The following is a 57,671-nucleotide window of genomic DNA, read 5'->3' on the forward strand; positions in this document are numbered from 1 at the left end:
TCCTTATAGAACAATTTAATATTAAGTTTTTCCATAAATTAGTGTGCAGTAAAGAAAATACAGTTTATAATAATAGTCCGTAGCTGTTCTAATCACTACGGACTCATAGCAATTTAAACTTTTAGTCTTCAACAACTTGTAAGAATTCAAAGTTCATTTCGTTAATCAATTCGTTCATAGCTCGAGCATTTGTAGAAGAAGCGTTAAACTTAGGATCTTCTAAATACGAATTTTTTAAAGTATCAGATATATAAGTTAGAAAGTTATCTATTCCAGCTTTTTGTTTTAATCTAGATAGTGAGATACCTTCTTTAATCATTTTGTGAATAACACCAGAAAGTATCATTGCTATAGTTATCTGAAACCTATACCCTTTGCTTGAGACACCATAAATTTCTTTAGAAAAGGGGTGCTCAATCCTTTCTCCAATTATTTCAATTATTTCATTAAATGTATTAAATCTATTTATGATCTCATCATATTCCTTTTGTGATTGTTGTGGATTACATACTTCTAGTTTAGATTTATGTTTCATATACTCTTCAGCATAAACTGATGATTTTGCGTATCCTGTATTGAGTCCATTTTCAAGTATACTCATTATCACAAAAATATTTTCTTGTATTTTCTTCTTTTTCACCCTATCTGTTGTTGCATTGTAGGCCCTCTGAATCTTACTGGATATCTTTTTATCATTCATTTTTTGAGCAAATTTATTTACAAAACTATTCAATTTAGAATTATAAACAGCATGCCGTATATCCTGTGGTGTTAATGGCTTAGTACCTTTATTATATCTACTAAAAATCTCCAATTCTAATTCAAGACCAGGGAAATCAGTAAAAACGATAGAGGCAAGTTTGTGCGATAAAATTTTCTCTTTAATTTCAAATTCGCAATCACTGAATTTTTTTCCATTTAACTCTACCATTATATTCAGTCCTGAAAGTTTAAATTGATTTTCTTTAAACCTATGAAATGCTCTCAGTCGATGTTGCCCATCTACTACGTTTAAAACTTTAACTCCCTCATAACGATCATTAGCTAAAAAAACAGGTGGTATTGGTATACCAAGAAGAATTGACTCAATTAAAGAACTTTCGTCAGCAACTGATGCTCTGTAATCTCTCTGATAGTCAGGGGCAATTATAATTGAATCAGTATAATCAAGTTTGAGTTCATCATCTAGCTCTTCCTCTTTATCTAGCTTTTGAAGTTTATATCCATTTGTAATCATAGATATTATATCTTTTATAGCGATATCCTGAGGTTTATAATTTATTTTAGCTAGCAAGTTACTCACCATCCCTTACATATTCTAAAATACTCTTTTTCATTATTATATCTTTTGTAACAGATTCCAATTCTGGATAAAGTGTTGTATAACCTATTCCCATAGAATAAAGAGAGGACAGTATATCTTTTTTGCACTCTCCTTTGATCACCAATCTTCTAATTATATTTTCATCTTTCAAATCTGATAAAGGTTGGCAGTTATCTTGAAAATATACAAAAAGCCCATTTTGTGCGTTAATTCTTTCATTTAACTTTCTAGCTTTGAATGCTATCGGCCCATCAAAATTATCTAAATTTATTCTTTCACCATTAGAAATATTAATTATATCTGAACGTGATGCAAACTTATAATTCAATTCTAAAGGATTTAGAAACCATACTTCTGCATCACATTCTTCATTTTCATGAAAGGAGTTTTCAACAGCAAACATTAAAGAAACTACATGCGAATGAGTAAAATCTAACAATTTAGTTGGGATACCGTAATGTTGTGCATAAACCATCCACTCATAGTCATCTCTGATATCTATAGGTTGCTTCACATAATTGTGACAATTCACTTTAAACTCATTTAAAAAATATTGAATTGATCCTCTCGAATATTTCCTCTTTTTGTTATTATCCAACCTTAGGGCACCAGGTAACAATTCGTATTCTTTTTCCTGCCCTCTTGATAAAATAAACTCTTTAGGTAGCGCTTCTACAAATTCAGTAAATTGACTTAGCCTCTCAATAGGTTCATCTAACAATATAAATTTCCTCCTATTTTTTAACGTGTCATTTATTTTATGTTGTAGTCTAATAAACTTATCGGCTAACTTTCTTTTTTATTTAGTTGAATATTACGTATCTGTAAAGGTTTAACTATATAAAAAACAAATCTCTTCTTCAGATAATAATAAAGAAGAGATTCGTTCCTTAGAGATTTATATCATATATTAAACTTTAATTGGTTCACTCCACTCCCAATCAGCCTCCCCTCCCCATCACCGCTCAGTACACTAAACGTCACAACTTCCTTCTCCCTCGCTGAATCCCACTCTTTCAGGAAGGCGCGTCATAATTTGTGCCGTTCAGGTTGATTCGGGCTTTGCTGCTGCCGGTTATTGTCCAGGTTCCGTTCATTTCCCCGGAAATGGTGCCGTTGGTGTTAAGCTGGATGGCTTTTGGGGTTTTGATTGTGGCTGTGATGTCTTTTCCGTGCTGAATGAGTTTGTAGGCTCCGGCCGCGGCGGCTGCCGATATATGTATCCGGTTCTCCTGCGCAGCGGTACGGCGTTGCAGCCGGATTTGCCGGCGTCGTGGTGTGGATGAGCATCGCCCTGTCTCAGCTTTTATTTCGAAAGCATGATGTAAAAAACGGCGGACGCCTCACAGATCTGACGTTCCGTACGCCGTTATATCCTCTCGTTCCGATCGCTTTCGTGACATTCATTTGGATAAAACTATGCCATAAAAAAAGGCACATACTGATGGGTATGTGCCTTTCTGTTCTTATTCCGTAATCAGCGTATGAATCAGCTTCGGTGCTTCCGCTTTTTCTGAGATGCGGATGTTGTCATAGACTTTGGCGGTCACGTCGTCAACGTTTTCGCGGTTGGCGTAAAGGGTGACGAGCGGCTCTCCTTTTTCGACTTTGTCACCGACTTTTTTACGGAGCATGATGCCGACGGCAAGGTCGATTTCGTCCTCTTTTGTCGCACGTCCCGCGCCTAACAGCATCGCTGCGACACCGATTTCGTCAGCGATGATTTCTGAAACGACACCCGCTTCTTTTGCCGGGACGTCAATTTTGTACGCCGCCTGCGGAAGTTTGGACGGTTCGTCAACGACGGAAGCGTCTCCTCCCTGATTGCTCAGGAACTCTTTGAACTTTTCAAGCGCTTTGCCGTTTTTCATGACTTCCTGCAGCTTCGTTCTCGCTTCTTCCAATGTCTCGGCTTTTTTCGCCAATACGACCATTTGGCTTCCGAGCGTGAGGACGAGTTCGTTTAAGTCTTCAGGGCCTTCCCCTCTTAACGTATCAATGGCTTCTTGAACCTCCAGGGCATTCCCGATCGCAAAACCGAGCGGCTGCGACATGTCAGAAATCACGGCCATCGTCTGGCGGCCGACGTTGTTTCCAATGCGGACCATTGCTTTGGCGAGGTTCACGGCGTCTTCATCCGTTTTCATAAACGCGCCGGCCCCCGTTTTGACGTCAAGCACGATCGCATCTGCTCCGGCGGCGATTTTTTTGCTCATAATTGAGCTTGCGATCAGCGGGATGGAGTTCACCGTACCCGTTACATCACGCAGCGCATACAGCTTTTTATCGGCAGGCGTCAAGTTGCCGCTTTGTCCGATGACGGCTACTTTGTCGCGATTCACAAGCTTGATGAATTCATCTTTTGACAATTCCACGTGGAAGCCTTCGATCGCTTCCAGTTTATCAATGGTTCCCCCCGTATGGCCGAGGCCGCGTCCGGACATTTTAGCAACGGGAACGCCGAGCGCCGCGACGAGCGGTGCGAGTACGAGGGTCGTCGTGTCGCCGACCCCGCCCGTAGAGTGCTTGTCGACCTTGATGCCTTCGATGGCGGAGAGATCAATCGTTTCCCCTGAATTGACCATCGCCATTGTCAGATCGGCGCGCTCCCGATCTGTCATATCCTGAAAGTAAATCGCCATGGCAAGGGCGCTTGCCTGGTAATCAGGGATGCTTCCGTCCGTATATCCTTTTACGAAAAATTGAATTTCTTCTGTTGTCAGTTCTTTTCCGTTTTGTTTTTTTACAATAAGATCTACCATTCTCATGATCTATCACCTGTCCTTCAATTATGTTCAGTGAATCAATCCCACGATCGCCGCTGTCAGGAAGCTGACGAGCGTTGCGCCGTACAGCAGCTTCAGCCCGAACCGCGCGACGACGTTTCCTTGCTTTTCATGCAGTCCTTTCACCGCACCCGTAATGATACCGATAGAGGAGAAATTCGCAAATGAGACAAGGAATACCGATACCACTGCCTGAGTATGCGCGCTGAAATGGAAATCGCCGGATGAGAGCGTCTGCATCGCCACAAATTCATTCGATACCATTTTCGTCGCCATAATGCTTCCAGCGCTCACCGCTTCATTCCACGGAATACCGGTTAAAAACGCAAACGGCGCGAAGACATAGCCGAGCAGCGCCTGGAATGTAATGCCGAAGACTGCGTTAAAAACGCCGTTGACCAGGGCAATGAGTGCGACAAATCCGATCAGCATCGCCGCTACGACAACGGCGACTCTGAATCCATCCATTATATACTCACCGAGCACTTCAAAAAAGGATTGCTTTTCTTCTTCAGGAACGACGATCAAATCCTCTTCTTTGCTGACGGTGTACGGGTTGATGATAGAAGCGATGATAAATCCGCCGAATAAGTTCAGCACAAGCGCAGTCACGACGTATTCCGGCTTCAGCATCATCATGTAAGAACCGACGATCGACATTGAGACCGTCGACATAGCAGATGCGCAAAGCGTGTATAAGCGCTGTTCAGTAAGATAGCCGAGCTGTTTTTTCAAGCTGATAAACACTTCTGATTGCCCTAAAATTGCGGAGGCGACAGCGTTGTAAGATTCGATTTTCCCCATTCCGTTCACCTTGCTTAACGCAAGACCGATATACTTCGTGATGATGGGGAGGACCTTCCAATGCTGCAGAATTCCGATTAAAGCGGATATAAAGACGATCGGCAGAAGCACGCTCATGAAGAACGTCGTCTGTTTCGCATTCACAAGTCCGCCGAATACAAAGTTAATCCCTTCTGATGCATATTCCAGCAAATAGTTAAATCCTTTTGCAAAACCGCCGACAAGAAAATTCCCGATACCAGTGTTGAGGAGAATGTAACCGAGAACCAGCTGCAGTACGAGCATGACGGCGATCGGCCGTATTCTGATTCTTTTTTTGCCATTGCTGGCGAGCCAGGCAAGACCTAAAAACACAATGATACCGATAATTCCGATGAGATACTTCATATGTGTTCTCCTTTTATTTGTATTCGCTTACAATTTTTTATGCATCAACAAAGAAAGAGGATGGCGGAAGCTTTCGGCTTCCGCACTGCTGATTAATAGTCGCTGCTGCCGCTGTCTCCGCCGCTCACGATAGAGACGCCCGCACTTGCGCCGATCCGGCTCGCGCCCGCTGCAATCATGCTGTCAACATCAGCTTTTGTTCTGATGCCGCCTGATGCTTTGACCCCGATGTCCGGTCCGACTGTTTTTCTCATGAGAGCGATGTCTTCAGCCGTTGCCCCGCCTGTCGAAAAACCGGTAGACGTTTTGACGAAATTGGCGCCTGCGGATACCGCCAAGCGGCACGCGCGCTCTTTTTCTTCATCTGTCAAAAGACATGTTTCGATGATCACTTTGACGAGCGCTTTTTTATCAGCTGCTTCAACTACCGCGCGGATATCAGCCTCAACAGCCTCATCATCACCGTCTTTTAATGCGCCGATATTGATGACCATGTCAACCTCAGTGGCTCCTTTTGAGATGGCATCCTTCGTTTCAAATGCTTTTGTTTCCGATGTCGTTGCGCCGAGAGGGAATCCGATAACGGTGCAAACGTCAACTCCCGTGCCCTTCAGCTCCTCCGCTGCGAGTTTGACCCAAGTCGGGTTCACACAAACGGATGCGAATTTATACTCTTTTGCTTCTTTTATCAGTTGTAAAATATCTGCTTTTTGTGTATGCGGTTTCAAAGCAGTATGGTCTATTTGACTTGCAATTGACATTGTATACACTTCCTTTTTCCTAGGATAGGTTTAGAATAACCGAATTTTGAACATATGTAAATTGGTTATTGAAATTATGTTCAAGAATTGTCACAATTCTTGAATGAGTTTTTTGGCCGTGTGCTGATCGGTAATCAAAACGTTAGCGTATTTTCCTGTCAGGGCCCCGTGAATGGCCTTGCATTTTCTGCTGCCGCCCGCCACCAGAATCGAACGTTCTTTCATTTTCAAGTCGCTGAGCTCGACTCCGATCGTCCGGCCGTTAATGCTGCTGCTGCAGATCCTGCCTTCCGCATCAAAAAAACGCGAACAAATATCGCCGACCCCATGTGCTTTCAGCAATTGTTTCTCTTCTTCCCGGAAATAGCCGAGTCTGAAAAGCAGCGCCTCATCCCGGACGGTTCCGACCGTAAACAGCGCGATATTGGCTTGTCTGCCCATTTCAATGATCCGCTTAATATGTCTGTCCCGCTCGACCATCTGTTTCACATCGGCGCTGTCAAATATAACCGGCAGCGGCAAATACCTCGGCATGGTCTGAAATGCTTCGGCGAACAGCTGAATCGTTTCTGACGAATACGTATTGACATTGGAATGACTGATGCCGCCTTTCAGCTGTACGACTTCAACGCTCTTTACCTGCTTCGGCTCCATGCGGCTTGCGATCTGGTACATCGTCGTCCCCCAGCTTACGCCGAGTATATCGCCGTCCTTTACGGTTTTATGCATATAGTCTGCGCCATAACGGCTTAAGTAATGTGTAATGGCCTGGTAATCGTCACTTGGAGAAAAGACGACGTGCGCCTCAAGCAGCCCGTATTTTTCTTCCAGCTTCGCGCCGAGCTCGTCCAGATCCTCAAACGGGTCCATGACGCGAATTTGGACATATCCTTTTTCCTTTGCGTACTGAAGCAGCCTCGAAACGGTGGGGCGTGACAGATTAAGCCGTTCGGCGATCTGCTGCTGGCTGTAATCTGATTGATAATATAGTTTTGCCGCTTCTATGCTGAGCTGCTGTTTTTCACGATCCATATCGCGCCTCCCCTCTCCGCTTATCATATCACCAAAACACGCGGTAAAAAAGCACCCTCTGATGGGGTGCCTATTTTTTCAGCACAAGCTCCTGAATCGCATGCGCTACGCCGTGTTCGTTGTTTGATTTTGTTTCAAAATTTGCAATTTCCCTTACTTCCGGGATGGCATTGGCCATTGCGACACCGCAGCCGGCCCACTGAATCATAGACATGTCATTGCCGTTATCGCCGATTGCCATGACGTCTTTTTGTTCAATTCCGAGTTTTTCAGCCAGCAGCTTGACCGCGTTTCCTTTACTGACTTTCGGATGAAGAATCTCATGAAAGAACGGCGCGCTTTTGACCATTGTGTATGTTTCCGTGAATGATTCCGGGATGGAAGCGATCGTTTTCTCCAGCTTGTCCGGATCGTCGATGAACATGACTTTCGGAATCAGAATATCCTTCGGCACCTCATCAATCGTGCGGAAATGAAGCGGCACTTTCGTAATATATGATTCGTAAACCGTGTATTCACTGATATCCCGGTTCGGCGTGTACAGATTAGCTGTGTCAAAGTAATGCATCGGAGTGTCCAGCTGTAAGCTCAGCTCGTAAAGGGACTTCAAATCCTCATAACCTAATGACTGCTCGGCCACGACACCGTTTGTATACGTATTTTGGACGAGGGCGCCGTTATAAGCAATCACAAAGTCGCCTTCCTCCTGTAAGTTCAGCTCTTCCAAATACCGCCGCACGCCGCCGATCGGCCGGCCCGTGCACAGGACGATATTGACCCCTTCCGCTTTAGCGGCATCAAGCGCCCCGCGAACTTCAGCCGTCACTTCATGATGATCGTTTAATAGTGTACCGTCCATATCTATTGCGATTAACTTGTACATCCTGCATCTCCTTTGTATCCTTTTCGTCTTATGCTTTCATCATATCGTTTTTTTGTTTCAAAGAAAAATTAAACGGACGGATTTCTCCGCCTTCTCTGCTTATACCGGATCTGTCTCCGGATACGGGGCCGTCTTGTCCTCTTATCGGTTTGTTCTGCGCCGTTTTCTGTTTTCTGCTTTAAGAGAATCAGCCCCGCCGCAAAGAAAGGGACGGCCGCTATGTCCAGAAGGGCAAGCTTTATTCCCATCGCTGCGGGAAAGTATGCCCATAATGAACGGCTGTTCCGCCTGATCATGATATAAGAAACGATTTCTAGCAGAATAAACAGGGCGTTCACCCATAGGTAAATGAGCAAACCCGCAAACAGAAACAGCAGGAGTGTATTCCGCAGCGTGCCGGAAAACAGAAGAGCGCGCATCATATCAAAGAATGAAAAAGACTGCATGCTGCCGTTGACGACATTGGGATTATAAATGGTAAAACGCCCGAACTGATCTAAAAGCATAAAAAATAACCATACCAGTGAAAACCATTGAATGATATGTACGATGACACCCGTCAAAACGAGTCTGTCGGCAGCCTTATTTCTCATGTGCATCCTCCCCGCCTGTTTTTATTCTTGTCATTGTTTTTGTTTCTCCGTATATCTTCCAAATGAGCGTATCGTTTTTTCCTCTTTTCAACGTGCTTTTAACGGGGTGCGGACGCCCGAGGTATTCAATCTCGATCGTTCCGTCCGTGTTTTGTGAGATCACCTTGTAAGCATCCGAGGGCATCGGAACCTCGCCGCGGCCTTTAATGACCTGCTTTGTCAGCACGCTGTCTTTCGTAAACGTGACGGTTTCAGATCTGACTCCGTCCATCGGGCCCGGCTTCAGCCCCGCATCCCATGTCCCGTAATAAAAAGGGGTCTCGTCCGCTTTCTTTTGCGAGCAGCCTGTTATCATGACGCATCCGAAAACAAGAACCATCATGATGAAAATCCGTATGTCCCGCAACATGATCACCTTCCTTTGCAGCTTTTTTTACGCCTGTAAGTTAGGCGGATGCCGTGGCACTGTGCGATTGACTACATAGTGTATAAAGACTTCACTAGATAAGGAGAATGATGAATGAACCCATATCAGTACTACACCCCGCCTGCCTATTTCCCTCAGCAGCAGGAATACGAAGTGAACCGCGTTGAGTATGAGCCGTATCAGCAGGAAAGCTATTATACGCCCTACCAGTCCGAAGACCGGCAGCCGACCGCTTTAGAACGGAGAGTCGCCCAGCTTGAAAGACAAAATGCCGAGCAAACGAGAGAGCTTACCCGCCTCTCACAAGAAGACCAGCGCCAAAACCGGGAAATCACGCGGATGAATGAGCAGATCAGACGGCTGAGCCAGTCCATTGAAATCCATACCCGCCGCTTAAACCGTTTGAATCAGCGCCTGCGTGCAGTCGAAAACAGACTCAATATCCCTTTTCACGCTACAGAAGGCGGCTTCTGAGAAAAAGGGCCGGAATACAAAGCTCGACAGGCCATTCCCGAGCCTTGTATTCCGCTCTGTACATAACAGGTAAATATTTGAATGCCATTCTCGCATGAATGCCTCACATTTTCTTTCACATGATAAATATGTAAAATCAATCACTCCAGGAGGTTTTCATGATGTACCAAAACCAATACAGCGGAAATCAGCTGCAGCAATGCCGCCAAACCGCACAGCAGCTTATTCAGCAGACACAGCAAAGCAGCCAGCAGTACAAGCAAATGCTCCAACAAGAACAGCAAAACATTCAAATGCTTCAGCAGATACTGAACCATGAGCAGCATGCCGTTCATACCATTCAGCAAGCGCTTCAGGGTCATGAAATGGCCATCCAAAAATGTCAGCAAATCGTGAATGTGTGCAACCAGCTGCAGCAGGAAGTAAGCGGACACATGACTTCACCGATGACAAACGCTAACGTTTCATCATTCCCGCAAACCCAGCATCACACACCGTTCCAGCAGCATTCATACCAGCAATAGCCCGATCACGCAAATGACAAAGCACAAGGTTACCGGCTTTGTCATTTGTTTTTATCTCTGTTTTGTCAGGTCAATGCGATGAGCGGGTTTTCCGCCGAATTTTTCTTCCGCCTCATGCCTTACCGCTTCATACGCTCTCGCTTCGACGTTTTGTTTAAACACATCAAGCTGTATCAAATAAGCCGCCCGCACCTTCAGCCCGTGGATGATGGCGATGACCCATAGAGGCAGCACGATATACACACCGAGTGTGCTCGGCAGCACAAAAGCAATTGCTAAAATAATAAAATAGATAAGTCCGTATTTCAGCCATTTTTTGTTCTTGGCCCGGTAGCCGATATAGAAAAAGGCCAAGAAAGCGGTGAGCGCAAACGGCGCAAAAGTCAGCAGCAGCCACCAGCTGTGCATCACTTCCCACCAAGTTCCTCTCTTCGTAATCAACATTCATTCCTCCTCCTTTACTACTATAACATGGATAATCAAGAAAGGATTTCTATAAAAACATAGACGGAATAAGGTCTTCCTGCTATATTAATAATGATAATCATTATCACTAAAATAGGGGGATCATGATGAAGAAAAGATCATGGCTGATCGGCCTGGCACTTCTGCTTGTTTTCGCCTTAAGCGCTTGCAGCGGCGCGAAGGAAAACAGCGGCTCCGCATCAGGCAAAGGAAAAACAGACATGCGTACATATCAATCAACAAAAGGAAAAATTGACATACCCGCACATCCGAAGCGGATCGTCACTGACTTTTATGCGGGTGAGCTGCTGTCCGTTGACGCAAATGTCGTCGGAGCGGGCTCATGGGCTTTCAAAAATCCATTTATCCAAAAACAGCTGAAAAACGTCAAGGACGTCGGCAACCCCGTCAATGTGGAGAAAGTGATGCAGCTGAAGCCTGATTTAATCGTGCTGATGAAGGATGATCAATACGAAAAACTTTCGAAAATCGCGCCGACGATTGTCATTCCTTTTAACACCGCAAAAAATACGAAAGATACGGTCAGCCTGTTCGGCGATATTGCCGGGGCGAAGGATAAAGCCAAAAGCTTTATGGCAGACTTCAACAAAAAAGCCGAAGCCGATCAAAAGCGACTCAAACGTGTGATCGGCAAAGACGAGACAGTCGGCCTTTATGAAACGACGGATAAAGGCGAGATCTGGATTTTCAATGACAATTCCGGCCGCGGCGGCCAAGCCGTTTATAACGCACTCGGATTAAAAGCGCCGGCCAATATTGAAAAAGACATCATGAAAAAGGGCGCCATGAAACAGGTTTCCCAAGAGGTCATCCCTCAATATGCGGCTGATTATATGTTCATCACTGATTACAATCCGAATGGAGAAAGTAAAACATTTGAGCGTCTGAAAGATTCATCCGTTTGGAAAAATCTCGACGCCGTAAAGAACAATCGTGTCTTTATCAACGACTTCAACACCTTCTATCCGTATGACCCGATTGCCGTCAGCAAACAGATGGATATCATCACCGACATGCTGATCAAACGGGCCGAAGAAAATAAAAAATAAGAAAACGGCACAGTCTGACGCTGTGCCGTTTTGTATGATTTACTTTAATTTCGACTGTACGGAGTCCGGCATATCTTCAAATCTGACTTCTTCCCAAGTCTCGACATACTTTCCTTTCGCCTTTACCTTCAAATAGGCATTCTTCCGAAGGTCTTTCCCGGCGAAAAAGGTCACTTCTTCTTTTTTTCCGGATGCGTTGTATCCGTCTAATGTATATTCAGTACCGCCCGGGCTAAGATGTTTGCCATCTCGGTCAATCTGTACATAAACATCTTGCTGGTGAATAAACGGATTAAATCTGTCTGTAACATCGTTATGAAAAAAGAGAAGCCCGCATATGACGGCAGCGGCCGCCAAGACGGCCAGGATTGCCAATGCCTTTTTCATCTTTACACTCCCCTTACTTGTTCAGTTTTTTCAAATAGCTTGACCGCACCGCGAGGAAGAACAGAAGCTGAAAAATGAAAAATCCTCCGATGGTCAGACTGAGCGGCCCCGCTACATCGGAATAACCTTCCACAGCCAATGTTCTCAAGGCAAACAGCGTATGCATGACGGCAATGACAAATGGAAAGAAGAAGAGAATCGCCAATTGTATCGTCACGCTTTGTGACATTTCACGCTCACTCAGGCCGATTTTGGCCAGTGAACGATAGCGCTCCCGGTCGTCATCTAAATCGGTGAACAGCCTGAAATATAAGAAACTTGCTGCCGCGACAAAGAAGACGATCGCGATAAACAGACCGATGAATAAACTCAAGCTCGGCAGCTGCACCGTATCATAGTAGGTGCCCGCTTTTGCCATAAAATCAGAATGCACGTCAATATAGTTGCCGTAAATCTCATTTTTCAAGGATTGGCTGATCCCAAGACTGTCTTTCCAATGATCGTAGCTGTAGCCGTATAATGACGCTTTATCACCGAGTGATTTCAGCTGATCAAAGGTTTGATCGTTCACCGCGATGATGGCATTCAATGAAATCAGCGGCTTTTCGACTTCTTTTACCGACAGTTTTTGGCCGGACGGCTTGCCTTTTTGGTTCAGCAGCTTCAGCTGATCCGGCGCTTCGTTTTTGAAATTGCGGTCATACGTGCCCGGGAAATAGACGGCCTCACCATGTTTCAGGCCGTTCAGCTTGACATGGAAGTACTTCGCCGCATCCGATTCGCTGATCATGTAAACAGGCGGAACAGTATCCCCTTCCTGATAGCGGACATAGGAAACATCTATTTTGTCTTTCTTATACGTAAAGCCGTGTGTTTTCAATTCATGGTCAATATCTTTCAAATGAGTCTTTTCTTTTGGATTGCTGCTGAAAGATACATACTCCATCTCATAAGCGGACTCTTCCGCCCCGACGGTCGCTTTGTACATCGCGAGCACGCCCGTCGCCGTAAAGGCTACCGCGGAAATAATGCTGACGATAAAGAACAGTCGGGCGTTGTCTTTTAAACGATAGACAAGATCAGAAACCCAAATGACATTTTTCCCGCGCAGATAAAAGGTTTTCCACTTCTTCAGCGCGCGCAGAATCCAGATGCTGCTTTGGCTGAAAAAGAAATACGTGCCGATGACGGTAAGCAGTAAAATGATAAACGGTTCAGTCCCGTGGACATTGCCTTTCAGGACCATGCCGTACCCGCCGCACAGGCAGGCGATGCCGAATAAGGACAGAAGCACGGACGGCTTCGGCTCCGGCTTGATCTTGTCAGTGCCCTTTATTAATTTGATCACCGTATTTGATCTGACAAAAAGGATCGTGAACTGCGATAAAAGGAAAAATAAGAGCAGAAATCCGCCGGCCGTCATGCCGAGCGCTTTCCAAGGCATGTACAGAGGCAGCGCGTCCATTTCTAAAATATAAGCGCCGACCGTAAAGAACGTTTTCGAAAAAATGAAGCCTCCGATAATCCCCGCTGCGATCGACATGATGCCGATGATCATGTTTTCCGCCGTAATGAGCTTTCTCAGCTGCACCGGCGTAATACCCTGCATCAGCAGAATACCGAATTCTTTATTTCTCGATTTCAAAAAGGCATTAACCGAATACAGTACAAATAAGAAAGAAAAAACAAAGATCATCCATTCCGCTGCGGTTAACCCTTTTCTGGCGATGTTATTCAGGTAGCCTTCCTTTAATGCCGGATGAAACAGGAACATCGCAAAGGTAAAGAAAATCAACACGGAAAAGGCGCTGCTCAAGAAGAATGCAAGATAGGCCCTTTTGTTTCTCGTGACGTTTTTATAAGCGAACTGAAGAAAGGTCATTTGCGTTTCCCCCCAGCATAGACAGCACATCAAGAATTTGTTCATAAAAGACTTGGCGGTTTTCCCCGCGGTAAATCTCATTAAACAGTTCGCCGTCTTTTATAAAGATGACGCGGCGGCAGTAGCTTGCCGCAACCGGATCATGGGTCACCATCAAAGCCGTGACATGATCATCCTGATTCAGGCTCTGCATCGTTTCCATGACGTCTTTTGACGCTTTGGAATCAAGGTTTCCCGTCGGTTCATCAGCGAGAATGAGTGACGGCTTATGAATGACCGCTCTTGCGATGGCGGCCCGCTGGCGCTGTCCGCCGGATACTTCAAACGTCCGTTTGTTGAGCAGGTCTTCGATTCCGAGCTTTTTCGCGATGCCGTGCAGTTTTTCTTCCATGACAGACGGCGCTTCTTTTTCAAGCGTTAACGGCAGCATGATATTTTCACCGATCGTCAGCGTGTCCAGAAGGTTGAAATCCTGGAACACAAATCCGAGCTGCTTGCGGCGGAAATGGGCGAGCTTTGTCCGCTTCAGACGGTGCGGATTTTCTCCGTGAATCAGGATATCGCCTGAATCCGGACGGTCAATCGTTGAAATGATATTCAAAAGCGTTGTCTTTCCGGAGCCGGACGGTCCCATCACCGCCGTGAACCCGCCTTCTTCTATTGAAAATGAAATTTGTTTTAAGGCTTGATAGGATACTTGTCCTTTATAGGTTTTATTTATCTGTTTGACTTCAAGCATATACGCCATGAGAATCCTCCTTATGGTTTTATTCTTGTTGATCAGGGCTGCTTTCATGTAGTGCCGGGGCGTTCAGCATAAAAAATCCCCTTGACATGAATCCATGTTATCAAGGGGAAACAGAATGAGCTATGTTGTTTTCTTAACGCAGTCTTACATTTTTGTAAGAAATGAAAATCGAACCGATGTCCCCTCACCGGGGGACGAACTGATGTCGACCGTATGATTGAGCTTACCCGTAATTTCTTTGACGAGATGGAGGCCGATTCCCGTAGACTCTTGGAAACGCCGCCCGTTTTCGCCGGTGAAATAAGGGTCAAACACCCGCTTGATATCCTGCGAGGGAATGCCGACACCGTAATCTTTGACTTCAAGCACCGTCCTGTCTTCATCGCGAAAAACATTCAGCTCCAGTCTGTCACTCTTGCCTGCCGAATACTTGACCGCATTTGTGACCACTTGGCCGATCGCAAATTTGAGCCATTTGGCATCGGTGTAAATCTGATGATCATCGCGAATGTCTATTTTCGGATAGACGCGGTATTGAATAAAAAAACGTTTATAGCTTTGAATGACCGATTGGAGAAGCTCTGATAAGGAAACCGCTTCGACTTTAAAATCCCGCTCAAACAGGTCGAGCCGTGATGAATAAAGGAGCGTCTCCAGTCCGAATTCAATCTGCCGGACCTCTTTTTTGATTTGTTCAAAGACGGGCTCATCCTCTTCCTGAATGATTAAATTAATGACCGATAGCGGCGTCTTTACTTGGTGCACCCATTGATTCATATACGTCACCCGCGCGTCGAGCTTGGCTTCGGTCTCATGGAGCTTCTGGTGCTGCAGCCGGATCATCTCCATCTGCTTTTCGTACAGCTCTGAACAAAACACTGAAGACCCGAGATACGGGATGTCCGTCCCTTCCTGCTCCGAGCTGAGCCAATGATACACGCCGCGGTCTTTGTACCAGCGATAGGCCAGGTACCCCGCCAAAATAAGAAGCTGCACGCCCAATATGTAAAACAGGTGAGAAAAAGAATGAAGACCCGCAAACCAGTAATAAAAGAAGACAAACAGCCCTTGAAGGAAAAAAAGCAGAATCAGCACGGCATGGGAACGGAGAAACAGCTTCATGACAGCGCCCTCAGCTGGTAGCCTTCGCCCCGCACCGACTCAATGGAAACAGGCGCATTCAGCTCCCGCAGTTTTTTTCTGAGCCGCGTGATATACACATTAAGTGTATTGTCATCGACGAAAATGTCGGTGTCCCACGTTTTTTCCATGAGCCGGTCTCTCCCCGTCACCTTTTCTCCCCGCTCCAGCAGCACCTCCAAAAGCTTGCTTTCTTTTTTAGAAAGCTCGCTTTTTTCGTCTTGAAAGCGCAGTTCAAACCGTTCGACAAAGAGCTGCACACCGGCATATTCAACCACTTTCTCTCCCTGCTTGGCGGCGTACTCTCCGTATGCCCTGCGGATCTGGCTTTTGATTTTCGCGAGCACAATATCGTAGGAAAACGGCTTTTCGATATAATCGTCTCCGCCGTTTTCAATCGCCATCACCTGATCCATTTCCCCGCTTCTGGCTGAGATGAAAATGATCGGGCTTGTGGAATGCTGGCGGATCTGCCGGCACCAATAATAGCCGTCATAGGACGGCAGGTTGATATCAAGCAGCACCACATCAGGCTTTTCCCGCAAAAAAACATCAAGAACAGCTGTAAAATCATCAGCGGCTACGGTTTGATAGCCGTATTTTTCAAGGTAATTCCGCAATAGTCCGCGAATGTCTTCACTGTCTTCTACTATCATGATTTTATTCAAACTGAACCACTCCCGTTTTTACGCTGTTGCCATCATCATAATCGTTTCGGGCGTACGGACGCAACACCGCACAAAAAAACCGCCATCCCGGCGGTTGGTGGTTTCATTCAGCCGACCTGCTGTTTAGCGGCTTTTCCGGCTGATCCGAACGCTCTCATTTTGCTTCGCACCGTCTCTTCTACAGCTTCAATGCCGGGTATCATGTAGCCGCGCGGCTCATACAGATCGCTGGTTTTCTGAAACATGCGGCGTGTTTCGTCTGTCCAGGCGACCATACATTCCGTGTTGATATTGATTTTCGCGTGGCCGAGCGTGATGGCTTTTTGGATCTGATCCTGCGGAATTCCGGATGCCCCGTGAAGAACGAGAGGAATATCAGTCATGCGGGAGATCGCTTCCATCTCCTTAAATCCGAGATTCGGCTCACCCTGATATTTGCCGTGTACGGAGCCGAGCGCGGCGGCCAGCGCGTCGATGCTGGTTTCTTTGACAATCCGCTCACATTCCGTGATATCGGCATAGCGGACACCGCCGACCAGACCGTCTTCCATGCCGCCGACCGTGCCGACTTCGGCTTCTACTGACACGCCGTGCTTTGCGGCATAATCGGTGACTTCTTTTGTCATCGCGATGTTCTCGTCAATCGGCTGATGGGAGCCGTCAATCATCACTGAGCTGAATCCGGCGTCAATGGCCTGTCTGCAGCGTTCCGCACTGCTTCCGTGATCAAGATGAAGCACGACGGGAACGGTAATCGCCATTTCCTCCATTAACGCGCTGACCATGGCGGCAATCGTTTTAAAGCCGCCTAAATAATCGACCAGACGATCGGAAGCCGCGGCGATGACCGGCGATTGCTCCTTTTGCGCCGCTTGCAGAATCGCCTTCGTCCATTGCAGACCGTTTATATTAAACTGGCCGACTGCATACTGCTCCCGTTTCGCTTCTGCAAGAAGATGTTTCATGGTGACAAAAGCCATGTTCACGCCTCCTTCATGAAGTATTTTGATACGACGGCTTCCGTTGTTTCCTTTGCCGTTTTGATCGTTTCCTCCGCGGTCAGCTTATAATATTCAGGCCTGAACAGTTCTACGGAGACAACATCATTGAATCCGATTTCTTTTAACGCTGACAGGTGGGCGTCTAAGTCAATCGCTCCCTTCCCCGGCCAGACGCGGTCTTCATCCGTTAAAAAGCCGATCGGAAAATCTTCTGTATCGTCAATATGATAAATGAAAATTTTCTTTCCGTCCGCCTGCCTCAGGCTTTCAATATTGGAGCCCATCGCGTGGAAATGGAAGCTGTCAAACACAAGCCCGACATTATCGCGGCCGACAGCGTTCACGATGTCATACGCCTGTTCAAATGTATTGACCGTGCATTGCGGGTGGCCGACAAATTCAAGGGCGATATTTACGCCGTACGGCTCAGCAATATCCGAAAGCTCAGTCAGAACCTCTATACTGCTCTTTTTGATTTCTTCTTTTAAGATTTTCCGATCTGTCACCAGCGGCACGGCCACCACATATTTCACGCCGAGCGTTTCGCACGTTTCCATCATGCTTTTGAATTCCGAAATGATCTCCCTATAGTCCTGCTCATCACGGTTGTTGAAGAAAACCAGTGCGTTCAGGGCAAGCGGTTTAATGTGATGGGTTCGAAAATATTCCGCCAGATCGGCCAGTGAATGGTCTTTTAAGTATTCCGGCAGTTTATCCATTGTGCGGATTTCAATATAATCATAGCCGTGCTTTTCGCACAGCTCTAAATCCTGTTTCAGGTTTGAATTCTCGAGCGTTGTCGCTTCATTAAAGCAAAGTTTCATGTCAGCCTCTCCCATCTGCGTTTTAGCTGAGGAGCCTTTCCGCCCCGCCGAACTCCGTACTAAAGCTTATGCCATACCTAATTCTTCTTTTAATTTCTTAAGCATGAACCGGCTTGATTCATCCGCTCTTTCGCCGATCCAAGCGAAAACGGCATTCGTCGCAATTCCGTCGAACTTCATCTCTCTCATTTTTTTGAAAATCGTATCAAAATCAACCTCGCCTTGCCCGATGTCCAAATGCTGATGAACCGTTACTTTCGCGTCAGGCGGATTGACGATGTAACGCAGGCCGTGAGCCGCTTTATGATTAAAGGTATCTGCAAATAAAACATGTGTGAGGCGGCCGCCGGCTTCATCAAACATAGTCGCAATATCGCCTTTGCCGTCATCGTAAAAGAACGTATGCGCCGTCGAGTAGACAAGATTGATCCAATCCTTATCAAGCGCGCGGATCATATTCATCGCACCTTTGTGCGTTTCGATAAAATCGTATGGATGGGCCTGCAGATTGAGTTTAACGCCTTCTTTTTCAAAAACGGGCAGCAGTTCATCCATGGATTTGATGAATTTTTCTTCACTTGTCAACGGATCATATTTTGAACCGCTGAATTCACTGTTCATCAAATCCACTTCAAGCTCAACCGCAATTTCGATCGCCCGTTTCCAGTTGCGCACGGCGGCCTGGCGGCGGTCTTCATCAGGTCCCGCCCAGTGGTAAAGCGGCAGAAGAGAGGACAGCTTCACGCCTGTATCCTTTAAAAGACGCTTCAATTGTTTGATTTTTGCTGAATCGACTTTCGGATATTTATAGAAAGGACAGAAATCCTCGCGGGGGGACAGTTCGATATACTCGTATCCGAGCTCCGCCGTTTTATAGACCATTTCCTCTAACGTTAAATCATCACGGTACATGGATGGATCTAAGGCCAGTTTCATTGTTTTCACTCCAAATCTATTATTTGCTCACAGTCGTAAAGGATTGATAGAATGCCGGTTTTTCTTGCAGCGCCACTGGCTCTTTCTGTCCGGATTCCTGAGCTTTTACGCACGCGTCAGTTGTCACCGCGGCAATATAACCGTCCCATGCCGTCGGACCGCTGACTTCGCCTTTTTTCCGGATCGACTCAATGAAGTCCTGAATTTCCGCATCATACGCAGCCGCAAATCGGCGCTGCCAATCCATGAGGATATCGGTGCTGAGTTTTCCTTCTTTTCTCAAGCTGATGCTTGATGGCTCCGGGAGCTTGATAACACCGTCTTCCCCGACGATTTCACATTGAATGTCATAGCCGTATTTGCAGTTCACATAGATTTCGGCATTGATGACGATACCGCCTTTTGTTTCGATGATGACCATCTGCGGATCTTTCAGATGCGGCAGCGCATTTTTTGATTTCTTCGGATAGATGACTTGTACGGATTCATAATCGTCATTGACGAGCCAGTGGAGGACATCAATTTCATGAACGAGCGTATCAACGACGGCCATGTCCGTTGAATAATTCGATGCGACTGTCGGGTTGCGGTGCGCACAGTGAATCATCAGCGGCTCACCGACCGCACGATTGTCGATCGCTTCTTTCAGCTGAACGTAACCGCTGTCATATCTGCGCATGAAGCCTACCTGGACTAAACGTTTACCCGTCTTCATTTCTTCTTTGACGATGCGCATACAGCCTTCTGCCGTTGTGGCGAGCGGCTTTTCACAAAACACGTACTTGCCGTGCTGAATCGCTTTCAAAACGCTGGACTCGTGAGCCGGGCCCCAGCTTGTCACTAAGACGGCGTCCACATTTTCAGCAGCGAGGAGGCTGTCGTCATCAGGATAAACGGAGGCGTTTAATTCGAAATCCTGAACGGTCTGCTGCGCGGCCTCCTGATTCACATCTGTTACAGCGGTAATTTCCGCTCCGGACAGCTTATTTGTGATGCGGTTGATGTGCTCCTTTCCGATAGCACCGGTTCCGATAACACCTATACGTAAGTTCATTGATCGCCACTCCTTCTGATAATCAATAATGGTTCTCGTCTTTCTTTTGTCGCTGCCGTCCTGAGGAGCACCGTACAGTTCCTGCTGAATCTGTTCAAGCGGATTGCCGGACGTATTCGGTGTGAAGACAAGCCCGATGGCCGTCACACATATGAGCAAAATACCGGCCATAGATGGTCCTTTTGCTGAAAGCTGATTCCGCCTTGGCTCGATTCATATAAGCCCCCCTCTAATTTGCAGGATCAAGCAGTTCACTGTCGATATACTTTCTCGCTATCAGCGCGTACTCAAGCGGATTGGCGATTGCCGGGTCTTGTTCGGCTTCAATGACGATCCAGCCTGAATAATCATGACGGATGAGCGTCCGGTACACTTCGGTAAAGTCGATGCATCCGTCTCCGGGAACCGTGAAAATGCCCTGTAAAAACGACTGTCTGAAGGACTTGCCTTCTTGTCTGCACCGCTCCATAATGTCAATCCGCGCATCTTTGAAATGAACGTGTCTGATCCGATCCATATGCTTGTTGAGAATCGTCATGCAGTCTCCGTCGGAGATATAGGCATGGCCGGTATCATAAAGTAAATGGACATACCGGGGGTCCGTTCCTTCCATCAGCCGGTCAACTTCTTCCGCCGTCTGGACGCCTGTGCCGAGGTGATGATGAAAAGTGAGGTTCAGCCCGTATTCCTCCGCGATTTTCCCGAGACGGTTCAAGCCATTGCACAGCGTAACCCATTCTTCATCTGAGAAGTGCGGTTTTTTCTTAAAAACATCAATGTCCAAGCCCTGGACACTGTACGTCTGCTCAGAAACGATGGCGACATCCGCTCCGACTCTCTGCAAATAATCGCAGTGTTCCGTAAATGATTCAGCCGTTTTTTCAATACCGTCTTGAATGATAAAACTGCTGAACCACTTCCCCGCAATCCGCAAGTTCCGGAGAGCCAGCTCCTTATTCAGGACGGAAGGTTCAGGGAAAAACCCTCCCGCTTCCGTTCCTTGAAAGCCGGCGACGACAATATCGCTCAACAAATGCTGCAGCGTATTCCCGGCTCCGATTTCCGGCATATCGTCATTGCGCCATCCAATGGGGGCGATGCCCCACAGAATATCTTGTTTGCCCACCGTGATGCCTCCCCTCTAGTACTGCTTCGCAGACTTCAGCTTCATCTCTTTCGCTTCGAATGCCCGCTGAACGCTTTCCTGCTCAGACACTTCCGCCACGCCGACGTGCCACCAGCTGTCATAGCCGTCCGTCATCGTTTTCGGCAGAACCTTCATTTCAATTAAAGTGGATACGTCTTGCGTTTTCGCATCTTCAAGCGCCGCCTTCAGCTCTTCAACCGTATTGGCTCTGTATGTTTTAGCACCGTAGCCCTCTGCCACCTTCGCGTAATCAACGTTTAAAATCTGATTGTCCTCTGTGCGGAACTCGCAGAAATAACTGCCGCCGCCGTGATCCATCTGCAGGTTGCTGATACAGCCGAAGCCGGAGTTATCAAAGAGCAGGACATTGATTTTTTTGTTATATTGAAGCGCGGTAATCAGCTCTGAGTGCAGCATCAGAAAGCTTCCGTCACCGACGAGTGAATAGACTTCTTTGTCTGGGTGGGCCAGCTTGAGGCCGAGCGTGCCTGATACTTCATATCCCATACAGGAATAGCCGTACTCCAGATGGTACGTATTCGGGACATTGGAATGCCACAGCCGCTGCAGATCTCCCGGAAGAGAGCCCGCCGAACTGATGACGACGCTGTCTTCAGGAATCGTGTCGTTGATGGTCAACAGCGCCGTTGTTTGCGGCAGCTCAGTCTCGAGTGCGTCGGCATACTCGTTTAACACGTCCTGTGAGAAATGGTTCTTAATTTCCGGTTCGAATGCGTCACGTGTAAAAGCGACTTTGCCGAGCCGGTCCCGTTCAGCGAGCCATTCATCTTTCCAGTCTTTAATCGCCGTGCCGAATGCACTTTTATATCCGTCTAATAAGCCGTGCAGCCTGCCGAGCGTCACCTTCGCATCGGCTACGACCTGAAACGCGTCAAGCTTGTAAGCCTGCATGCGGCTGACATTGATATTCAGGAATTTTGCTTTGTCAAAATCAAACGCCGTTTTCGAGGATGTCGCAAAGTCCGTATACCGTGTGCCGACACCGATGATAAGATCAGCCTGGCGGGCGGCTTTGTTCGCGGCGAGAGTGCCCGTGATGCCCATGCCGCCCAGATTGTTGGCGAAATCAGCTTCAACCGTTGACTTGCCGGCCTGCGTTTCGACAAGCGGAATCCCGTATGTTTCAGAAAGCGCAATCAATTCCTCGCGTGCCCCGGAATACTTCGCGCCGCCGCCCACTAAAATGACGGGACGGCTGCTCTCCTTGATTCTCTCCGCGGCGCCCCTCAGCTCACGCTCGCTCGGCTGCATCCGGTCCATGTAATGAACGCGTTTTTCAAAGAAGCGTTCATCAAAATCAAATGCTTCTCCCTCGACATCCTGAGAAATGCAGATTGTCGCCGGGCCCGCTTTTGCCGGATCCGTCATCACTTCAAAGGCCCGGATTAAGCTGCTCATCAGCTGCTCGGGGCGGGTGATGCGGTCCCAATAGCGGGACACAGGCTTTAATGCATCGTTTGTCGTGACGGCGGCACTGTATTCCTGCTCCACCTGCTGAAGCACCGGGTCAGGCTGCCTCGTCGCAAATGTATCAGCCGGAAGCAGCAGCACCGGAATGTTATTGGCCAGCGCCGTACCCGCGGCAGCCGTCAAATTTGCGGCACCCGGACCGACCGATGTCGATACCGCGTAAATTTTTCTTCTCAGCATCTGCTTGCTGTATGCCATTGCGGCATGCGCCATGCCTTGTTCATTTTTGCCTTGATACACTTTCAGGTGCCCGGCGTCCTGCTCAAGCGCCTGCCCGATCCCTAACACATTTCCATGGCCGAAAATCGTGAAAATGCCCTCAACGAACGGCTCTTCATTCCCATCAACATGAATGTACTGCCGGTTCAAGAATTTAATCAGCGCTTGTGCTGTCGTTAAGCGAATTGTCTTGCCCACAAACGATCCCACCTTTTATACGTTCTATTTACCATTCAGGCTGTGCTGCGCTTCAATCAGCTCGAGGATTTCACCGGCAGCCGGCATGGCTTCTGACGAGCTGTGTTTGCTGACGACGATGGAAGCTGAAGCGCTCCCGTATTTTAAGGCCGTTTCAATATCCCGGCCGCTGACAAGTCCGTAGATGAAGGCAGACGCATAGGAATCACCCGCTCCAAACGTCTTGAGCACCTTTGTTTTATAGGCGCGCGCCCGGAAAACTTCTCCCGATCTGCTGTATGCGTATGATCCGTCAACGCCGTGCTTAATGACGACAAGATCGGCGGAATGCGCAAACAAACGGCGGACGGTTTCATCGTTATTTCCGCCGCTGCGGTTTTCCATTACGTCAAATTCGTCACGCGTTCCGATGACGATATCGGATTGTTCCGCCGCCAGCGTGTAATACACGGCGGTTTCTTCTGCCGATTGCCATGTATACGGACGGTAGTCGAGCTCAAAAACGACTTTTACGTCATGTTTTTTTGCGATATGCACCGCTTTTAGGACAGCTTCGCGCGACGGGCTTTTCGCAAGCGCCGTGCCTGATACGAGCAGCATTTTCGCGTTTGCGATGTAGCCTTCATTGACTTCCGACGGCTCAAGATACAGATCCGCGACGTTATCTCTGTACATCAGAATGCTGCACTCTTCGGGACTGAGAATTTCCGTAAAAGCGAGTCCGGCTTTGCGCCCTTCTTTGTCAACGGCCATTTGTGACGTATCAACGCCCTTTCCCTGCATATAGGAAACGATGAATCTGCCGTGCTGGTCGTCCGGGATTTTGCCGATAAAACCGGCTTTTAATCCGAGCTTGGCGCTGCCGATCGCAATATTTGCCGGGGAACCGCCGACATATTTAGAAAACGTCATCGTTTCTTCCATCGGCCGATTGTATTCCGCCGCGTTCAAATCAATACACGCGCGTCCGATTGCGACAATATCAAACTCTTTTTCTTCATTAAACGTATACTTCATCGTTATCTGCCACTCCTCACTTGTCAGCGTTCCAGAATCCATTCATGGGCCGGATCATTATGAAACTTCCATTTTCGTGTCGGTCCCGCCATTACATTCAGGTAGTAAGAGGTATACCCGTCCGGAACACCAACCGGGTGATAGCCCGCCGGCACGATGACAACGTTTTCATTTTCTGCGGTCATCGTCTCGTCAATCGAGCGGTCGTCCGTGTACACACGCTGGAAGACAAACCCCTGCGGCGGGTCCGTTTCATGGTAATAGGTTTCTTCTAAAAAGGATTCAGCCGGCAGATTGTCTTGGTCATGTTTATGCGGCGGATAGCTCGACCAGTTGCCGCTGTCCGTGTAAACTTCAACAACGAGAAGGCTGTTTGCCGATGGATCTGAATCGGGGAGAATGTTATGAACGGTTCGTTTGTTTGCCAGCTTGCCGCGATGTTCCACACTGTTGTCTTCCGCTTTAATCAGCTTTGTCGGAAGCTGGTGTTCGGACGCAGAGTAGCACAGCGCGACCCTCGCCCCGCTGACGGCTGTGATGTCAAAGGAGCGGTCATTGGACACATAAACACTGTCCGTCGGCTTTCTTTCAAATACGCTTTCACGGGTGCCGATGCTTTCAAATGTCTGATCATGATCTGTGACGGTGATTTTTCCCGTGAGCGCCACGATGCAGCACTCCGTCTTTTTCAAATCTTCTGTATATGTTGAGCCGGGAGCGAGATCAACGACTTTAAATCCGACGTATTTGAGGCCTGAATTGGCTGAAGTGACGTCATGTATGATGTTCACGCCTTGAGAAATCTCATCGGCCTGCGGTGTGCGCAGCAAATGACTCATGTGTATTCCTCCTTAATTGATGGTAAAAGAAAACCCGGACGGAATCACAAAGCCGTCCGGGCCGGCTGTCAGATCAATTGAAGTCAGGAGACGGGTATCGTGCCGTCACGACTTTTTTACGTGTATAAAAGTCGACGCTGTCTTTTCCGTTTGCGTGCAGTGTGCCGAAGAAAGAAGACTTCCAGCCCGAGAATGGGAAGAATGCCATCGGCGCCGGGACGCCAAGGTTGATCCCGAGCATTCCCGCGTCAATATTCTCACGGAAGTAGCGGATCGCGTTCGCATTTGAAGTGAACAGGCAGGCACCGTTCGCAAATTCAGACTGGTTGGCGATGTCAACCGCTTCTTTTAAGTTTTTCACACGCATGACCGACAGAACGGGCGCAAAGATTTCATCTTTCCAGATCGTCATATCTGTCGTCACGTTGTCAAAAATCGTCGGTCCAACGAAATAGCCGTCTTCCGTTACATGTTCACGGCCGTCACAAAGCAGTCTCGCTCCCTCTTCGATGCCTTTTTCAATATAGCTGTGCGTACGCTTCTTGTTGTCCTCGCGGATAACCGGGCCTAAGAACACGCCGTCATCCAGTCCGTTTCCGAGCTTGATGTCCGCGGCCTTTTCCTGTAATTTCGCCATAAACTCATCGGCGATTCCCTCTTCAACGGTCACAACCGCGCATGCCATACAGCGCTCTCCTGCCGAACCGAATGCCGCGCCGATAATGTTTGTGACCGTATCTTCAAGGTGGGCGTCATTTAACACGATCGTGTGGTTTTTCGCCCCCGTTAACGCCTGCACGCGTTTTAAATGTTCGCTGCCTTTTTTGAAAACATACTCGCCGACAGGTTTTGAACCGACGAATGAGATGGCTTTAATCTCCGGATGTTCAAGAATGCCGTTTACGACGTCATGCGCGCCGTGCACGACATTGAAGACGCCCTTAGGCAGACCGGCCTGTTCAAACAGCTCTGCCAGTTTTTCCGTTAACAGCGGCGTGCGCTCAGACGGCTTCAGAATGAACGTGTTTCCTAACGAAATGGCCATCGGGAACATCCAGCACGGGACCATCATCGGGAAATTGAACGGTGCGATGCCGCCGACCACCCCGATCGGATAGCGGTAGTTCGCCGCTTCTACATCTGTGGCGATAGAGGCAAGTGAATCGCCCATCATGAGTGACGGCGCGCCTGCTGCGAATTCGACGTTTTCAATTCCGCGTCCCACTTCACCGAGTGCTTCTGTCGTGTTTTTACCGTTTTCCAAAGTAATCAGGCGGGCAAGCTCTTCTTTGTTTTGCTGGAGAAGCTGCTGATAGTTAAATAGAATTCTCGCACGGCGCGGCACTGCCGTCTTTGACCATGTTTTAAACGCTTCTGACGCTGAGCGGACGGCGTATTCCACATCCTCCCGCGTAGAAATCGGAACCTGGCACATCACTTCTTTTGTAGCCGGATTGACAACGTCTTCATATTGATCTGTCTTACTTTCAACCCATTCACCATTGATGTAGTTTTTCAGTTTTCTGATCTCTGCCATGCTCATTGCCTCCTTAAATAGTAAACATCCTGTTCAGCTGGGTAATAACGGATGGATATATTCATCTTTTACATACAAAAGACATGAATTAAACGCTTACAAATGCTAAAATGATGGTGTCTCCCATTCTTTCCATGTAAAAGTTGGTCATGTACCGACCCAAGCAAACGGTTACATCTATCATTTTTAATTTTATGGGTTACATTTTGGTCATTTCTTGGTTACATTGTAATCCCCACACCACTCCAAGTCAATCTAAAAAATCAAAATTTTTTCATTATTTTCATCATACCTTTTTGGATCGGGAAAACAGGAACTTGAAGAATGGTGTCGAATCGTACGGGAGATCCATCTTTTTTATCATTTGTTAAGTAACTATTGATTAACTCTTGGTGTTTATTATATATTTTAATTACTTTAAGAATTCTAGAAGGAGTTTTTTTATGAAACTGATGCGGATTCAGGAGATGGAAGAATACATTCTCAAACACGGAGCCACTTCGTTGGATGAGCTGTGCGAGGTTTTCAACGTCTCTAAAAACACGGTCAGACGCGATATTAATAAGCTTGCGGAAAAAGGGGTGATCAAAAAGGTGTACGGCGGCGTGACGTCAGCAGAAAAATCCATGCTCGTCCCTTTTGAGAACCGCACCATTCAACATCAGGATGAAAAAATCAAAATCGCCCGTTATGCGTCACGGTTTATCGAGGATCACGATCTTGTGTTTATTGATTCCGGCACGACGACCAAATCGATGCTGGAGACGCTTGATCCGGATAAGAATGTGACGGTGCTGACGAACAGTCTTGATATTATTAACGCCGCTTCATCCATGAAAAATGTCGACCTGATCATCATCGGCAGCAACTACAAGCGGAAGACAAGGTCATTTGTCGGCATTGATGATCCGAGCACCCTCAATAAATACAATATTAACAAGGCGTTCATGTCCGCAACCGGGACAACGATCACCCACGGCCTGACGAATTCCGACTTGCTGGAATACGAGGTGAAAAAGAAAATTTCCGAAAAGGCGAACGAAGTGTATCTGCTCGCGGACCATTCCAAATTCGGCAAATCCACGCTTCTGACATACGCGCCTTTCGACCGGCTTCACAGCATCGTCACTTCTCAGCAGCTTGATGAGGAATATACAAAGTATTGTCAAGAGCACCAAATCGACATTCACTTGGCATAGCGTTACAATTAATAGAGAATGCGCTGCCGTATTTTTCCGGCAGGCGCTGTGATATCCTAATTTACTTTTCAGGGGGCGAAAACATGAGCAAAGTAACAATCGGCAAAACTGACCTACAAGTATTTCCGATCGGTTTGGGAACAAATGCGGTCGGCGGACACAATCTCTATCCGAATCTGAATGAAGAGACGGGAAAAGAATTGGTCCGGGAAGCGATTAAAAGCGGCGTTACCATGTTAGATACCGCCTATATTTACGGGGTGGGCCGTTCTGAAGAATTAATCGGCGAGGTGCTGAAAGAGTTTAACCGCGAGGATGTCTTCATCGCCACAAAAGCCGCGCACAGAAAAGAAGGCGATGACTTTGTTTTCGACAATTCACCGGCCTTTTTGAAACAATCAGTTGAAGACAGCCTGAAACGTCTGCAGACTGATTACATTGATTTATTCTACATCCATTTCCCGGATGAGCACACACCGAAGGACGAAGCCGTCCAAGCATTGAATGAGATGAAAAAAGAAGGAAAAATCCGTTCCATCGGCGTCTCCAATTTCTCTCTGGAGCAGCTGAAAGAAGCCAACAAAGACGGCTTAGTCGATGTGATTCAAGGGGAATACAACCTGCTGAACCGTGAGGCGGAAAAGACTTTCTTCCCTTATACGACAGAACACAGCATCTCATTCATCCCGTACTTCCCGCTCGTATCCGGACTATTAGCCGGCAAATACGACGAGAACACCACCTTCCCTAAAGGCGATCTGCGCAATGATCAGGCGCATTTCCAAGGGGAGCAGTTTAAAGAAAACATCAAAAAAGTCAACCAGCTCAAACCGATTGCCGAGAAGCACAATGCCGACACGGCGCATATCGTGCTTGCCTGGTATTTGGCCAGACCTGAAATCGACATTCTGATTCCGGGCGCCAAACGCGCGGATCAATTAAAAGACAATATGAAAGCAGCCTCCATTACGCTTTCTGCGGAAGAAATCGCGTTTATCGACAAGCTGTTTTCCTAAGAAAAGAAGAAACACGCCTTTTAAAAGGGCGTGTTTTTTTTAAAGGTTTATATTTTTTTCACAGGGGAATGAAATAGTTATCTAAATAAACTATTATGCGTTCCAAAAAGATGAGGAGGATCATCTGTGAAGAAAAACACCAAAAAATATCTGATTTACTTTTTCGGAGCATTAGGCGGGCTGCTTTACGGTTATGACACCGGCGTGATTTCAGGGGCTTTGCTTTTTATCAACAATGATATTCCTTTAAACACGCTGACTGAGGGATTGGTCGTCAGCATGCTGCTGCTCGGTGCGATTTTCGGGTCCGCCTTAAGCGGGACATGCTCTGACCGATGGGGCCGGAGAAAAGTCGTCTTCGTCCTTTCACTCATTTTTATTCTTGGCGCGCTTGCCTGCGCAGCTTCGCAAACCGTCACCATGCTGATCATCTCACGTGTCATTCTCGGATTAGCCGTCGGCGGTTCAACGGCGCTTGTTCCCGTTTATCTTTCTGAGATGGCTCCGACAAAAATACGCGGAACGCTTGGCACATTGAATAACTTAATGATTGTAACCGGAATTTTACTTGCATATATTGTGAATTACATATTCACCCCATTTGAAGCTTGGCGCTGGATGGTCGGTCTCGCCGCAGTACCGGCGGCGCTGTTATTAATCGGAATCGCGTTTATGCCGGAATCACCGAGATGGCTCGTCAAACGCGGCCGTGAACAGGAAGCCAGACAAGTCATGGAAATGACGCACGACAAAGAGGATATCGCCGTTGAATTGGCGGAAATGAAACAAGGTGAAGCTGAGAAAAAAGAATCTACGCTCGGCTTGCTGAAAGCAAAATGGATCCGCCCTATGCTGCTGATCGGGATCGGCCTCGCCATCTTCCAGCAGGCGGTCGGTATCAACACGGTGATTTACTATGCGCCGACCATCTTTACAAAGGCCGGACTCGGCACCTCGGCGTCCGTTCTCGGCACAATGGGAATCGGTGTCTTAAACGTCATCATGTGTATCACCGCCATGATCTTAATTGACCGGATCGGCCGGAAAAAACTGCTGATGTGGGGAAGCATCGGCATCACCTTGAGTCTGGCGTCATTATCAGCCATTCTCCTTCTGGCCGGCCTGTCAGCTTCAACGGCTTGGCTGACCGTGCTGTTTCTCGGAATCTATATCGTCTTTTACCAGGCGACATGGGGTCCCGTCGTATGGGTCCTGATGCCGGAGCTGTTCCCATCAAACGCACGCGGAGCCGCAACCGGATTTACGACATTGGTTCTGTCGGCAACAAACCTGGTCGTTTCACTGGTATTCCCGCTTATGCTGAGCGCCATGGGCATCGGCTGGGTATTCGGAATTTTCTCAGTCATCTGCCTCACATCCTTCTTCTTCGCCGCTTACATCGTTCCTGAAACGAAGGGCAGAAGTTTAGAAGAAATCGAAACGCACTTGAAAAAACGGTTCTCCTTAAAGAAGCGCAGCAAACAAAATCAAATTCTTAAACAGCGCACGCTGTAATAAAAAAAGGAATCGCCCCCGATGGGCGATTCCTTTTTTGGCGTCATACCATGACTTTGCAAATATCATTCGTAAATTCAACCGGATCATGGATCGGCAGCCCTTCAATCAGCAGCGCCTGATTGTAGAGAAGATTTGTGTATAAAGCAAGCTTTTCCCGATCTTGTCCGTGCGCGTTCTTTAACGTCTCAAACACTTCGTGATTCGGGTTGATTTCCAGCACTTTTTCCGCTTTGACCTGCTGGCTGTCAGGCATGGCGTTTAACACTTTCTCCATTTCGATCGTCACTTCGCCGTCTGTCGCAAAGCAGACCGGATGAGATTTCAAGCGTTTTGATGCTCTGACATTCTTGACTTTATCCGCAAGAATGTCTTTCATGCTTTCAAACAGGTCTTTATATTCGTTTTCTTCGGCTTCAGTCTGCTTTTCATCTTCGTCACTGTCGATGCCTAAGTCGGCGCTAGATACGGATTTGAACTCTTTTTCCTCATAGCTTGTCAGCATTTTGATCGCGAATTCATCAATATCTTCCGTGAAATATAGAATCTCGTAGCCTTTGTCCGCCACCATTTCAGTTTGCGGCAGCTTTTCAATCCGCTCATATGAATCGCCGGACGCGTAATAGATATATTTTTGATCCTCAGGCATTCTGGACACATATTCATCCAGTGTGACGAGCTTTTTCTCCTTAGATGAATAGAAAAGAAGCAGGTCTTTTAATACGTCTTTATTCGCGCCGAAATCATTGTAGACGCCGAATTTCAGCTGTCTGCCGAAAGATTCATAGAAAGATTCGTATTTTTCCCTTTTGTTCTTCAGCAGGCTCTTCAGCTCGGCTTTGATTTTTTTATTGATGTTTTTCGCAATCAGCTTCAGCTGGCGGTCATGCTGCAGCATTTCTCTGGAAATGTTCAGCGACAGATCTTCAGAATCCACCATGCCTTTTACAAAGCTGAAATGATCCGGAAGCAGGTCGGCGCATTTGTTCATGATCAGCACGCCGTTGGAATACAGCTCCAATCCTTTTTCGAATTCCTTCGTATAATAGTCAAACGGCATGTTTTCCGGAATAAACAAAATCGAATTGTAGCGCACCGCTCCATCGACGCTGATGTGCACGTGGGTCAGCGGTTTATCGAAGCCATAATGCTTTTCAGCGTAAAAAGCCTCGTAATCCTCATCCGTCAGCTCGCTTTTGTTTTTTCTCCAGATCGGCACCATGCTGTTGACCGTCTGTTCTTCCTGAACCTCTTCAAACTCGTTCTCGCTGCCCTCTTTCGGCTTGTTGACCGTCTCTTCCATTTTGATCGGGTAGCGGATAAAGTCTGAGTACTTTTTCACGATCGCTTTGATGCGGTAGTTTTCTAAAAACTCATCATAGCTTTCATCTTCTGTGTTTTCTTTTATTTTCAGGGTGATTTCCGTACCGACGGTTTCCTTGTCACACGGCTCGATCGTGTAGCCGGCAGCCCCTTCCGACTCCCATACATACGCCTCGTCACTGCCGAGTGCTTTACTTTTCACCGTGACTTTATCAGCCACCATAAACGCCGCATAAAACCCGACGCCGAACTGGCCGATAATGTCATGGCCGTCTTTCGTGTCATTTTCTTGCTTGAAAGCGAGTGAACCGCTTTTCGCAATCGTTCCGAGATGCTGTTCAAGCTCGTCTTTTGTCATTCCGATACCGGTATCTGTGACAGTGAGCGTTCTTGCATCTTTGTCCGCCGTCACTTTTATGTAGTAATTGTCTTGATCAAACGTTAAAGAATCATCGGTTAGCGCCTTGTAATAGATTTTGTCAATCGCATCGCTCGCATTGGAAATTAATTCTCTGAGGAAAATTTCCTTCTGCGTATAAATGGAGTTAATCATCATATCCAGCAAACGCTTGGATTCTGCTTTAAACTTTTTTTTCCGCACTTCAGATCTCTCCTTTAATTATGCTTTGATGGTATGTAAAATCTTTTCAGCATCTATTTATCATATGCGGTGACAATTGTCAACTGGATCAACAGATGCATATATTGTAAATTTAACATGTTAATGGATTCATTTCACCCATTTTATCAATAAAAAAGAGAGAATGCTGATCATCCTCTCCTTTCTTCTTCTTTCCAGCGGCCGAATTCCTTCTTCATCCATATGTATGACGGGTAGAAAAACAAACTAAATAAGAGAAGAGATCCCATGTTTCGCAAAGACTCGTGCAGAACATTTCTTACAGTGAGAGGAAATGTGATGTCATGAAATAAAATCGAAATAACGAAGGAAATAGCAAACCATATAGGGACAACGGTATAACAATAAAGCGCTATCTCCTTCTTATGCTGTATCTTCAAAATATGTAAGCCTCCCAATGATGTATATACATAATATTAACATATTTAATAGGTATTTAGAAATGAAGTTCTATATGTTTATCCCCCTTATCAGCGGGAACAGATATAGAAAAAGGAGGAATCGCAATATGGGAAGATTAACAGACAAAACCGCAATCATCACAGGGGCCGCGACAGGCATCGGACAAGCGACGGCACGGATTTTCGCCGATGAAGGCGCCCGCGTGATCTGCGGTGACATCAATGAAAGCGAACTGAATGAAACCGTCAGCGCCATCAGAAAAAACGGCGGAGAAGCAGAGGCCTTTCATCTTGATGTATCAGACGAAGAAAACGTAAAGTCTTTTGCAGACGGCATTCAGCAAAAGTACGGAACAATTGATATTCTTTTTAACAATGCCGGTGTTGACCAAGAGGGCGGCAAAGTCCATGAATACCCGGTCGAGCTTTTTGACCGGATCATCGCCGTCGATCTGCGCGGCACATTTCTGTGCAGCAAATATCTCATTCCGCTTATGCTCGAAAAGGGAGGCTCTATCATTAACACCTCCTCCATGTCAGGCCGGGCTGCAGACCTTGACCGCTCCGGCTATAACGCCGCAAAAGGCGGAATCACGAACCTGACTAAAGCAATGGCCATTGATTACGCCAGAAGCGGAATCCGCGTCAATTCCTTATCACCGGGCACGATTGAAACACCGCTCATTGATAAACTGGCAGGCACGAAAGAAGACAAAATGGGCGAGGCATTCCGTGAAGCCAACAAATGGATCACACCGCTCGGCCGGCTCGGAAAACCGGAAGAAATGGCGGCTGTCGCGCTCTTCCTCGCTTCAGATGACAGCTCATACGTCACAGGAGAAGACATCACGGCAGACGGCGGCATCATGGCATACACATGGCCGGGGAAAATGCTGATTGATAAGAAGTGGAAGGAAGAGACAGAGTGACGGCGAAAAAGAAATAAGCCAGTGCAAAAACACTGGCTGAACAAGGAGGGCTGGTTACTTAAACCAGCCCTTTTCCTTTGATCGGGTAATGGCCTCAATTCGATTTTTCACTTCTAATTTATCCAGAATCATCGAAACGTAATTGCGGACTGTTCCGCTTTTGATGCTGAGGGCGTTTGCGATTTCTTTCGTGTTTTTTCCGTCTGCGACGAGTTCGAGCACCGCTTTTTCCCGTTCAGTCAGCGGGTTTTCTTCACCATAGATGTCCTCCATTAATTCAGGGGCGTAGACGCGTCTTCCTTTCATAACGCTGCGGATGGCGCTGACGAGCTCCTCACTCGGGCTGTCCTTGAGCATGTAACCGCTGACGCCCGCTTTTAGCGCCCGCTGAAAATAGCCGGAGCGGGCAAAGGTCGTCAAAATGATGATTTTCACATCCCTGTCCTTGAGCTTTTCCGCCGCCTCAAGTCCTGATACCCCGGGCATTTCAATATCCATCAGACAGATGTCAGGAGCATGTTTTTCGACGAAATCAATGGCATCCTGGCCGCTTGTGCCTTGGCCGACAACCGTCATATCCTCTTCTAAATTCAACAGCGAACCGAGTGCGCCAAGCAGCATTTGCTGATCCTCGGCAATGAAGATGTTGATCATCTGCTACCATCCTTTTCTTTTGATTTTGAATCATTTGGGATTCTCATGGTCAGCTTTGTTCCGGCAGCTGTATCGATGGCTAAACTGCCATTCGCGAATTCAAGCCGTTCTCTCATTCCAAGCAGGCCGTTTCCCTGTGAAAAAAAGCGGTCTTCTCTGCATTGAAAGCTGCCGTCGTCTTCTACCGTAATGACAACCTCTTTCCAAAGCTGCTGAATGGTGATGCGGCATACTTTGGCGCCGCTGTGTTTCACGACATTGGTGACGGCTTCTTTAATGCACATGCTGACGATGTTTTCGTTCAGCAGAGAGATATGTTTTGGCGCTTCTTTTTCTTCATACACAAATTCAATTCCTGCCGCTTCAAGAATTTGCCGAACATTGCCGAGCTCATCCTTCAATCGGATGCCTTTCATCGACGAGACAATTTGTCTGACCTCATTTAAGGAGGTGCGGGCCGTCTGTTGAACGCTTTTCAGCTCGGTGCGGGCCTGTTCAGGGTCCTTGTAAATCAACTTCCGGGCAAGGTCGCTTTTCAGTCCGATTAAGGAGAGCTTTTGTCCAAGTGTATCGTGAAGGTCCCGGGCGATGCGCTGCCTTTCTTCCAGCTTCACAAGATCCGCGATTCGTTCATTTGCATATTCTAATTTCTCCTCGAGGCGCTCTCGTGCCTTTCTGCTTCGAATGCTGAGCGGGAGCAGGATGGCACTGATCAGAGTAATGACGATAAACGGGATTTGCGTCAAAAACCAGTCTTTTTTCAGAACAAGGCTGAAGTTGACGGCAATCGCCGCACTGATGATATGAATGTAATATAAGATGTAAAATGGAACTTTGTCCCGGATATGGCCGATGAAGTAGGCGATAAAGAAAGCGAAATAAATATAACTGAACAGCATGACTGATCCGGTCGATATGCCGATCAGAAGAAGCGCCCATAAGTAAAGCGGCCAGCCTTTTGCAACAAATGCAAAGCGATATGCGCCAAAGAAAACAAGTGTGAAAATGACGCCGGCCACCATTACAAAGGTGGAAGAGCTCTTGAAAATAAAATAAAAGGGCAGAATGAAAAAAATCGTCCATATATAAGGAGAAATCCCATTCAGTTTTTGAAATTTAAAATATTTCTTCATCCTTATTCCACCTTCTGCCGCTTGTGTCTACCATCACTTTACCAAAACGCCGCCTTTATTGCATCCTCACACATAAAGAGCAGGCCCTTTCTGATAACAGAAAGAGCCGCGCGCCATATCAGGCATTTTTCTTTAAAGGTTCTTTCGGCACCTGCTGGGGCGGCGGTGTTTTCCGCGCCTCCCGAAAGGTGACAAATTGCTTTTCATCCTCATCCCACAGACGGAATTTCATGGATTCAAGACTTGTTTTAAGCGTAATGGTCGGTACGTTTTTTAAAGGTTCATGCCCCTCGTGAGCCGCTTCCAGCTTGTAATTCGGCACTTTCGGGCTTAAGTGGTGGACATGATGGTAGCCGATATTGCCCGTCAGCCATTGCAAAAGCTTCGGAAGCTTGTAAAAGGAGCTTCCTTCTACCGCGGCCTGCACATAGTCCCAATGCTCATCGGCTTCAAAATAAGAATCCTCGAACGTATGCTGGACATAAAAGAGCCAGACGCCGATTGACCCCGAAATAAGGAAAATCGGACCCTGAACAAGCAAAAAGTTTTCCCAGCCGACAAGCAGGCACGTCGCAGCAGCCAATAAGACAATCGCCGCGTTCGTGAAATAGGTGTTCCAGCGTTCCTTGTGGCGGGCGCCTTTTACATTGAAACGGTTTTTAATCAGAAATACGTAAATCGGGCCGAGAATAAACATAATAAACGGATTGCGATAAAGTCTGTAGCGTACTTTTGTCCAGGCTGACGCTTCGTTGTATTCCTTGACGGTCATCATCCAAATATCGCCTGTTCCCCGTTTATCTAAGTTGCTGCTTGTCGCATGATGAATGGAGTGGCTGCGCTGCCATTGAGAGAACGGAAACAGTGTCAGCACACCTGAAATAAACCCGAACAGCCGGTTCAGCTTCTTTTGTTTGAAAAAGGATTGATGGCAGCAGTCGTGGAAAATAATAAAGATTCTTGTCAAAAATCCCGCTGCTATTACAGTAAAGGCGAGGGTCAGAAAATAGGAGACATCGAGGCTGAAGTAAGCAAGAAACCAAAGGGCAAAGAACGGTACAAACGTGTTGAGAAGCTGAATGACACTATGCTTTGTATCGGCACCGGAAAATGCGGCAACCTGCTTTTTTAAAGACGCTTGTTTTTGAGTTGCGGCGTGATTGATCATGGATGTCACGTCCCTTCTTTTTCATTATGATCCCAAGTATAACGGGGCGCCGGACGCTTTTGTAGTAGCAGCCATCATGCCCCGAATATGACATTTGTCATGTTTGGCAGCAGAATTTCTTTTTTTATAAGGGATAACGCCGGACACTTCATATCGGCACTTCTCAAAGAAAACAGAAAAAAAGAACTCCGCCTGTTTTGGAGTTCTTTTTCATCATCTTCACAGCAAAATCACCCGATACTTCTTCACATCCAAAAACTGCAGAAACTCCCGGGCCAGCATGTCCGGCGCGTGGTCTTGTCCTTCATGAAGGCGATATTGAATCAGACCGACGAGCATGGACGCGACATAGTATGCATAGAGCTTTTTGCCCGCCTGAATGTGCAAAGGCTGATGAAGATAAAACGATTGCAGCGCTCTGAACATTTCCGGGATGACGTCAGGCACTCCGGAACCCTCTCTCAGAAAATGGACGAGCGGCATGCCTTCCGACAGTGCGGAAAAGAGCCGGACGAGCGCAGTTTCCGCTTCTTCCATGGAGCAGTCAGCAGGATCTCCCTTTACTGTCAATAATCTGATCAGCTCCCGGCATGATTGATGGATGATCGTTTTCAGCAACGCTTCTTTGTTGGCGTAATGGTCATAAAAAGTGGCACGGCGGAGGTTGCTTTGACGGGCAATATCGGAAATCGTAACCGCCGCGTAATCCTTTTTTTCTGCTGCTAAGCCGATCATAGCCTCTTGCAAGGCCTGCCTCGTCCGTGCCACCCGCCGGTCGGCGGGCTTTTTTTCTTCTTGTTCCGGCACCCGGCGGCCGAACAGCCAGTAAAACCGTTTTTGAGAAATCAAATCCCACACCTGCCCGCTGATCGCTTCCGGTGATGCCCCAGGCTCCTCATTCAGCCAGTACAACACAATGGCATACGTGTATAAAGAGCGGTAATGAATGTACATATCCTGTTCGGTCGGTGAGAAATTTGCATTCACCGGTGACAAAAGCACATCATGCCGGAATACATCTTTTAAAAAAGCATGAAAGTGAAAATACGGCATTTTTTGACGATCCATCATCGTTTGGAAAAACGCCCGATGCCGGTCAACAAAAGACAGGGTCGGATGCACTTTTTGCCAGCCGCCATTTAAATGAAGCACATCTTTATGCTTCAGCGAATCATACAGCGCTTCACTCAGCCCGTCCTTCATTTCTTCCGTTATATCTTCTAAAATTGCATATTTATCCTCGTAATAAAGGTACAGTGTCCCCCGGCTCACGTGCGCCCGTTCGGCGATATCCTTCATGGTCACACGGCGGATATCCCGCTCCCCAAGCATAACCAAGAGCGCTTGTTTGATGTCAGTTGTCACAGAATCCGGCATAAGAGACACTCCTTTCATTAGACAGATCACCGCAATTTGTACGGTAACGTATAGATGCGTTTACGCTGTCTTTGCCGCAAAATCACATCACACTATAATAGGCCCTGAAGAAACAAAAAAGCAACCAGAGGAGGAAGACCGATGGATCAGCATATAAAAGCAGACATCAAACGCGTCTTTGAGCTTCAGAAAAAAAATCAAAAAACACTGCGTGCTTCAACAGCCGAGCAGCGCAAAGAAAAGCTTCAGCGCTTTTTAGATGCCGTCACCGCTCATGAAGAAGAAATCATCGAGGCGATCAGACGGGACGTCCGCAAGCCTTATCATGAGGTGAAAAGAGCGGAAACGCAGGGAACGATCAAGGCGATTAAAGATAATATGAACAATCTCGACACCTGGATGGCGCCGAAACGCGTCGGCTCATCCGTCAGCCCGGACGCTGACGGCGTATTAATGTACGAGCCAAAAGGCGTCACCTTAATTCTCGGCCCATGGAATTATCCGTTTATGCTGACGATGGCTCCGCTTGCCGCCGCCATTGCGGCCGGCAACAGCGCGATTGTGAAGCTGTCTGATTTTACGATGGAGACGAGCCATATTGCCGCGACAGTCATTCGTGAAGCATTTCATGAAGAAGAAGTCGCCATTTTTGAAGGTGAGGTTGATGTCGCGACAGAACTGCTCGATCAGCCGTTTGATCACATTTTCTTCACCGGCAGCACGAATGTCGGCAAAATCGTCATGACGGCAGCGGCGAAGCACTTGTCGTCCGTCACGCTTGAGCTTGGCGGAAAAAGCCCGACGATCATTGACAGCGACTATGATTTAATGGACGCAGCGAAAAAAATCGCCGTCGGCAAATTTGTCAATGCGGGACAAACATGTATCGCTCCTGACTATCTCCTTATGAAGGAAGATGTACAGGACACCTTTACAGATCTCCTGCAAACCATTGTCAATGCAGGTTTTATGGAGGATGATCATACGGTTGACCGCAATAAATTCACGCAGATTGTTAATGAGCGCAACTTTAACCGTGTCAAAGCTCTATATGATGATGCCATTGAAAAAGGGGCAAAAACGGCCTTCGGCGGCGTATTCGATGCGCATGACCGCACGATTTCTCCGACCGTGCTGACAAACGTCACGCCTGATATGAAGATCATGCAAGAGGAAATTTTCGCACCGATTCTGCCGATTATGAATTACGAAGATATTAGTGAAGCCGTTGATTACATCACTGACCGGGACAAGCCGCTTGCCTTATATGTATTCAGCCGTAATCAGGAGCTGATCGATTATGTTCTGCAGCACACGACGTCCGGCAATGCTTCTATCAATGATGTCGTCGTTCATTTCACTGACGTTAACCTTCCGTTCGGCGGCGTTAATACGAGCGGAATCGGTTCATATCACGGTGTGTACGGCTTTAAAGAATTTTCTCATGAAAAAGGCGTTTTTATTCAAGCCTCTAAATAAAAAAAGAATCCGCGCAGATGACGCGGATTCTTTTTTTTATTTTTTTGCCCCGAATGCGAGCAGTTTCGTATAAGTGCCGACGTAAAGCGTGCCGTCTTCAGCCAGAACCGGGGAGGAAATGACATTGCTGTCTGTTTGATAGCGCCATTTTTCATTACCGTCAGCGTCAACCGCATAGACGTTTTTATCGTCGGAGCCGAAGTACACATTGCCGTCTGCATCAATCAGCGGCGCCGTTCTCACAGGCCCGTCCGTATAGAAAGACCAGTTCATATTACCGGTTTTGCTGATGGAAAACAGTTCGCCGCTTCCGGAACCGATATACACATTGCCGTTATGGTCAATCGCTAATGAAGAGCTCGAGAAACCATTTAACGGGAACGTCCATTTTACAGCACCCGTTGATGTATAGGCGTATAAGCTGCCGTCTTGGTTTCCGGCGTAAACGGTGCCGTCTCTGTCAATAACCGGATAGCCTTTAAACCCGTTGGACGTCGTTTTTGACCATTTCACTTGGCCCGTTCCGGAATTGATCGCATAAAAGATATTATTGTACGTTGCCGTATACAGCGTGCCGTTTGATGCTAACACGGGAGCGGAGCCGACCACGCCGTTTGTTTTAAATTTCCACTTTTGCGTCCATGTCGAAGGCGACGTCGGTTTAATCGCATAGATATAGTTATCCAGCGTCGACACATACAGCGTGCCGTCAGAGCCGATAGCCGCATCGGAACTCGGCGCTCCGCTCAGCGGAACCGATGTTAAAATATTTCCGGTTTCTTTGTCGATGAAATACAGTTTTTTATCGTGAGAAGGAAGATAAATGACACCGTTTGTTCCGAGCACCGGAGTCAGCGTATAGGTTGTCCCGAGGTTTTCCGTCACCCATTTCACAGAACCGTCCGGATGATATGCCGTCAGCTTCCCGTCTTTTGATTGAATAAATACGGTGCCGTCTCCGTCAACCGCGGCTCCCGCACCGTTTTGAGGGTTGGCCGGGACATTCTTTTCCCATTTTAACGATCCGTCGGCAGTGCTTGTGAACCGGCTTTCCCTTGACCAGTTGAACATCGTCGGAGACATGGCCTGCGCGTCATACCGTCCCGTCAAGAAACCGGATGCCGCATGATTTTGTTTAAATACCGTTTCCGCAGCTTGAGCAGCCGCCGGATGCAGCCATTTTGCCCCCGGCAGATCAGAAACCGCTCCCACAGATAAAGCCGCAGCAACCGCAGCGCCGGCTGCCAATGTTTTCATTCGAAGTGAAGCCGTCTTTTTTTTCAATGTCAGTTCCTCCCGTTTCTATTAAAAACTGCTATACCGCTATAATCATACCATAATCATCCTATGAAATATTTGTATTTTAAGTAGATTTATAGAACAAATGTCACATAGACTGCTGCTGATGTTTCGGAGAGGAACGAAACGCGGCAATATACCACACCACATTGACGATAAAAGCTGCGCCTGACCAAACGAAAAGGCCGTAATAAAGAGACAGCTCCTGCCCTAAGGAAATGGCGGTCAATAACGTCACCAACAAGACAGCCGCGCAAATGATAAGCCCGATTCCGCAAAAAACGGCCATGATGATTTTCATGACACGGACACCGAGAACATACATAATGAACGGGACCGCATATATAACAAAGATCTGGCCGACGGCGGCCCACATGCCTGCAGAGTTAAAATGATTCGCGTTCGGCCCCGTTTCTGCAAGCGGAGAAAGCGAGACGATGACCGGCAATAGACAAAACATCAGAGCGGAAAACAAGGTCACCGCGACCGTACCTTTTTTCTTTTGTTTCATGTGAATATCCTCCTGACAAATACCCGGATTTTTTACCGGTAATCTGATAATATGTTATATTTTAACACGGTTTTTACTTATTTTGAGAAGCGTTTCGTTAAAAAACGAATTTACAAATCCAGAAAAATAGATATAATAAACGTTATGGAACCGATATTGATTCATAAAGCGTTATCCAACAAAACACGAAGTGATATTATGACATGGCTTAAACACCCGGAGGACCATTTTGATGAAAGGCCTTATCTTGAGCAGGGCCTCAGTTTCCGCACCGGAATTTGCGTCGGTGATATTCAGGCAAAGTCGGGGCTTGCGCAGTCCGTCATCTCCAGCTACCTGCTGACGATGCAAAAAGCCGGCCTGCTGGAATCTGAACGAATCGGAAAGTGGACCTATTACAGAAGGAATGAAAAACAAATTAAAGCCTTTGCTGACTATGTTCAGCACCAGCTATAAACATGAAAGGAGGGCTTTTTTTGTTCTAACATATCTATTTTTCTGTATATGTAGTTATAAAAGGAGGCATACATAACAATGAAAAAAAGCAGTTCCATCTTCATTCTATTTTTGGCACTAGGGGTTTTCGGGATTATTACAACCGAGATGGGCATTATCGGCGTTCTTCCGCAAGTGGCGGACAGATTTCAAATGGCCGCTTCAAAAGCGGGGTGGCTTGTCAGTATTTTCGCATTCATCGTCGCTGTGTCGGGGCCGTTTTTGACCTTGCTTGCCTCAGGTATAAACCGGAAATACATTCTGCTTTTGGCGGTGCTGATGTTTGCCGTTTCTAATGCGGTCTACGCGTATACGGCGCATTTCAGTGTCATGCTTGCGTTTCGAATCATTCCGGCTTTATGCCACCCCGTGTTCTTTTCTGTAGCGCTTGCGGCCGCGGCCCGCCTTGTTCCCGCCGGCCAATCCGGAAAAGCCGTAACGAAAGTCTTTTCAGGCATCACCGCCGGCTTTGCGTTCGGCGTCCCTTTCACATCCTATCTGGCTGAGCGTCTCTCCCTTGAATCAGCCTTCCTATTCGGCGCGATCGTCAGTCTCATCGCGTTCATGGGCATTCTTCTCTTTTTGCCATCCATGCCGGTCACAGAAAAAATGTCTTTCAGAAGCCAGCTCGGCATCCTTCGCAAACCGGCCTTGTGGCTTAATATCGCTGCCGTTACCTGTCTCTTTGCGGCCATGTTTTCTGTCTACAGCTATTTTGCGGAGTACCTCGGACGGGTGTCCAATATGAACGGCACATGGGTCAGCTTCATGCTGATGAGCTTCGGGGTGATTATGATAGCCGGGAATTTCGTCTTCGGCGCTTTGTTATACAAAAATATGAAAAAGACCGTCATCCTGTTTCCGCTTCTTTATACAGCCGCCTACTTGCTCATATATGGGTTTGGGACGTCTTTCGCACCGATGGCCGTCCTTGTCTTCGTATGGGGCGCCGTTCATTCCGGCGGTCTCATTGTGAGTCAGACATGGCTTACTGCGGAAGCAAAGGAGGCCCCCGAATTCGGCAACAGCCTGTTTGTCTCTTTTTCCAACCTCGGCATCACCATCGGAACGGCGGCGGGAGGCTGGTTTATTTCACATTTGGGAATCCATCAGCTGATGTGGTGCGGCATCTTTTTTGCCCTTCTGGCTTTCGGGCTGATCATGGGACGCTTAGCATGGGGAAAGAGGCCGCTCGCAGAAGCTTAAGCTCCGTTGCAAAATCCGGCATGATTACGTATAATATGGCAGATTAAAGCAAGGGAGAGAAAAAGATACATGGAAAGACCGGCAGGATTTTGGATTCGGTTTCTGGCGTATGTCATTGATCAGATCATTATAGGAATTCCGATTTTTATCATTCAATTTGCAGTCAGTTTTTTATTTGCGGCAGGCGTTGCGGCGGCTGACCCCTTCATGACCGAAAATCAGTTTAACATCTCTTTTCTGGTGTTCGGCGTCATCCCGATTCTTGTGAGCTCTTTTGTGATCAGCATCTTATATTTCAGCCTGCTCACAGCCTCAAAGATGCAGGGGACACTGGGAAAAGCATTGCTCGGCCTTAAGGTCGTCAATGAAGATGGCGGACGCATTTCCATCGGCCAAGCCTTCGGACGCGCTTTCGCTTATATCATATCTAAGGTCATTCTTTATATCGGTTTCATTATGGGTGCCTTCGGAGAGAAAAAAGCGCTGCACGACATCATGTGCAGCACCCGGGTTGTTTATAAATAATGTCCTTAAGTCCGGGCCTTTTGAGCCCGGGCTTTTTTATGACGGCTGCGCCCGCTTGATGTCAATGCCGCCTTTTCCGTCAGCCTCAATGCGGATCGTCCCGTTCACAATGACAGACAGCGGATGAAACTCCGCATGCTGATCAGAAAAAATCCAGCGGCGCCCGTTCGGCCCTAAAAGCAAAAACGCCCCATCATTGTAATCACCCATGAAATGAAACCCGTTCTCCTTAAGAGGCGCGCCGTCTCTCACCGGTATACCGAAACGCTGCAGCTCCTTCCCGGTCGATACCACCTCGGCAGCCGTCAGATTCACCTCGCCGATATTCAGGACGGACTCAACCGAAAAACGTTCCGCGCTTGCCGGCGATGTGTCTCTCGCGATGAATTCCGCCAGATTGTTGGACGGATCTTTGAAATAAAAGGAACGCGCATGTATATGAGAGAAATACACCTCATCCTCCCCATCTTCCGTTTGAAAAACGACTTTATCCTTTATCCACGCCTTCGCCTCATCAAAACGATTATTCGGAATGTTAAACGCGAAATGATACGCCGGATGAGATTGAGAATCGGCGCGCCTGAATTCCAATTCACTTTCTCCCGCCTTGATTGTAAACGAATCATCGGACTCACCCGCTAAAGAAAAACCCAACACCCTGACGTAGAAGTCTTTCGTCTCCTCTAAAGCACAACTGTACAAAGTAATGTTATTTATTTGCATGATCATACCCCCTTTGGTTTATACTGCCATATAGAGGGGTTGATTCCCACTATTTCGTTTCACCAATTGAGAATCCCCCTTCCGCCCGGCGCTAAACATGATAAACAGCGCCAAACCGCTTATACCAAGCGATTTTTAACGTCTAAAGCAAAAAAAAGCAGAAAATAATACCTCATATAGCTTGACAAAAAATAAATGTTATTTAATAATCTATATATAATTAGAATTATTATTGAAAGATAAAGTGAATGCTTTGTCTTTTTAATATATTTTAAAATCACATTTCAGGAGGAAGATATTATGTCTTTAATCGGAAAAGAAGTACTGCCATTCGAAGCAAAAGCTTTCAAAAACGGTGAATTCATCGATGTAACAAACGAAGATTTGAAAGGTCAATGGAGCGTTTTCTGCTTCTACCCAGCAGATTTCTCTTTCGTTTGCCCGACTGAACTTGAAGATCTTCAAGGACAATACGCTGCACTGAAAGAATTAGGTGTTGAAGTATACTCTGTTTCTACAGATACTCACTTCGTACACAAAGGCTGGCATGACAGCTCTGAAAAAATCGGCAAAATCACTTACGCAATGATCGGTGACCCATCTCAAACGATCTCCCGCAACTTCGACGTTCTTGACGAAGAAACTGGTCTTGCTGACCGCGGAACATTCATCATCGATCCTGATGGCGTCATCCAAACAGTTGAAATCAATGCTGGCGGTATCGGCCGTGACGCAAGCAACCTTGTAAACAAAGTAAAAGCAGCTCAATACGTTCGTCAAAACCCAGGTGAAGTCTGCCCGGCTAAATGGGAAGAAGGCGGCGAAACACTTACACCTAGCCTTGATTTGGTAGGTAAAATCTAAGGAGTGCATTCAATTGGTACTTGATGCAAATATCAAAGCACAATTAAATCAATACATGCAGCTAATTGAGAACGACATTGTTCTCAAAGTAAGCGCCGGTGATGATGACACTTCTAAGGACATGCTGGCTCTCGTTGACGAACTGGCTTCCATGTCATCTAAAATTTCAGTTGAAAAAACTGAATTAAACAGAACACCGAGCTTCAGCGTTAATCGTACCGGAGAAGACACAGGCGTTACATTCGCCGGTGTTCCTCTCGGCCACGAATTTACATCATTAGTGCTGGCATTGCTTCAAGTCAGCGGCAGAGCGCCTAAGGCTGATCAAAAGGTCATTGACCAGATTAAGAACATCAGCGGAGAATACCGCTTTGAGTCTTATATCAGCCTGACGTGCCACAACTGCCCTGATGTCGTCCAAGCATTAAACATGATGAGCGTGCTCAACCCGAATATCACTCATACAATGATTGACGGCGCGGCATTCAAAGAAGAAGTAGAAAGCAAAAACATTATGGCTGTTCCGACTGTTTTCTTAAACGGTGAATCTTTCGGAAGCGGCCGTATGACCATCGAAGAGATTCTCGCGAAAATGGGCAGCGGCGCAGATGCGTCTGAGTTTGCCGACAAAGAGCCGTTTGACGTTCTTGTTGTCGGCGGCGGACCTGCCGGCGCAAGCGCGGCGATCTACACGGCGCGTAAAGGCATCCGCACCGGTGTCGTCGCTGAACGCTTCGGCGGCCAGGTACTCGACACCATGAGCATCGAAAACTTCATCAGCGTCAAAGCGACTGAAGGACCGAAGCTCGCTGCAAGCCTTGAAGAGCACGTGAAAGATTATGATATTGACGTCATGAACCTTCAGCGCGCGAAACGCCTTGAGAAAAAAGACCTCTTCGAACTTGAACTTGAAAACGGCGCTGTACTGAAAAGTAAAACAGTGATCCTGTCAACAGGTGCCCGCTGGCGCAATGTCAACGTACCTGGTGAGCAAGAGTTCAAGAACAAAGGTGTTGCATACTGCCCGCACTGTGACGGACCATTGTTTGAAGGCAAAGACGTAGCCGTTATCGGCGGCGGAAACTCCGGAATCGAAGCGGCGATTGACCTTGCAGGTATCGTCAATCACGTGACTGTGCTGGAGTTCGCGCCTGAACTGAAAGCAGACGAAGTCCTGCAAAAACGTCTTTACAGCCTGCCAAACGTCACTGTGCACAAAAATGCACAAACGAAAGAAATCACAGGCGACCAAAACGTAAACGGCATTACGTTCGTTGACCGTGAAACAGGCGAAGAAAAACACGTTGAACTTCAAGGTGTATTCGTCCAAATCGGTCTCGTGCCTAATACAGAATGGTTAGACGAAACCGTCGAACGCAACCGCATCGGCGAAATTATTGTCGATAAGAGCGGCGCGACAAGCGTTCCCGGCCTATTCGCCGCAGGGGACTGCACAGACGGCCCGTACAACCAAATCATTATCTCAATGGGATCAGGTGCAACTGCCGCTTTAGGCGCATTTGATTATTTGATCCGGAATTAATGTAAAAAGCCGCCATATGAATGGCGGCTTTTTTATGTTATCAGTTAGGGTTTGCCCCGCCAACACATGCTTTTCCTCATCGTTTTGCAGCTGCTCCCACTTTTTCGCCTTCTTTCTATATCATTTGAATTTTAAGGGTAAATAATGTTAACATTACCCTTGTTAAAATATCAATATATTTCCATTTATATCTATTACTTTTTTCCTTTAATTAGAAAGGGGTTATTTGAATTGCAAAGAAAGTCTTTTACTAACTCATCCATTTTCTTTTTTTAAATTTGTATTTTGGGAGGCATACTTTTTCTTTTAACAAAATGATTCGAGTCTTTTTTAGTTGTTGACCCTCTAATCTATTTATACATAAGGCTTGCTCGCTATTAAGGCCCTATAGTTCGCCTGGTCAACGAAAGAAAAAGACAGCATACTGCAAGCGGTACGCTGTCTTTTTCTTGAAACTCTGATGACCATTTCATTCATAACCTTTATGTCTTGCTCCCTCTCGCCCGATAGATAAGAAACAGTCCAATAAACCACAGCGGCGTCAGCAGCAAAGCCGGGCGCGTCGCATCCGCAAATAGCATAATCACCAGAATGGCGGCAAACAGCGCCAGTACGGCGTAATTGATAAACGGCGCGAACGGCGCCTTGAAAGACGAGCCTGCGTGTAAGTCCGGGCGGGTTTTCCTGTATCTGATATGACAGACAAGAATCACGCCCCACACCCAAATGAAACAAATTGCGCTGATGGTGGTCACGATGCCAAACGCTTCTTCCGGTATCAATTTGCTTAAAAGAGCGCCCGCTGACAGCACAATGACCGATACCCATAATGCACTGCTCGGCACATGATTTTTATTCAGCTTCGCGAAACTGGCCGGCGCCTGTTTCGTTTTGCTTAAATTATACAAAATCCGGCTTGTAGAAAACATCCCGCTGTTACAAGCAGAAGCGGCCGACGTTAATACGACAAAATTAATGATTCCCGCGGCCACCGGAATGCCGACTAAGCTGAAGGTTTTCACAAAAGGACTTTCCGCCGCATTCAGCTGCGTCCAAGGGTTAATACATAAAAGAATGATCAATGCCCCGACGTAGAAAAATAAAATACGCAATGGAATTTTATTGATAGCGGACGGAATGTTTTTTTTCGGATTTGATGTCTCCGCTGCCGACACACCCACTAATTCCACACCGACATAGGCGAAGATCACCATCTGGAACGACAGCAAAAAGCCTGAAAACCCGTTTGGAAACAAGCCGCCGTGCTCCCACAGATTCGCCGCTGAAACCGTTCCGGTATGCGTTTTGAACCCAATCACCAGCAAAACCACGCCGATGACAATTAACGCGAGAATCGTGATCACCTTAATTAAGGCGAACCAAAACTCCAATTCTCCAAAAATCTTGACTGTTAACAGATTAAGCCCTAATAAAATGAGCAAACAGATAAGTGCAGGAACCCACTGCGGAATGTCAAACCAATATTTCACATATACACCGACGGCGATCACATCCGCCATAGCCGTCATAATCCAGCAAAACCAATAAGTCCAGCCGGTGACAAACGCCGCACGCGGCCCTAAATACGCCTCGGCAATATCCGTTAATGATTGGTACCCCGCTTTAGATAACAGCAGTTCTCCCAGCGCCCTCATGACGAAAAAAAGCGCAATACCTACAATAAAATACGCAAAGATGATAGAAGGACCCGCCAGCTGAATCGCCTTACCGGACCCTAAAAACAATCCGGTGCCGATCGTGCCGCCAATGGCGATCAGCTGCACGTGCCGATTCGACAAGTCCCTCTTTAGCTCTCGCTGTTCCACACCTGACTCCTCCTTACTTTTTGATGAACGACGAGAAAATAAAGCCAATAAAAAAAGAGATTGGATGCCCTCCAATCTCATGGTCATAAGAATATCAAATTATATTTGCGCCGCTGACAATCAACAGCATGCCAAATACATATTCGGTACTCTTCTGTCCTTTTGCCTGAGATTGTGAACCCTTCGGCGCCGCGGTAAACCCGCGGTCTCTCCAGAAGCCGCTCCTGCTGTAGTGCGACCCACAGCAATCATAGCCTGCTACGTATTAAGTTTCCGATAGAAATAACTATCAGCTAACTTTTTATTTTAATAGAAGTTTAATCATTTGTCAACAGGGTGATGAGCTGTCTGCGGAAGGTATATGTTGAGGCCTTAAGCGCCGTATTTTCTGTTTTGTTTGTCTCAAAAAGGACTTATGAGGTACTATCATATAAGGTCTAATGATTTAAATATCATGTCATACTTTAAATTCACCTTATCATGCAATGGCTCGTAAATAAAAAGGGGATGGACGAGATTGGAAACCAAATATTTAGATCTGCTCGCACAAAAATACGATTGTGAAGAAAAAGTGGTCACAGAGATCATTAATCTGAAAGCGATACTGAACCTGCCGAAAGGAACCGAGCATTTCGTCAGTGATCTGCACGGAGAGTATCAGGCATTCCAGCACGTGCTGCGGAACGGTTCAGGAAGAGTAAAAGAGAAGATCCGCGATATTTTCAGCGGCGTCATTTACGATAGAGAAATTGATGAACTGGCGGCTTTGGTCTATTATCCGGAGGACAAACTGAAGCTGATCAAACATGACTTTGATACGAAAGAGGCATTAAACGAGTGGTATAAAGAAACGATTCATCGGATGATTAAGCTCGTTTCTTATTGCTCCTCTAAGTACACCCGCTCCAAATTGCGCAAAGCGCTGCCTGCCCAATTTGCTTATATTTCCGAAGAGCTGCTGTACAAAACAGAACAATCCGCCAACAAAGAACAATATTACTCCGAAATCATAGAACAGATCATCGCGCTTGGCCAAGCTGATAAGCTGATCACCGGGCTTGCTTACAGCGTGCAGCGATTGGTAGTCGACCATCTGCATGTTGTCGGCGATATTTATGACCGCGGACCGCAGCCGGACAGGATTATGGAAGAACTGATCAACTATCATTCAGTGGATATTCAATGGGGGAATCACGATGTTCTCTGGATAGGCGCCTATGCCGGTTCCAAAGTATGTCTGGCCAATATTATCCGTATCTGTGCCCGCTATGACAACCTGGACATTATTGAAGACGTCTACGGCATCAATCTGAGACCGCTATTGAACCTTGCCGAAAAATATTATGATGATAACCCGGCATTCCGCCCGAAAGCAACCGAAAACAGACCGGAAGATGAGATTAAGCAAATCACAAAAATCCATCAGGCGATCGCGATGATCCAATTCAAGCTTGAGAGCCCGATTATTAAGAGACGGCCGAACTTTAATATGGAAGAACGGCTGTTATTGGAAAAGATTGATTATGACCGCAATGAAATCACGCTGAACGGAAAAACGTATCAACTGGAAAACACCTGCTTCGCGACGGTGAATCCCAAACAGCCCGATCAGCTATTAGAAGAAGAAGCAGAAGTCATGGACAAGCTGCTGTTCTCTGTCCAGAATTCCGAGAAGCTGGGCCGCCATATGAATTTTATGATGAAAAAAGGCAGCCTGTATTTAAAATATAACGGCAACCTGTTGATTCACGGCTGTATTCCTGTTGACGAAAACGGCAATATGGAAACGATGATGATAGAGGATAAAGCTTATGCGGGCCGTGAGCTTCTCGATGTATTTGAACGGTTCTTACGGGAAGCGTTTGCTCATCCGGAAGAAACCGATGACCTTGCGACAGACATGGTCTGGTACTTATGGACAGGCGAGTATTCCTCCCTCTTCGGAAAACGCGCCATGACCACCTTTGAGCGGTATTTCATCAAAGAGAAGGAAACGCATAAAGAAAAGAAAAACCCGTATTACTATTTGCGTGAAGACGAGGCAGCCTGCCGAAACATCCTGAAGGAATTCGGGCTCAACCCGGATCATGGCCATATCATCAACGGCCATACACCGGTAAAAGAAATCGAAGGCGAAGATCCGATCAAGGCAAACGGAAAAATGATCGTTATCGACGGCGGCTTCTCCAAAGCCTACCAATCCACAACAGGCATCGCCGGCTACACGCTCTTATACAACTCCTACGGCATGCAGCTCGTCGCCCATAAACACTTTAACTCCAAGGCCGAAGTGCTGAGCACCGGAACCGACGTCTTAACGGTCAAACGATTAGTTGACAAAGAGCTGGAGCGGAAGAAAGTGAAAGAAACGAATGTCGGTGAAGAACTGATGAAAGAAGTCGCGATTTTGGAGAAACTGCGGGAGTATCGGTATATGAATTGAGGAATATGGAGTTCAGGGATGATTCTCTGGGCTCTTTTTTATGATTCTCCGTAACAACGGCTAATGATCCCCTTTCCCTGTATGTAAAACCGATTTAACCGCTTCTTCAATCTCCTTATAACCCGTACATCTGCAAATATTGGACTCCAGCCAGTTTTTAATCGTTTCATCACTTGCATTCGGCTCAGTATTCACTAAAGCATGACAATTCATGAGAAAACCAGGTGTGCAATATCCGCATTGAAATGCAAATTTTTCAATAAAAGCCTTTTGAATCGGCGTATTGATCAGTCCTTCAATTGTCGTAATGTCCTTTCCTTCCCCTTCTGCCGCAAGCATTAAGCAAGATTTCATCGGTATCCCGTCCGTTAATACCGTACAGGCGCCGCAATCCCCATTTAAGCAGCCCGGCTTTGAACCAGTTAATCCGAGACGAAGACGGAGAGCAAATAACAAAGTATCGGCCGGTCTGACCGTAATCTGTCTTTCTTCGCCATTTACTTTCAACGTAATAGGATCAGACATGAGAACCTCCTTCTAATTCTTGTAAGGCATCTAAGATTGTATGCTGCAAGACAAATATCCGGTATTCACTTGAGCCTTCTGCATCATCAAGAACGGGTTTGGGTACATACTGTAAAGCCCTGCGCACTCTATCTTCTGCTGTGCCGCTTTTATCGTTAAGCACAGCCTCCATTTCAGCAGAACGAAAAGGAAATGGACATACGCCGCTGAAGGCCATTCTGATCTCATCATCTTTTTTCAGCGCACAGACTGTCACCAATGGGTATCCGACATTCCACTGCTGTCTTCTTTTGATACTGACAAACGGCAAGTCAACATACGCTCGATCGACAACAATATGAAATAAAAAATCTCCTTTTCGCAACTGTATTTCCTTGTTAAATACTTTATTTATGGGACGGTAATGAATCCCCGCTCTCCCTGCAATCCCTAGCAAACTATCAGAAATCAGCAGCGGCAGCACGGCCTCACGGTAATAGATGCCCCCGCAAATGTTTCCGCCCAGGCTGATTTTATTTCGAGACGTCCGATCCGCAATTTCACTTACTGTTTTACTTAATAGCGGAAATGGATTTTCTTCCTCCAGTTTCGTTAGTGATACGCCCGCTCCGATCACCAGATCATGTTCATAAAAACGGATGGCATGAAATCCCGGAAGTGCGTTCATATCTATCACTGCATCCGTATAGACGATATTCAGCCTTCCTAACGTGATAATTTCCGTGCCGCCGGAAAAATACATTGGTGTTTTCTTTTCGGCCGCAAGCGAGTGAAACAGACGGGTTGTTTCTTGTATGGTCTTCGGCTTAAAATAGTCGAAATCAAACGGTATCATCTTTCCACCCCATTTGCGTCCTCCATAATTGTTCGGGAATGAGAGGAAGTTGATTCAATTGGACACCTAAAGCGGCGGAAAGGCAATTTCCTAATGCTGCAGGCATCCCCAGCAGTCCGTGTTCCCCGCCGCCGCGCGCTCCATAAGGCGCAATCACATGCGGGGTTTCAACAAATTCAATGATATATTCAGGCTGCTCTCCATAGTGAAGGGGTCTGTATGTTCTGAGTTGAGGATTTAATACTCTTCCATATGGATCAAATACAAAGGTTTCTCTTCCTCCAAATGCGATTCCCATACTCATCCCTCCCATCACTTGACCCCTTGCAGCTTTTTCATTCAGTACAGTTCCTATATCTACAACAGAATAGGCTTTTGTGATCCGATACGTATAATCCCGCTTATCCAACTCAACTTCAATTCCCTGCGCACCTACAGCCCACTCGGGTCCCGGCTTTCCTCTTCCCGTTTCCCGGTCTAAATTCGTCATCCGGGTTAATGTATAATTGCCGCTCGCAATGATTTGGCCGCCAATGGTATTTCCATTTGGAAACGTGTATCCGTAAGCAATGTCTTTTATGTCAACATGTACAGCAGGATAATCTATAAAATAAACCTTCCCATCGGCCACTTCCAATTCCTCGACAGGAACCCGCAACACGCATGATGCCACTTCCTTAAGCTTTCGAATGGCTTCTTCCGCTGCATTCAGTACGGCTCTTCCGGCCATTAACGTCCCTCTGCTCCCTACGGTTTTCCAATGCTCGGGCGTTGTTTGGGTATCTACAAGCATTTTCACGTGAATTTTGCTTATATCTATTTTCATTCGTTCCGCCAAGATTTGGGCTAACACTGTTTTTGTCCCTGTTCCAATTTCCACTACCCCTGACATCAAATTAATGCTTCCATCGGGATTGAAGGTTAAAATCACCCCGGACGTTGCATTTGTATCAAATGTTGAGGTTTTCCAAATACAGCTGATCCCCTTCGCCCGTATCTTCCGGCCGTCGATTTCAATTCTCTGTCCCTCAGACCAATTCATTAATTCCTTCAATCTCTCAATGCATTTCGGCACATTTCCGACCGTGCTTGAATTGAGAAGAACTTGAGTAGGTGTAGTATCACCGGGACGAATGGCATTTCTATAGCGGAGTTCTAACGGGTCCATGTTCAGCTTTTCCGCCAATACATCCATCGTCCGCTCAAAGGCAAATAACACTTCAGCATGGCTGTAGCCCCTAAATGCGCTTGGATATGGATGATTCGTATACATACAATATGAATCACACGATATATGATCGATAGCGTACGGACCCGTACAATCAACCACCGCAGCCCGGCTGATGTCCACTCCTTTATCAGAGTATGCTCCGCCATCAAATAAAAGCTGAATGTCTGCCGCCTTTAAAATTCCATCCTTTGTGGCCCCTAATTTAACAATGGCATCCAATCCTATATGACCAGGAGATGTGATCATATCCTCTTCTCTCGTATTAAATAACTTGACGGGCCGGCCTCCGACTGCTTTTGATGCCAAATAGGCAATGACCTCTAACTGAACGGCTGCTTTTCCCCCGTACGCTCCTCCTACTAAAGGGGTTTTGACGATAACCTTTCCGGGTTCAATTCCAAAGTACCACTCCATTAATTTTTTAATGGCAAAAGGAGCTTGAGAGGATGTTGTCATGATAATCTCCTCATCAGCCCGAATTTCAACAATCGAGCATCTTGTCTCCATAGCCGCATGATCAGAAGGGTTAAAGGAAATTTGGAATTCTGCTGTCACATCACTTTCCTTAAACCCGTCTTCAATATTTCCTTTTCTGATTTTATCCAGGTTCGCAATATTTGTCTTCGGAACCGGGAATACACCTGCCTTCTTCTCATAGCGGTCAACATGTTCATGGACGAGGGGAGCATCCTTTTGAAAAGCCTCACGGGGGGAATTGACGACGGGAAGAGGTTTATAGGACACTTTAATGGCATCCGCGGCCTTTTTGGCTATGATTGGATTTTCCGCCACAACTACAGCAACCGGCTCACCGTGGTACCTGACCCTTTTATAAGCAATCGGCGGCCTGTCTTTAATTTCTTCACCTGCAAGCGGAAAAGGTTCATCGCCCAATATCGCTTTCACTCCGGGAATCTTCCAAGCTTCTGAAAAATCAATAGACACAATATCGGCATGAGCATATGGGCTGATCAGCATTTTTGCGTGTAATGTGCCTGTTGCATGTAAATCATCCGTATATTTCGCCTTACCCGTCACTTTTTCAAGAGCCTCTTTCCGAATGACACTTTTCCCGATATACTCCAACTCATTCACTCCCCGAATTTATTCAGCAGGAAAGTATAATCTTCAACCGTGTCTACGTCATAAAAAAGCAAAGGGTCTTGAAAGCTGATCATTTTTCCCGTCTTGAACATACTTTCACGGATCACGTGCCGGGCGCCCTGATCTCCCTTTAACTGATGCAAGACTGGAAAACATTGATTTGAGAATAAAATGGGGGGCATAGGAAGATGCTGATTTTCAGCGGCGATAAATGAATAGCCGCGCTCCTTTTGATAAGAATCAATTAACGTATTGATGATATCTGCGGTGACAAACGGCTGATCTGCAAGGAGAATGATAACGGCGTCAGCCTCGTACGCTGCCGCTTTTTGCAAACCGCATTGTATAGAATGGCCTTGGCCCTTACCCGCTTGCTCACATTCTGCCTGGCTCCACTTATTTGAGATGGGATTTAAAAAGAAAAAATCCGAAAGCCAATGCAGTGAATCTCCCTTTCTCGTTATAACGAAGATATGATCTAATTCAGATAACAGGGCATGTTTAAGCGCCATACTTCCGAGGGAGACTCCATTGAGAAATAAACTGCGCTTATCCGTCCCCATGCGTCTGCTTGTACCGGCTGCCAGGTAAATGCCTGCTGTTTTCATAAGCGAGCCCTTTGTTTTCGCATTTCTTTAATCATCTCGCCAACAATGCTTACAGCAATCTCCTCAGGCCCTTGTGCCCCGATGGGAAGGCCGATAGGGGAATGAATATCTGCCGGAATCTCTGCCCCGCCTAACAGCCGCTCCGTGCGCCTTCTGGGGCCTAATACGCCTTTATAAAACACATTCTCGTTTTTTAATGTATGTAAAATGATCTGATCTTTTTGAAAGCTGTGCGTCATAATAACAACAAAATCCCTTTGGGTCATGCTCAGGCCTTCTATGACTTCTTCCGGTGCTCCTATTATCAAATGGCCGGCTTCAGGAAAATGGCCGTGATGACATAAAGCGGGACGCCAGTCAATCACCGTCACATGAAAGCCCGCACGAGCCGCCAACGAAACGAGCGGCCTTGCATCTTCTCCTGCTCCGAAGATGTATAGACAAGGTTTTGGAACCATCTGATGGATAAAAAATAAATCAGATGTATGTTCACCCCTTTTGATTCCCTTTTCTGTCTGTCTCAGTTTTTGAATACAGCTTTGTTCCATATCGCCGGTTCCAAACACTCTGCCGTCTTCAGCTATATACAGATCTTCCTTCGGCTCTAACGTTTCAGTGAATCGTTTCACTCGAGTCACAGACTTTTTTTCATCTAAGCATGTCTTGACTGTCATCAGATTTCGTTCCAATTCTCCTTTTACAGGCTCAAGCAACACCGTCAAAGCACCATTACAGCCAACGCCCTGCCCCCAGGATAAATCGTCCTCCGCGCTCATATCAAAGCGGACAATCAACGGCTCTCCCGCAGCCCAGATCTGCTCTGACCTTTCAGCAAGATCTTCCTCCAGACAACCGGCGGATAACATTCCGACTCTTGTTTTGTCCCCTAAAATTAACATGGAGGCCCCTTCCTTCTTATAAGCGGACCCCTCTGTTTTAATGATGGTAGCCAGTACCTTAGCTTTCGCAGAAGCCGCGATGACATCCAAAATCCGGTGTATATTATCCATTTGATTTCCCCCGCTTTTACCTGATCATCTGTATATCCATATTCTTTTTTTCCAGAGAACATTACAAACTCTTCAGCAATTTCTTCGTTTCTAAAAAAAAAGAGTCTTTATAGACCTTATGACCGGGCGGCGGGTGTGACTTCATGCCGGAACGGAGAGATTCCAATAACACGTTCTGTTCCTTCTGTTTCCAATTGTCTGTTTCACCCTGCTGTATGCCTTTAAAACCCGCAAAAAATTCACTTAACACTTGTAAATCATTGCCCAGCTCCCTTTTGTCACTTGAAGATAAAACTCCTTCCCTTTCCCATTCTTTTAACGTTTTCACGACATTGGATAAATACTCATATCCAGCATTCATCTTTTGCATCTCTGTTTGATATCTTGCAAGAATGATTTTATGTTTTTTTCTGATGGGGTTGAATTTCAAGCTCTCAGAGGCTGTTTGCAGCATCTCTTTTGCCGTATGCAGCTCCTGCAGAAGGTTATTCACTTTATCTTCCATGAGCATCCCTTTTCCTTGTCCCCACTCTGATTGAACCCATTGAGAAAGCTCTGAAAGTGTGTCAGAAAGCTGATGAGCCAATGTTTGAAAAGAGTCCGCTGCCCTTTTTGTATAGTCCGGCGGAAAAAGAAACATATGAACCAGAATCGCAATGACGACGCCGATCACCGTATCGATGATCCGATCCATTGCATAATCTTTAGAGTGTCGTTCAAACGTAAATACCAATAAAATGGTGAGCGCTACTTGATGCAGAACCGTTTCATCTATTCGTAACCACTTTGCAATGTACGTCCCGCCTAATAGTAACAGCCCCAGCATCCAGCCATTCATTTGTAAGTAACTGACAAGATAAGAGGTTAACATGATTCCGATGACCGTTCCCGCAATCCGATGAAAAGAAAATCGAACCGACTGATCTATGGTTGATTGCAAACATAAGATAACGGATAGAGGAGCCAAATACGGATGTTTAGAACCAGCCAGTTTTGCAGCTTCCCAAGAAACCGCAGACGCAATCGCCATCTTCCAAACCAAGGATGTTTTATTTTGATTTTTTTTACTTTTCTTCATCATACGCCCCCTCCTTTCAAAAACCTTTTCCACTAGGTTTCCGTGACGGAAAGGGATTTATACTGACGTAGGGAAAATGCGAAAGAAGCTGTTGTTCGCAATAAGGTGCTTCTCTGAGATCTTCTTTACGGTTTCTATCCTCCTTGATAACTTCGCATCAGATATGAACTCTACTCTCCTATGACTTTCGAAGGGAAACATACAAACCTTGTCGGTTAATGTGATGAAATTGGGTGAATTTTTTATCATTTTATATGGTAAGGGTTTAAGAAGCAGAATGCCTTTGTTAGTATGGCAACCAAAGGAGGAGGATCAATTATGCAAAGCAAAATGAAGCTAACCGCAGTGAAACTGGCAGCCTTGGTATTCCTAGTAGGTGCCTTTGCCCTCCCG

The 57,671-nt window shown here is 46.7% G+C and carries 54 protein-coding genes, 3 pseudogenes and 1 riboswitch (1 of these 58 cut by a window edge); of the genes and pseudogenes, 16 read left to right on the forward strand and 41 right to left on the reverse strand.

Annotated features, from left to right (window positions below; genetic code table 11):
* Positions 1-121: 121 nt before the first annotated feature.
* From AD710_RS07190 to AD710_RS19030, 3 genes and pseudogenes are all read right to left on the reverse strand, one after another.
* A complete protein-coding gene (locus AD710_RS07190; RefSeq protein ID WP_049627666.1) occupies positions 122-1,294 on the reverse strand; it encodes a DUF262 domain-containing protein in 1,173 nt (390 codons plus the stop codon).
* 1 nt (position 1,295) lies between these two features.
* Positions 1,296-2,045, reverse strand: a complete 750-nt coding sequence (locus tag AD710_RS07195) for an FRG domain-containing protein (protein ID WP_015418548.1) — start codon at positions 2,043-2,045, stop codon at positions 1,296-1,298.
* 182 nt (positions 2,046-2,227) lie between these two features.
* Positions 2,228-2,584: pseudogene (locus AD710_RS19030) on the reverse strand (lipocalin-like domain-containing protein); the annotation flags it as partial.
* On the opposite strand from AD710_RS19030, the pseudogene AD710_RS19525 reads away from it, so the two are divergent.
* Positions 2,580-2,717, forward strand: a pseudogene (locus AD710_RS19525) (hypothetical protein); the annotation flags it as partial. The pseudogenes AD710_RS19030 and AD710_RS19525 sit on opposite strands and share 5 nt — an antisense overlap.
* Before the next feature lie 73 nt (positions 2,718-2,790).
* On the opposite strand, the gene AD710_RS07205 reads toward AD710_RS19525, so the two are convergent.
* The 7 genes from AD710_RS07205 to AD710_RS07235 all read right to left on the reverse strand — a co-directional run bounded on the left by AD710_RS07205 (position 2,791) and on the right by AD710_RS07235 (position 8,979).
* On the reverse strand, positions 2,791-4,092 hold the full coding sequence (locus AD710_RS07205) for a pyrimidine-nucleoside phosphorylase (protein WP_016937442.1): 1,302 nt from the start codon (positions 4,090-4,092) through the stop codon (positions 2,791-2,793).
* A 27-nt stretch (positions 4,093-4,119) separates the two neighbouring features.
* The gene (locus tag AD710_RS07210) at positions 4,120-5,301 is read right to left on the reverse strand and encodes a NupC/NupG family nucleoside CNT transporter (protein WP_047477493.1); all 1,182 of its coding nucleotides are present in this window, start codon (positions 5,299-5,301) and stop codon (positions 4,120-4,122) included.
* Between the two features lie 92 nt (positions 5,302-5,393).
* Positions 5,394-6,062, reverse strand: a complete 669-nt coding sequence (gene deoC, locus AD710_RS07215; protein WP_016937441.1) for a deoxyribose-phosphate aldolase — start codon at positions 6,060-6,062, stop codon at positions 5,394-5,396.
* A gap of 90 nt (positions 6,063-6,152) precedes the next feature.
* A complete protein-coding gene (locus AD710_RS07220) occupies positions 6,153-7,094 on the reverse strand; it encodes a DNA-binding transcriptional repressor DeoR (protein WP_049627668.1) in 942 nt (313 codons plus the stop codon).
* 70 nt (positions 7,095-7,164) lie between these two features.
* Positions 7,165-7,977, reverse strand: a complete 813-nt coding sequence (gene yidA, locus AD710_RS07225) for a sugar-phosphatase (RefSeq protein ID WP_016937439.1) — start codon at positions 7,975-7,977, stop codon at positions 7,165-7,167.
* 68 nt (positions 7,978-8,045) lie between these two features.
* On the reverse strand, positions 8,046-8,570 hold the full coding sequence (locus AD710_RS07230; RefSeq protein ID WP_049627669.1) for a hypothetical protein: 525 nt from the start codon (positions 8,568-8,570) through the stop codon (positions 8,046-8,048).
* Complete coding sequence (locus AD710_RS07235; protein WP_045925567.1) at positions 8,560-8,979, reverse strand: lipocalin family protein; 420 nt, start codon at positions 8,977-8,979, stop codon at positions 8,560-8,562. The genes AD710_RS07230 and AD710_RS07235 overlap by 11 nt, the downstream gene beginning before the upstream one ends.
* Positions 8,980-9,090: 111 nt before the next feature.
* Here AD710_RS07235 and AD710_RS07240 point away from each other — a divergent pair, with 111 nt between their 5' ends.
* Together AD710_RS07240 and AD710_RS07245 are read left to right on the forward strand one after the other, a co-directional pair.
* The gene (locus tag AD710_RS07240) at positions 9,091-9,471 is read left to right on the forward strand and encodes a hypothetical protein (RefSeq protein ID WP_049627670.1); all 381 of its coding nucleotides are present in this window, start codon (positions 9,091-9,093) and stop codon (positions 9,469-9,471) included.
* A gap of 161 nt (positions 9,472-9,632) precedes the next feature.
* Complete coding sequence (locus AD710_RS07245) at positions 9,633-9,995, forward strand: hypothetical protein (protein ID WP_049627671.1); 363 nt, start codon at positions 9,633-9,635, stop codon at positions 9,993-9,995.
* A gap of 51 nt (positions 9,996-10,046) precedes the next feature.
* Here AD710_RS07245 and AD710_RS07250 read toward each other — a convergent pair whose 3' ends face one another.
* Positions 10,047-10,439 (reverse strand): hypothetical protein, encoded by a 393-nt coding sequence (locus AD710_RS07250; protein ID WP_049627672.1) that lies wholly within the window; start codon positions 10,437-10,439, stop codon positions 10,047-10,049.
* 128 nt (positions 10,440-10,567) lie between these two features.
* Between AD710_RS07250 and AD710_RS07255 the strand changes: the two genes are divergently transcribed.
* Positions 10,568-11,530 carry an iron-hydroxamate ABC transporter substrate-binding protein gene (locus tag AD710_RS07255; RefSeq protein ID WP_049627673.1) on the forward strand — a complete coding sequence of 321 codons (963 nt, stop codon included), beginning with the start codon at positions 10,568-10,570 and terminating at the stop codon, positions 11,528-11,530.
* A gap of 39 nt (positions 11,531-11,569) precedes the next feature.
* Here AD710_RS07255 and AD710_RS07260 read toward each other — a convergent pair whose 3' ends face one another.
* The 15 genes and pseudogenes from AD710_RS07260 to iolA all read right to left on the reverse strand — a co-directional run bounded on the left by AD710_RS07260 (position 11,570) and on the right by iolA (position 26,618).
* Positions 11,570-11,917: a YxeA family protein gene (locus tag AD710_RS07260; RefSeq protein WP_049627674.1), complete on the reverse strand. Its 348-nt coding sequence runs from the start codon at positions 11,915-11,917 to the stop codon at positions 11,570-11,572.
* Between the two features lie 13 nt (positions 11,918-11,930).
* A complete protein-coding gene (gene yxdM, locus AD710_RS07265; protein WP_049627675.1) occupies positions 11,931-13,799 on the reverse strand; it encodes an ABC transporter permease YxdM in 1,869 nt (622 codons plus the stop codon).
* A complete protein-coding gene (yxdL, locus tag AD710_RS07270; protein WP_049627676.1) occupies positions 13,774-14,547 on the reverse strand; it encodes an ABC transporter ATP-binding protein YxdL in 774 nt (257 codons plus the stop codon). The genes yxdM and yxdL overlap by 26 nt, the downstream gene beginning before the upstream one ends.
* A 144-nt stretch (positions 14,548-14,691) precedes the next feature.
* A complete protein-coding gene (gene yxdK / locus AD710_RS07275) occupies positions 14,692-15,669 on the reverse strand; it encodes a two-component system sensor histidine kinase YxdK (protein WP_049627677.1) in 978 nt (325 codons plus the stop codon).
* Entirely contained in the window at positions 15,666-16,355 is a 690-nt protein-coding gene (gene yxdJ, locus AD710_RS07280) for a two-component system response regulator YxdJ (protein ID WP_047477471.1), read from the reverse strand. Before yxdJ ends, yxdK begins: the two co-directional genes overlap by 4 nt.
* Before the next feature lie 107 nt (positions 16,356-16,462).
* The gene (gene iolJ / locus AD710_RS07285) at positions 16,463-17,335 is read right to left on the reverse strand and encodes a 6-phospho-5-dehydro-2-deoxy-D-gluconate aldolase (RefSeq protein WP_049627678.1); all 873 of its coding nucleotides are present in this window, start codon (positions 17,333-17,335) and stop codon (positions 16,463-16,465) included.
* Between the two features lie 2 nt (positions 17,336-17,337).
* The gene (gene iolI, locus AD710_RS07290; protein WP_049627679.1) at positions 17,338-18,180 is read right to left on the reverse strand and encodes a 2-keto-myo-inositol isomerase; all 843 of its coding nucleotides are present in this window, start codon (positions 18,178-18,180) and stop codon (positions 17,338-17,340) included.
* Positions 18,181-18,246: 66 nt separating this feature from the next.
* Complete coding sequence (locus tag AD710_RS07295; protein ID WP_049627680.1) at positions 18,247-19,116, reverse strand: sugar phosphate isomerase/epimerase family protein; 870 nt, start codon at positions 19,114-19,116, stop codon at positions 18,247-18,249.
* Positions 19,117-19,135: 19 nt separating this feature from the next.
* The gene (locus AD710_RS07300) at positions 19,136-20,170 is read right to left on the reverse strand and encodes a bifunctional inositol 2-dehydrogenase/D-chiro-inositol 1-dehydrogenase (protein WP_049628781.1); all 1,035 of its coding nucleotides are present in this window, start codon (positions 20,168-20,170) and stop codon (positions 19,136-19,138) included.
* A gap of 60 nt (positions 20,171-20,230) precedes the next feature.
* A pseudogene (locus AD710_RS20305) lies at positions 20,231-20,344 on the reverse strand (hypothetical protein); the annotation flags it as partial.
* Positions 20,345-20,399: 55 nt separating this feature from the next.
* Positions 20,400-21,296, reverse strand: a complete 897-nt coding sequence (gene iolE / locus AD710_RS07305; RefSeq protein WP_049627681.1) for a myo-inosose-2 dehydratase — start codon at positions 21,294-21,296, stop codon at positions 20,400-20,402.
* 15 nt (positions 21,297-21,311) lie between these two features.
* Entirely contained in the window at positions 21,312-23,225 is a 1,914-nt protein-coding gene (gene iolD, locus AD710_RS07310; protein ID WP_049627682.1) for a 3D-(3,5/4)-trihydroxycyclohexane-1,2-dione acylhydrolase (decyclizing), read from the reverse strand.
* Between the two features lie 24 nt (positions 23,226-23,249).
* A complete protein-coding gene (gene iolC / locus AD710_RS07315; RefSeq protein ID WP_049627683.1) occupies positions 23,250-24,242 on the reverse strand; it encodes a 5-dehydro-2-deoxygluconokinase in 993 nt (330 codons plus the stop codon).
* Positions 24,243-24,265: 23 nt separating this feature from the next.
* On the reverse strand, positions 24,266-25,081 hold the full coding sequence (gene iolB / locus AD710_RS07320) for a 5-deoxy-glucuronate isomerase (protein WP_049627684.1): 816 nt from the start codon (positions 25,079-25,081) through the stop codon (positions 24,266-24,268).
* A gap of 73 nt (positions 25,082-25,154) precedes the next feature.
* Positions 25,155-26,618: a methylmalonate-semialdehyde dehydrogenase gene (iolA, locus tag AD710_RS07325; RefSeq protein ID WP_016937418.1), complete on the reverse strand. Its 1,464-nt coding sequence runs from the start codon at positions 26,616-26,618 to the stop codon at positions 25,155-25,157.
* Positions 26,619-27,061: 443 nt separating this feature from the next.
* Here iolA and AD710_RS07330 point away from each other — a divergent pair, with 443 nt between their 5' ends.
* From AD710_RS07330 to AD710_RS07340, 3 genes are all read left to right on the forward strand, one after another.
* Positions 27,062-27,817: a DeoR/GlpR family DNA-binding transcription regulator gene (locus tag AD710_RS07330; protein WP_016937417.1), complete on the forward strand. Its 756-nt coding sequence runs from the start codon at positions 27,062-27,064 to the stop codon at positions 27,815-27,817.
* Positions 27,818-27,900: 83 nt separating this feature from the next.
* A complete protein-coding gene (locus AD710_RS07335; RefSeq protein WP_049627685.1) occupies positions 27,901-28,833 on the forward strand; it encodes an aldo/keto reductase in 933 nt (310 codons plus the stop codon).
* 126 nt (positions 28,834-28,959) lie between these two features.
* A complete protein-coding gene (locus AD710_RS07340) occupies positions 28,960-30,348 on the forward strand; it encodes a sugar porter family MFS transporter (protein WP_049627686.1) in 1,389 nt (462 codons plus the stop codon).
* Between the two features lie 43 nt (positions 30,349-30,391).
* Here the strand turns inward: AD710_RS07340 and htpG are convergent, their stop codons facing one another.
* Positions 30,392-32,272: a molecular chaperone HtpG gene (gene htpG / locus AD710_RS07345; RefSeq protein WP_016937414.1), complete on the reverse strand. Its 1,881-nt coding sequence runs from the start codon at positions 32,270-32,272 to the stop codon at positions 30,392-30,394.
* Between the two features lie 547 nt (positions 32,273-32,819).
* Between htpG and AD710_RS07355 the strand changes: the two genes are divergently transcribed.
* Positions 32,820-33,641, forward strand: a complete 822-nt coding sequence (locus AD710_RS07355; protein WP_049627688.1) for an SDR family oxidoreductase — start codon at positions 32,820-32,822, stop codon at positions 33,639-33,641.
* Between the two features lie 54 nt (positions 33,642-33,695).
* Here the strand turns inward: AD710_RS07355 and AD710_RS07360 are convergent, their stop codons facing one another.
* The 4 genes from AD710_RS07360 to AD710_RS07375 form a co-directional block, all read right to left on the reverse strand.
* Entirely contained in the window at positions 33,696-34,295 is a 600-nt protein-coding gene (locus tag AD710_RS07360) for a response regulator transcription factor (RefSeq protein WP_045925587.1), read from the reverse strand.
* The gene (locus tag AD710_RS07365) at positions 34,292-35,428 is read right to left on the reverse strand and encodes a sensor histidine kinase (RefSeq protein ID WP_049627689.1); all 1,137 of its coding nucleotides are present in this window, start codon (positions 35,426-35,428) and stop codon (positions 34,292-34,294) included. The genes AD710_RS07360 and AD710_RS07365 overlap by 4 nt, the downstream gene beginning before the upstream one ends.
* Positions 35,429-35,546: 118 nt before the next feature.
* The gene (locus AD710_RS07370) at positions 35,547-36,596 is read right to left on the reverse strand and encodes a Delta(5) desaturase DesA (protein WP_049627690.1); all 1,050 of its coding nucleotides are present in this window, start codon (positions 36,594-36,596) and stop codon (positions 35,547-35,549) included.
* A 219-nt stretch (positions 36,597-36,815) separates the two neighbouring features.
* Complete coding sequence (locus tag AD710_RS07375; RefSeq protein WP_049627691.1) at positions 36,816-37,973, reverse strand: TetR/AcrR family transcriptional regulator; 1,158 nt, start codon at positions 37,971-37,973, stop codon at positions 36,816-36,818.
* 141 nt (positions 37,974-38,114) lie between these two features.
* Here AD710_RS07375 and AD710_RS07380 point away from each other — a divergent pair, with 141 nt between their 5' ends.
* Positions 38,115-39,452 (forward strand): aldehyde dehydrogenase family protein, encoded by a 1,338-nt coding sequence (locus AD710_RS07380; RefSeq protein WP_049627692.1) that lies wholly within the window; start codon positions 38,115-38,117, stop codon positions 39,450-39,452.
* A 36-nt stretch (positions 39,453-39,488) separates the two neighbouring features.
* On the opposite strand, the gene AD710_RS07385 is transcribed toward AD710_RS07380, so the two are convergent.
* The gene (locus tag AD710_RS07385) at positions 39,489-40,709 is read right to left on the reverse strand and encodes an outer membrane protein assembly factor BamB family protein (protein WP_116746233.1); all 1,221 of its coding nucleotides are present in this window, start codon (positions 40,707-40,709) and stop codon (positions 39,489-39,491) included.
* Between the two features lie 130 nt (positions 40,710-40,839).
* Positions 40,840-41,262: a DUF5391 family protein gene (locus tag AD710_RS07390; RefSeq protein WP_049627693.1), complete on the reverse strand. Its 423-nt coding sequence runs from the start codon at positions 41,260-41,262 to the stop codon at positions 40,840-40,842.
* A gap of 144 nt (positions 41,263-41,406) precedes the next feature.
* On the opposite strand from AD710_RS07390, the gene AD710_RS07395 reads away from it, so the two are divergent.
* The 3 genes from AD710_RS07395 (at position 41,407) to AD710_RS07405 (ending at position 43,488) form a co-directional block, all read left to right on the forward strand.
* Positions 41,407-41,718, forward strand: a complete 312-nt coding sequence (locus AD710_RS07395; protein ID WP_015240918.1) for an ArsR/SmtB family transcription factor — start codon at positions 41,407-41,409, stop codon at positions 41,716-41,718.
* 78 nt (positions 41,719-41,796) lie between these two features.
* The gene (locus AD710_RS07400) at positions 41,797-42,963 is read left to right on the forward strand and encodes an MFS transporter (protein ID WP_049627694.1); all 1,167 of its coding nucleotides are present in this window, start codon (positions 41,797-41,799) and stop codon (positions 42,961-42,963) included.
* 69 nt (positions 42,964-43,032) lie between these two features.
* Positions 43,033-43,488, forward strand: coding sequence for an RDD family protein (locus AD710_RS07405; protein ID WP_049627695.1), 456 nt, complete (start codon positions 43,033-43,035; stop codon positions 43,486-43,488).
* A 36-nt stretch (positions 43,489-43,524) separates the two neighbouring features.
* On the opposite strand, the gene AD710_RS07410 is transcribed toward AD710_RS07405, so the two are convergent.
* Entirely contained in the window at positions 43,525-44,211 is a 687-nt protein-coding gene (locus AD710_RS07410) for a VOC family protein (protein ID WP_049627696.1), read from the reverse strand.
* 300 nt (positions 44,212-44,511) lie between these two features.
* Here AD710_RS07410 and ahpC point away from each other — a divergent pair, with 300 nt between their 5' ends.
* Positions 44,512-45,075, forward strand: a complete 564-nt coding sequence (gene ahpC, locus AD710_RS07415; RefSeq protein ID WP_004393188.1) for an alkyl hydroperoxide reductase subunit C — start codon at positions 44,512-44,514, stop codon at positions 45,073-45,075.
* Positions 45,076-45,088: 13 nt separating this feature from the next.
* Positions 45,089-46,618, forward strand: a complete 1,530-nt coding sequence (gene ahpF / locus AD710_RS07420) for an alkyl hydroperoxide reductase subunit F (protein ID WP_007614902.1) — start codon at positions 45,089-45,091, stop codon at positions 46,616-46,618.
* Between the two features lie 482 nt (positions 46,619-47,100).
* Here ahpF and AD710_RS07425 read toward each other — a convergent pair whose 3' ends face one another.
* Positions 47,101-48,444 (reverse strand): amino acid permease, encoded by a 1,344-nt coding sequence (locus AD710_RS07425; RefSeq protein ID WP_049627697.1) that lies wholly within the window; start codon positions 48,442-48,444, stop codon positions 47,101-47,103.
* Positions 48,445-48,588: 144 nt separating this feature from the next.
* A riboswitch (glycine riboswitch) is annotated at positions 48,589-48,669 on the reverse strand.
* A 292-nt stretch (positions 48,670-48,961) separates the two neighbouring features.
* Here AD710_RS07425 and fbp point away from each other — a divergent pair.
* Entirely contained in the window at positions 48,962-50,887 is a 1,926-nt protein-coding gene (gene fbp / locus AD710_RS07430; RefSeq protein ID WP_045925592.1) for a fructose-1,6-bisphosphatase, read from the forward strand.
* A 60-nt stretch (positions 50,888-50,947) separates the two neighbouring features.
* Here the strand turns inward: fbp and AD710_RS07435 are convergent, their stop codons facing one another.
* From AD710_RS07435 to AD710_RS07460, 6 genes are all read right to left on the reverse strand, one after another.
* The gene (locus AD710_RS07435) at positions 50,948-51,412 is read right to left on the reverse strand and encodes a (2Fe-2S)-binding protein (protein WP_016937398.1); all 465 of its coding nucleotides are present in this window, start codon (positions 51,410-51,412) and stop codon (positions 50,948-50,950) included.
* Positions 51,405-52,247, reverse strand: coding sequence for an FAD binding domain-containing protein (locus AD710_RS07440; protein ID WP_049627698.1), 843 nt, complete (start codon positions 52,245-52,247; stop codon positions 51,405-51,407). The genes AD710_RS07435 and AD710_RS07440 overlap by 8 nt, the downstream gene beginning before the upstream one ends.
* Positions 52,234-54,564: a xanthine dehydrogenase family protein molybdopterin-binding subunit gene (locus AD710_RS07445; protein ID WP_049627699.1), complete on the reverse strand. Its 2,331-nt coding sequence runs from the start codon at positions 54,562-54,564 to the stop codon at positions 52,234-52,236. Before AD710_RS07445 ends, AD710_RS07440 begins: the two co-directional genes overlap by 14 nt.
* A 5-nt stretch (positions 54,565-54,569) precedes the next feature.
* The gene (locus AD710_RS07450) at positions 54,570-55,190 is read right to left on the reverse strand and encodes an NTP transferase domain-containing protein (protein WP_049627700.1); all 621 of its coding nucleotides are present in this window, start codon (positions 55,188-55,190) and stop codon (positions 54,570-54,572) included.
* Positions 55,187-56,200, reverse strand: coding sequence for an XdhC family protein (locus tag AD710_RS07455; RefSeq protein ID WP_049627701.1), 1,014 nt, complete (start codon positions 56,198-56,200; stop codon positions 55,187-55,189). The genes AD710_RS07450 and AD710_RS07455 overlap by 4 nt, the downstream gene beginning before the upstream one ends.
* A 61-nt stretch (positions 56,201-56,261) precedes the next feature.
* Positions 56,262-57,278 carry an FUSC family protein gene (locus AD710_RS07460; RefSeq protein WP_049628782.1) on the reverse strand — a complete coding sequence of 339 codons (1,017 nt, stop codon included), beginning with the start codon at positions 57,276-57,278 and terminating at the stop codon, positions 56,262-56,264.
* Between the two features lie 318 nt (positions 57,279-57,596).
* On the opposite strand from AD710_RS07460, the gene AD710_RS07465 reads away from it, so the two are divergent.
* A protein-coding gene (locus AD710_RS07465; RefSeq protein ID WP_049627702.1) for a hypothetical protein crosses the window boundary here: on the forward strand, positions 57,597-57,671 show its beginning. The gene runs 480 nt beyond the window's last position; only the first 75 of its 555 coding nucleotides appear in the window; it begins with the start codon at positions 57,597-57,599; its stop codon lies off the right edge, out of view.

It is taken from the genome of Bacillus sp. JFL15, assembly GCF_001184225.1.
GTDB lineage: Bacteria > Bacillota > Bacilli > Bacillales > Bacillaceae > Bacillus > Bacillus siamensis.

Bases quoted from the DNA above. Each gene is read 5' to 3' on its own strand.
- AD710_RS07250 (WP_049627672.1), bottom strand. From the start codon at position 10,439: ATGTTGATTACGAAGAGAGGAACTTGGTGGGAAGTGATGCACAGCTGG.
- AD710_RS07355 (WP_049627688.1), top strand. From the start codon at position 32,820: ATGGGAAGATTAACAGACAAAACCGCAATCATCACAGGGGCCGCGACA.
- AD710_RS07255 (WP_049627673.1), top strand. From the start codon at position 10,568: ATGAAGAAAAGATCATGGCTGATCGGCCTGGCACTTCTGCTTGTTTTC.
- AD710_RS07460 (WP_049628782.1), bottom strand. From the start codon at position 57,278: ATGAAGAAAAGTAAAAAAAATCAAAATAAAACATCCTTGGTTTGGAAG.
- AD710_RS07450 (WP_049627700.1), bottom strand. From the start codon at position 55,190: ATGAAAACAGCAGGCATTTACCTGGCAGCCGGTACAAGCAGACGCATG.
- AD710_RS07375 (WP_049627691.1), bottom strand. From the start codon at position 37,973: ATGCCGGATTCTGTGACAACTGACATCAAACAAGCGCTCTTGGTTATG.
- AD710_RS07400 (WP_049627694.1), top strand. From the start codon at position 41,797: ATGAAAAAAAGCAGTTCCATCTTCATTCTATTTTTGGCACTAGGGGTT.
- AD710_RS07245 (WP_049627671.1), top strand. From the start codon at position 9,633: ATGTACCAAAACCAATACAGCGGAAATCAGCTGCAGCAATGCCGCCAA.
- deoC (WP_016937441.1), bottom strand. From the start codon at position 6,062: ATGTCAATTGCAAGTCAAATAGACCATACTGCTTTGAAACCGCATACA.
- AD710_RS07295 (WP_049627680.1), bottom strand. From the start codon at position 19,116: ATGAAACTGGCCTTAGATCCATCCATGTACCGTGATGATTTAACGTTA.
- AD710_RS07260 (WP_049627674.1), bottom strand. From the start codon at position 11,917: ATGAAAAAGGCATTGGCAATCCTGGCCGTCTTGGCGGCCGCTGCCGTC.
- AD710_RS07410 (WP_049627696.1), bottom strand. From the start codon at position 44,211: ATGCAAATAAATAACATTACTTTGTACAGTTGTGCTTTAGAGGAGACG.
- iolJ (WP_049627678.1), bottom strand. From the start codon at position 17,335: ATGGCTTTTGTCACCATGAAACATCTTCTTGCAGAAGCGAAACGGGAG.
- yxdM (WP_049627675.1), bottom strand. From the start codon at position 13,799: ATGACCTTTCTTCAGTTCGCTTATAAAAACGTCACGAGAAACAAAAGG.
- AD710_RS07235 (WP_045925567.1), bottom strand. From the start codon at position 8,979: ATGTTGCGGGACATACGGATTTTCATCATGATGGTTCTTGTTTTCGGA.
- AD710_RS07300 (WP_049628781.1), bottom strand. From the start codon at position 20,170: ATGAACTTACGTATAGGTGTTATCGGAACCGGTGCTATCGGAAAGGAG.
- AD710_RS07435 (WP_016937398.1), bottom strand. From the start codon at position 51,412: ATGTCTGATCCTATTACGTTGAAAGTAAATGGCGAAGAAAGACAGATT.
- iolB (WP_049627684.1), bottom strand. From the start codon at position 25,081: ATGAGTCATTTGCTGCGCACACCGCAGGCCGATGAGATTTCTCAAGGC.
- AD710_RS07205 (WP_016937442.1), bottom strand. From the start codon at position 4,092: ATGAGAATGGTAGATCTTATTGTAAAAAAACAAAACGGAAAAGAACTG.
- yxdK (WP_049627677.1), bottom strand. From the start codon at position 15,669: ATGAAGCTGTTTCTCCGTTCCCATGCCGTGCTGATTCTGCTTTTTTTC.
- AD710_RS07240 (WP_049627670.1), top strand. From the start codon at position 9,091: ATGAACCCATATCAGTACTACACCCCGCCTGCCTATTTCCCTCAGCAG.
- AD710_RS07335 (WP_049627685.1), top strand. From the start codon at position 27,901: ATGAGCAAAGTAACAATCGGCAAAACTGACCTACAAGTATTTCCGATC.
- iolC (WP_049627683.1), bottom strand. From the start codon at position 24,242: ATGAAGTATACGTTTAATGAAGAAAAAGAGTTTGATATTGTCGCAATC.
- AD710_RS07220 (WP_049627668.1), bottom strand. From the start codon at position 7,094: ATGGATCGTGAAAAACAGCAGCTCAGCATAGAAGCGGCAAAACTATAT.
- AD710_RS07210 (WP_047477493.1), bottom strand. From the start codon at position 5,301: ATGAAGTATCTCATCGGAATTATCGGTATCATTGTGTTTTTAGGTCTT.
- AD710_RS07365 (WP_049627689.1), bottom strand. From the start codon at position 35,428: ATGAAGAAATATTTTAAATTTCAAAAACTGAATGGGATTTCTCCTTAT.
- AD710_RS07385 (WP_116746233.1), bottom strand. From the start codon at position 40,709: ATGAAAACATTGGCAGCCGGCGCTGCGGTTGCTGCGGCTTTATCTGTG.
- AD710_RS07390 (WP_049627693.1), bottom strand. From the start codon at position 41,262: ATGAAACAAAAGAAAAAAGGTACGGTCGCGGTGACCTTGTTTTCCGCT.
- AD710_RS07440 (WP_049627698.1), bottom strand. From the start codon at position 52,247: ATGATACCGTTTGATTTCGACTATTTTAAGCCGAAGACCATACAAGAA.
- AD710_RS07330 (WP_016937417.1), top strand. From the start codon at position 27,062: ATGAAACTGATGCGGATTCAGGAGATGGAAGAATACATTCTCAAACAC.
- AD710_RS07395 (WP_015240918.1), top strand. From the start codon at position 41,407: ATGGAACCGATATTGATTCATAAAGCGTTATCCAACAAAACACGAAGT.
- yidA (WP_016937439.1), bottom strand. From the start codon at position 7,977: ATGTACAAGTTAATCGCAATAGATATGGACGGTACACTATTAAACGAT.
- iolI (WP_049627679.1), bottom strand. From the start codon at position 18,180: ATGAAACTTTGCTTTAATGAAGCGACAACGCTCGAGAATTCAAACCTG.
- iolA (WP_016937418.1), bottom strand. From the start codon at position 26,618: ATGGCAGAGATCAGAAAACTGAAAAACTACATCAATGGTGAATGGGTT.
- AD710_RS07230 (WP_049627669.1), bottom strand. From the start codon at position 8,570: ATGAGAAATAAGGCTGCCGACAGACTCGTTTTGACGGGTGTCATCGTA.
- AD710_RS07455 (WP_049627701.1), bottom strand. From the start codon at position 56,200: ATGGATAATATACACCGGATTTTGGATGTCATCGCGGCTTCTGCGAAA.
- AD710_RS07370 (WP_049627690.1), bottom strand. From the start codon at position 36,596: ATGATCAATCACGCCGCAACTCAAAAACAAGCGTCTTTAAAAAAGCAG.
- AD710_RS07360 (WP_045925587.1), bottom strand. From the start codon at position 34,295: ATGATCAACATCTTCATTGCCGAGGATCAGCAAATGCTGCTTGGCGCA.
- ahpC (WP_004393188.1), top strand. From the start codon at position 44,512: ATGTCTTTAATCGGAAAAGAAGTACTGCCATTCGAAGCAAAAGCTTTC.
- AD710_RS07405 (WP_049627695.1), top strand. From the start codon at position 43,033: ATGGAAAGACCGGCAGGATTTTGGATTCGGTTTCTGGCGTATGTCATT.
- yxdL (WP_049627676.1), bottom strand. From the start codon at position 14,547: ATGGCGTATATGCTTGAAGTCAAACAGATAAATAAAACCTATAAAGGA.
- AD710_RS07380 (WP_049627692.1), top strand. From the start codon at position 38,115: ATGGATCAGCATATAAAAGCAGACATCAAACGCGTCTTTGAGCTTCAG.